Origin of the sequence: Streptomyces sp. CB01881, assembly GCF_002953255.1 — a bacterium.
GTDB lineage: Bacteria > Actinomycetota > Actinomycetes > Streptomycetales > Streptomycetaceae > Kitasatospora.
On the sequence record NZ_CP026498.1, the window covers coordinates 5,497,889 to 5,555,271 of the forward strand.

Annotated in this window: 48 protein-coding genes, 1 tRNA gene and 1 pseudogene (1 of these 50 cut by a window edge); 10 read left to right on the plus strand and 40 right to left on the minus strand. The window is 72.6% G+C overall.

Annotation, left to right across the window (positions count from 1 at the left end; translation table 11 throughout):
- From C2142_RS13770 to C2142_RS13870, 21 genes and pseudogenes are all read right to left on the minus strand, one after another.
- A pseudogene (locus C2142_RS13770) lies at nt 1-668 on the minus strand (F0F1 ATP synthase subunit alpha); the annotation flags it as partial.
- 153 nt (nt 669-821) lie between these two features.
- Entirely contained in the window at nt 822-1,637 is an 816-nt protein-coding gene (locus tag C2142_RS13775) for a F0F1 ATP synthase subunit delta (protein ID WP_148642911.1), read from the minus strand.
- Entirely contained in the window at nt 1,634-2,191 is a 558-nt protein-coding gene (locus tag C2142_RS13780) for a F0F1 ATP synthase subunit B (RefSeq protein WP_148642912.1), read from the minus strand. The genes C2142_RS13775 and C2142_RS13780 overlap by 4 nt, the downstream gene beginning before the upstream one ends.
- Nucleotides 2,192-2,225: 34 nt before the next feature.
- On the minus strand, nt 2,226-2,462 hold the full coding sequence (gene atpE / locus C2142_RS13785) for an ATP synthase F0 subunit C (RefSeq protein ID WP_148642913.1): 237 nt from the start codon (nt 2,460-2,462) through the stop codon (nt 2,226-2,228).
- Nucleotides 2,463-2,552: 90 nt separating this feature from the next.
- The gene (atpB, locus tag C2142_RS13790) at nt 2,553-3,368 is read right to left on the minus strand and encodes a F0F1 ATP synthase subunit A (RefSeq protein ID WP_148642914.1); all 816 of its coding nucleotides are present in this window, start codon (nt 3,366-3,368) and stop codon (nt 2,553-2,555) included.
- A gap of 285 nt (nt 3,369-3,653) precedes the next feature.
- A complete protein-coding gene (locus C2142_RS13795; RefSeq protein WP_148642915.1) occupies nt 3,654-4,097 on the minus strand; it encodes a hypothetical protein in 444 nt (147 codons plus the stop codon).
- Nucleotides 4,098-4,392: 295 nt separating this feature from the next.
- Nucleotides 4,393-5,730: an MraY family glycosyltransferase gene (locus C2142_RS13800; RefSeq protein WP_148642916.1), complete on the minus strand. Its 1,338-nt coding sequence runs from the start codon at nt 5,728-5,730 to the stop codon at nt 4,393-4,395.
- Nucleotides 5,731-5,892: 162 nt separating this feature from the next.
- Nucleotides 5,893-7,173 carry a serine hydroxymethyltransferase gene (locus C2142_RS13805; protein ID WP_148642917.1) on the minus strand — a complete coding sequence of 427 codons (1,281 nt, stop codon included), beginning with the start codon at nt 7,171-7,173 and terminating at the stop codon, nt 5,893-5,895.
- Between the two features lie 204 nt (nt 7,174-7,377).
- Entirely contained in the window at nt 7,378-8,019 is a 642-nt protein-coding gene (locus C2142_RS13810; RefSeq protein WP_148644766.1) for a protein-tyrosine-phosphatase, read from the minus strand.
- Nucleotides 8,020-8,048: 29 nt separating this feature from the next.
- Nucleotides 8,049-8,696, minus strand: a complete 648-nt coding sequence (locus tag C2142_RS13815; protein WP_148642918.1) for an L-threonylcarbamoyladenylate synthase — start codon at nt 8,694-8,696, stop codon at nt 8,049-8,051.
- Between the two features lie 125 nt (nt 8,697-8,821).
- Nucleotides 8,822-9,688 (minus strand): peptide chain release factor N(5)-glutamine methyltransferase, encoded by an 867-nt coding sequence (gene prmC / locus C2142_RS13820; RefSeq protein WP_148642919.1) that lies wholly within the window; start codon nt 9,686-9,688, stop codon nt 8,822-8,824.
- Nucleotides 9,689-9,749: 61 nt separating this feature from the next.
- The gene (gene prfA, locus C2142_RS13825; protein ID WP_148642920.1) at nt 9,750-10,841 is read right to left on the minus strand and encodes a peptide chain release factor 1; all 1,092 of its coding nucleotides are present in this window, start codon (nt 10,839-10,841) and stop codon (nt 9,750-9,752) included.
- Between the two features lie 133 nt (nt 10,842-10,974).
- On the minus strand, nt 10,975-11,196 hold the full coding sequence (gene rpmE / locus C2142_RS13830) for a 50S ribosomal protein L31 (RefSeq protein WP_148642921.1): 222 nt from the start codon (nt 11,194-11,196) through the stop codon (nt 10,975-10,977).
- A 139-nt stretch (nt 11,197-11,335) separates the two neighbouring features.
- Complete coding sequence (locus C2142_RS13835; RefSeq protein WP_241002564.1) at nt 11,336-12,469, minus strand: LCP family protein; 1,134 nt, start codon at nt 12,467-12,469, stop codon at nt 11,336-11,338.
- 127 nt (nt 12,470-12,596) lie between these two features.
- Complete coding sequence (rho, locus tag C2142_RS13840) at nt 12,597-14,690, minus strand: transcription termination factor Rho (RefSeq protein WP_148642923.1); 2,094 nt, start codon at nt 14,688-14,690, stop codon at nt 12,597-12,599.
- 581 nt (nt 14,691-15,271) lie between these two features.
- Entirely contained in the window at nt 15,272-16,207 is a 936-nt protein-coding gene (gene thrB, locus C2142_RS13845) for a homoserine kinase (protein ID WP_148642924.1), read from the minus strand.
- A 348-nt stretch (nt 16,208-16,555) separates the two neighbouring features.
- On the minus strand, nt 16,556-17,644 hold the full coding sequence (gene thrC / locus C2142_RS13850) for a threonine synthase (protein WP_148642925.1): 1,089 nt from the start codon (nt 17,642-17,644) through the stop codon (nt 16,556-16,558).
- Between the two features lie 8 nt (nt 17,645-17,652).
- On the minus strand, nt 17,653-18,945 hold the full coding sequence (locus tag C2142_RS13855) for a homoserine dehydrogenase (protein ID WP_148642926.1): 1,293 nt from the start codon (nt 18,943-18,945) through the stop codon (nt 17,653-17,655).
- Nucleotides 18,946-19,082: 137 nt separating this feature from the next.
- Nucleotides 19,083-20,477 (minus strand): diaminopimelate decarboxylase, encoded by a 1,395-nt coding sequence (lysA, locus tag C2142_RS13860; protein WP_148642927.1) that lies wholly within the window; start codon nt 20,475-20,477, stop codon nt 19,083-19,085.
- Nucleotides 20,478-20,567: 90 nt separating this feature from the next.
- Entirely contained in the window at nt 20,568-22,223 is a 1,656-nt protein-coding gene (gene argS / locus C2142_RS13865) for an arginine--tRNA ligase (RefSeq protein ID WP_148642928.1), read from the minus strand.
- Nucleotides 22,224-22,296: 73 nt separating this feature from the next.
- Nucleotides 22,297-22,740, minus strand: a complete 444-nt coding sequence (locus C2142_RS13870) for a response regulator (protein WP_241002565.1) — start codon at nt 22,738-22,740, stop codon at nt 22,297-22,299.
- A gap of 157 nt (nt 22,741-22,897) precedes the next feature.
- On the opposite strand from C2142_RS13870, the gene C2142_RS13875 reads away from it, so the two are divergent.
- Nucleotides 22,898-22,969: transfer RNA gene (locus C2142_RS13875), tRNA-Arg, on the plus strand.
- A gap of 290 nt (nt 22,970-23,259) precedes the next feature.
- Here the strand turns inward: C2142_RS13875 and C2142_RS13880 are convergent.
- From C2142_RS13880 to C2142_RS13900, 5 genes are all read right to left on the minus strand, one after another.
- The gene (locus tag C2142_RS13880) at nt 23,260-24,261 is read right to left on the minus strand and encodes a serine protease (protein ID WP_148642929.1); all 1,002 of its coding nucleotides are present in this window, start codon (nt 24,259-24,261) and stop codon (nt 23,260-23,262) included.
- Between the two features lie 128 nt (nt 24,262-24,389).
- Nucleotides 24,390-25,319, minus strand: a complete 930-nt coding sequence (locus C2142_RS13885) for a PfkB family carbohydrate kinase (RefSeq protein ID WP_148642930.1) — start codon at nt 25,317-25,319, stop codon at nt 24,390-24,392.
- 80 nt (nt 25,320-25,399) lie between these two features.
- Nucleotides 25,400-26,983: an MFS transporter gene (locus C2142_RS13890; RefSeq protein WP_241002566.1), complete on the minus strand. Its 1,584-nt coding sequence runs from the start codon at nt 26,981-26,983 to the stop codon at nt 25,400-25,402.
- A gap of 213 nt (nt 26,984-27,196) precedes the next feature.
- Nucleotides 27,197-28,903: a DUF885 domain-containing protein gene (locus tag C2142_RS13895; RefSeq protein WP_148642931.1), complete on the minus strand. Its 1,707-nt coding sequence runs from the start codon at nt 28,901-28,903 to the stop codon at nt 27,197-27,199.
- A gap of 64 nt (nt 28,904-28,967) precedes the next feature.
- Nucleotides 28,968-29,657 carry a rhomboid-like protein gene (locus C2142_RS13900; protein ID WP_148642932.1) on the minus strand — a complete coding sequence of 230 codons (690 nt, stop codon included), beginning with the start codon at nt 29,655-29,657 and terminating at the stop codon, nt 28,968-28,970.
- 187 nt (nt 29,658-29,844) lie between these two features.
- Here C2142_RS13900 and C2142_RS13905 point away from each other — a divergent pair, with 187 nt between their 5' ends.
- Nucleotides 29,845-30,585 (plus strand): TetR/AcrR family transcriptional regulator, encoded by a 741-nt coding sequence (locus tag C2142_RS13905; protein WP_148642933.1) that lies wholly within the window; start codon nt 29,845-29,847, stop codon nt 30,583-30,585.
- A gap of 71 nt (nt 30,586-30,656) precedes the next feature.
- On the opposite strand, the gene C2142_RS13910 is transcribed toward C2142_RS13905, so the two are convergent.
- Nucleotides 30,657-31,508, minus strand: coding sequence for a fumarylacetoacetate hydrolase family protein (locus C2142_RS13910; RefSeq protein ID WP_148642934.1), 852 nt, complete (start codon nt 31,506-31,508; stop codon nt 30,657-30,659).
- Between the two features lie 291 nt (nt 31,509-31,799).
- On the opposite strand from C2142_RS13910, the gene C2142_RS13915 reads away from it, so the two are divergent.
- Entirely contained in the window at nt 31,800-32,147 is a 348-nt protein-coding gene (locus tag C2142_RS13915; RefSeq protein ID WP_148642935.1) for a hypothetical protein, read from the plus strand.
- Here C2142_RS13915 and C2142_RS13920 read toward each other — a convergent pair.
- The 5 genes from C2142_RS13920 to C2142_RS13940 all read right to left on the minus strand — a co-directional run bounded on the left by C2142_RS13920 (nt 32,118) and on the right by C2142_RS13940 (nt 37,231).
- Nucleotides 32,118-33,305, minus strand: coding sequence for a serine/threonine-protein kinase (locus C2142_RS13920; RefSeq protein ID WP_148642936.1), 1,188 nt, complete (start codon nt 33,303-33,305; stop codon nt 32,118-32,120). The genes C2142_RS13915 and C2142_RS13920 overlap by 30 nt on opposite strands.
- 94 nt (nt 33,306-33,399) lie before the next feature.
- A complete protein-coding gene (locus C2142_RS13925; RefSeq protein ID WP_148642937.1) occupies nt 33,400-34,389 on the minus strand; it encodes an ABC transporter substrate-binding protein in 990 nt (329 codons plus the stop codon).
- A 46-nt stretch (nt 34,390-34,435) separates the two neighbouring features.
- Nucleotides 34,436-35,188 carry an amino acid ABC transporter ATP-binding protein gene (locus C2142_RS13930; RefSeq protein WP_148644769.1) on the minus strand — a complete coding sequence of 251 codons (753 nt, stop codon included), beginning with the start codon at nt 35,186-35,188 and terminating at the stop codon, nt 34,436-34,438.
- A gap of 26 nt (nt 35,189-35,214) precedes the next feature.
- On the minus strand, nt 35,215-36,243 hold the full coding sequence (locus C2142_RS13935; protein ID WP_148642938.1) for an amino acid ABC transporter permease: 1,029 nt from the start codon (nt 36,241-36,243) through the stop codon (nt 35,215-35,217).
- Between the two features lie 40 nt (nt 36,244-36,283).
- Nucleotides 36,284-37,231 (minus strand): ABC transporter substrate-binding protein, encoded by a 948-nt coding sequence (locus C2142_RS13940; RefSeq protein ID WP_174315645.1) that lies wholly within the window; start codon nt 37,229-37,231, stop codon nt 36,284-36,286.
- A 669-nt stretch (nt 37,232-37,900) separates the two neighbouring features.
- Between C2142_RS13940 and C2142_RS13945 the strand changes: the two genes are divergently transcribed.
- Nucleotides 37,901-38,911, plus strand: coding sequence for an amino acid ABC transporter permease (locus C2142_RS13945; RefSeq protein ID WP_148642939.1), 1,011 nt, complete (start codon nt 37,901-37,903; stop codon nt 38,909-38,911).
- Between the two features lie 298 nt (nt 38,912-39,209).
- Nucleotides 39,210-41,129 carry an FAD/NAD(P)-binding protein gene (locus tag C2142_RS13950; RefSeq protein ID WP_148642940.1) on the plus strand — a complete coding sequence of 640 codons (1,920 nt, stop codon included), beginning with the start codon at nt 39,210-39,212 and terminating at the stop codon, nt 41,127-41,129.
- Between the two features lie 196 nt (nt 41,130-41,325).
- Here C2142_RS13950 and C2142_RS13955 read toward each other — a convergent pair whose 3' ends face one another.
- Nucleotides 41,326-42,273: a LysR family transcriptional regulator gene (locus C2142_RS13955; RefSeq protein WP_148642941.1), complete on the minus strand. Its 948-nt coding sequence runs from the start codon at nt 42,271-42,273 to the stop codon at nt 41,326-41,328.
- 71 nt (nt 42,274-42,344) lie between these two features.
- Between C2142_RS13955 and C2142_RS13960 the strand changes: the two genes are divergently transcribed.
- Nucleotides 42,345-43,079 (plus strand): SDR family oxidoreductase, encoded by a 735-nt coding sequence (locus C2142_RS13960; RefSeq protein WP_148642942.1) that lies wholly within the window; start codon nt 42,345-42,347, stop codon nt 43,077-43,079.
- A gap of 217 nt (nt 43,080-43,296) precedes the next feature.
- Here C2142_RS13960 and C2142_RS13965 read toward each other — a convergent pair whose 3' ends face one another.
- Entirely contained in the window at nt 43,297-45,126 is a 1,830-nt protein-coding gene (locus C2142_RS13965) for a serine/threonine-protein kinase (RefSeq protein WP_162002468.1), read from the minus strand.
- Nucleotides 45,127-45,279: 153 nt separating this feature from the next.
- Here C2142_RS13965 and C2142_RS13970 point away from each other — a divergent pair, with 153 nt between their 5' ends.
- Nucleotides 45,280-47,562: an FdhF/YdeP family oxidoreductase gene (locus C2142_RS13970; RefSeq protein ID WP_148642944.1), complete on the plus strand. Its 2,283-nt coding sequence runs from the start codon at nt 45,280-45,282 to the stop codon at nt 47,560-47,562.
- Between the two features lie 63 nt (nt 47,563-47,625).
- Here the strand turns inward: C2142_RS13970 and C2142_RS13975 are convergent, their stop codons facing one another.
- Nucleotides 47,626-49,230 carry a C40 family peptidase gene (locus C2142_RS13975; protein WP_194235779.1) on the minus strand — a complete coding sequence of 535 codons (1,605 nt, stop codon included), beginning with the start codon at nt 49,228-49,230 and terminating at the stop codon, nt 47,626-47,628.
- A gap of 345 nt (nt 49,231-49,575) precedes the next feature.
- On the opposite strand from C2142_RS13975, the gene C2142_RS13980 reads away from it, so the two are divergent.
- Both C2142_RS13980 and C2142_RS13985 read left to right on the plus strand, forming a co-directional pair.
- A complete protein-coding gene (locus C2142_RS13980) occupies nt 49,576-50,766 on the plus strand; it encodes an inorganic phosphate transporter (RefSeq protein WP_148642945.1) in 1,191 nt (396 codons plus the stop codon).
- Nucleotides 50,767-50,792: 26 nt separating this feature from the next.
- A complete protein-coding gene (locus C2142_RS13985) occupies nt 50,793-51,056 on the plus strand; it encodes a hypothetical protein (RefSeq protein WP_148642946.1) in 264 nt (87 codons plus the stop codon).
- Between the two features lie 88 nt (nt 51,057-51,144).
- On the opposite strand, the gene C2142_RS13990 is transcribed toward C2142_RS13985, so the two are convergent.
- Nucleotides 51,145-52,695, minus strand: coding sequence for an MDR family MFS transporter (locus tag C2142_RS13990; RefSeq protein WP_148642947.1), 1,551 nt, complete (start codon nt 52,693-52,695; stop codon nt 51,145-51,147).
- 158 nt (nt 52,696-52,853) lie between these two features.
- A complete protein-coding gene (locus tag C2142_RS13995) occupies nt 52,854-53,312 on the minus strand; it encodes a MarR family transcriptional regulator (RefSeq protein ID WP_241002567.1) in 459 nt (152 codons plus the stop codon).
- Nucleotides 53,313-53,431: 119 nt separating this feature from the next.
- Here C2142_RS13995 and C2142_RS14000 point away from each other — a divergent pair, with 119 nt between their 5' ends.
- Complete coding sequence (locus tag C2142_RS14000; protein WP_148642948.1) at nt 53,432-54,475, plus strand: ABC transporter permease; 1,044 nt, start codon at nt 53,432-53,434, stop codon at nt 54,473-54,475.
- Nucleotides 54,476-54,555: 80 nt separating this feature from the next.
- On the opposite strand, the gene C2142_RS14005 is transcribed toward C2142_RS14000, so the two are convergent.
- From C2142_RS14005 to C2142_RS14015, 3 genes are all read right to left on the minus strand, one after another.
- The gene (locus C2142_RS14005) at nt 54,556-55,770 is read right to left on the minus strand and encodes an ROK family transcriptional regulator (protein ID WP_148642949.1); all 1,215 of its coding nucleotides are present in this window, start codon (nt 55,768-55,770) and stop codon (nt 54,556-54,558) included.
- Nucleotides 55,771-55,882: 112 nt separating this feature from the next.
- On the minus strand, nt 55,883-56,404 hold the full coding sequence (locus C2142_RS14010) for a GtrA family protein (protein ID WP_148642950.1): 522 nt from the start codon (nt 56,402-56,404) through the stop codon (nt 55,883-55,885).
- Between the two features lie 67 nt (nt 56,405-56,471).
- On the minus strand, nt 56,472-57,383 hold the 3' portion of the coding sequence (locus C2142_RS14015) for a hypothetical protein (RefSeq protein WP_148642951.1). Its footprint extends 534 nt past the window's final position; the window shows 912 of its 1,446 coding nt (coding positions 535-1,446); its start codon lies beyond the right edge, outside the window — the gene reads right to left on this strand; it ends in the stop codon at nt 56,472-56,474.

The following is a 57,383-nucleotide window of genomic DNA, read 5'->3' on the forward strand; positions in this document are numbered from 1 at the left end:
GCGCCACGGACGGACGCGATGGTGGAGCCCTTCTGGCCCACGGCGACGTAGATGCAGCGGACCTGCTTCTCCGGGTCGCCCGAGCGCCAGTTGTCGCGCTGGTTGATGATCGTGTCGACGGCCACCGCGGTCTTGCCGGTCTGGCGGTCGCCGATGATCAGCTGGCGCTGGCCGCGGCCGATCGGGGTCATCGCGTCGATGGCCTTGATGCCGGTCTGCAGCGGCTGCTTGACCGACTTGCGGGCCATGACGCCGGGGGCCTGCAGCTCCAGGGCGCGGCGGCCGGTGGAGGCGATGTCGCCCAGACCGTCGATCGGGTTGCCCAGCGGGTCCACGACGCGGCCGAGGTAGCCGTCGCCGACCGGCACGGAGAGGACCTCGCCGGTGCGGCGCACCGTCTGGCCCTCCTCGATGCCGCCGAACTCACCGAGGACGACGACACCGATCTCGCGGGTGTCGAGGTTCAGCGCGAGGCCGAGCGTGCCGTCCTCGAACTTCAGCAGCTCGTTCGCCATGACCGAGGGCAGGCCCTCGACATGCGCGATACCGTCCGCCGCGTCAGTGACCGTGCCGACCTCTTCACGCGAGGCGGCGTCCGGCTGGTACGACTGGACAAAGTCGGCCAGCGCGTCCCGGATCTCCTCCGGACGGATCGTAAGCTCCGCCATCAGGCTTCCCTGCTCTCCTAGTTTGCGATCCTCGGCCCGCCATTGAGGGCCGCAAGTATTCGACTCTCGGCCGGGTCTCTCGAACCGGCCGTACGATTTGCCGGCTCCTATTCGGAGCCGGTTCCCGACCGAGGGTCGGATGTGCTTCGGTGCTCAGCCTTCGAGCGACTGGCGAGCGCCTTCGAGGCGGCTCGACACGGTGCCGTCGATGATCTCGTCACCGATCTGGACCCGGACACCGCCGACGACCTCGGGGTCGACATCGATGTTCAGGTGCACCTGGCGGCCGTACAGCCGGCCCAGGGCGCCCGAAAGGCGGTCCTTCTGGCCGTCCGACAGCGGCACCGCGGTGGTGACCAGGGCCACCACGCGACCGCGTCGCGCCGCGGCGAGCTTCGAGTAGGACTCCAGGCCCTGCTCAAGGCTACGGCCACGCGGAGCATTCACCAGGGCGGTGACCAGCCGGACGGTGCCGGCGTTGGCACGGCCGCCGAGCAGCTTCTTGATCAGCGCAGCCTTGGCGACGGCGCCGGCCTTCGGCTCGGTCAGCGCGGCGCGCAGCTCGTTGGAGCCGCTCACCACCCGGCCGAACCGGAACAGCTCGTCCTCGACGTCGTCCAGGACACCGGCCTTGTCGGCGGCGATGACCTCGGCGTACGCGGCCAGCTCCTCGACGGCGTCGACCAGGTCGCGCGCACCCGACCAGCGGGAGCGGACCAGGCCGGAGACCAGGTCGAGGGTCTCGCCGGAGACCTGGCCGGTCAGCAGCGAGGAGACCAGCTGGGCCTTGTCCTGACCCGACCGGGACGGGTCGGTCAGGACACGGCGCAGCGACACCTCACGGTCCAGCAGGACCGTGACGGCGGTGAGCTCCTCGGCGAGCTTGGCCGCGTCCACCGAGGTGGAGTCGGTCAGGCCTTCGAGGTTCTGCCGCCCGGCGGCGAGGGCCTCACGGCTGGCGCCGATCACTTGGCCGCACCCTGAGCAACGGCGGCCTTGGCCTCCAGCTCGTCCAGGAAGCGGTCGATGACGCCGCTCTGACGCGCGTGGTCCTCAAGGGACTCACCCACGATGCGGGAGGCCAGCTGCGAAGCGAGCGAACCCACGTCCTGGCGCAGGGCGGCAGTCGCCTGCTTCTTGTCGGCCTCGATCTGCGCGTGGCCGGCGGCGACGATGGCCTCGCGCTGGCGCTGGCCCTCCTCGCGCATCTCGGTGAGCTGGGCAGCGCCCTGCTCGCGAGCCTGCTCGACGATGCGGGCAGCCTCGTGACGCGCCTCGGCGAGCTCGGCGCGGTACTGCTCAAGCAGGGCCTGGGCCTCGGCCTGAGCGGTCTCGGCCCGCTCCATGCCGCCCTCGATGGCGTCCCGACGCTCCGACAGCACCTTCTCGATGCTGGGGAGGAGCTTCTTGCCGAGGAGACCGAAGACGATGAAGAAGCAGAGCAGGCCGATGATGATCTCGGGCCATGCGGGGAGGAGAGGATTCATCTTCTCCTCGGCCGCGAGCGAAGCCGCGATGCTCATATCTGGACCTTCCTCGAATGGGTCTGCGGCAGGATTACTTGTTGCCGAAGACGAACGGCATGACGATGCCGATGAGGGCGAGCGCCTCGGTCAGCGCGAAGCCGATGAACATGTTGGAACGGATGAGGCCGGCGGCCTCGGGCTGACGGGCCATGGCCTGGACACCGTTACCGAAGATGAGACCGACGCCGATGCCGGGGCCGATCGCGGCGAGGCCGTAGCCGATGGACGCGACGGAACCGTAGACAGTGCCCTCAGCGAGGAAGCTCATTGCAGTTGTCCTTTGCAGGGTGGTGAACCGGTGGTGATTGGCCACCGGGCGATCCGGGAGGTTGGTTCGGGGAGGGCCGGGGCCCCTGGCTCAGTGCGCCTCTTCGAGGGCACCGGCGATGTAGCTGCTGGCCAGCATCACGAAGATGTAGGCCTGCAGGAACTGGACCAGCAGCTCGAAGGCGGTCAGCGCGACGGCGACGATGAACGAGGCCGAGCCGTACAGCGCGCCCAGGGTCGGGCTGAGCAGGTACCAGGAGGCGATGGAGAACATCACGATCAGCAGGTGGCCGGCGAACATGTTCGCGAAGGCTCGGACCGCGAGCGTGAAGGGGCGCACGAAGATGTTCGAGAAGAACTCGATCGGCACCAGGATGAACATGACCCAGCCGGGGATGCCCGAGGGCCAGCAGAGGTTCTTGAGGCCGCCGACGAAGCCGTGCTTCTTGAAGGTCAGCGTCATGTAGGTGACCCACACGACGCCGGCCAGGGCGGCCGGGAACGCGATCGCGGCCGTCACCGGGAACTGGGCGAACGGGATGATCGACATGATGTTCATCAGCCAGATGAAGAAGAACATCGAGACGAGCATCGGGACGTACTTCTCGCCCTTCTTGCCGATCGTCTCCAGCACGATGGACCGCTTGACGAAGTCGTAGCCGATCTCGGCGACCAGCTGCAGCTTGCCGGGAACGAGGCGCGGCTTGGCGAAGCTGACCCAGAAGAAGACGACCACCAGCAGCGCGACGACCATCGACAGCAGCATCGGCTTGTTGAAGTAGAAGCTGCCGATCGAGAAGATCGGCTTGAAGTCGAACTCGTTCAGGCCCGGGGCCGGGAAGCCGCAGCCAGCGTCCCCGAAGTGGCAACTGCCTGAGGCGAGGGACGTGAGCTGATCAGCACTCACCACGGACTCCTTCGTCGTGACGCATGGTTACGGCAACCTCGGTGTGTCGGCGTGGCCTGCGGCCACGGAGCGGCACTGGAACTTGATGGGTTTCTCGCGGACCCCGCGCGGCGGCTAGCTGCGCCACAGCGGGACCATCGAAGACTGCGCGGGTCCGGGGGGCGATCCGTCCGTCTGTCGGACAGACCTGGCCTCTTCCCGTACTCCGTTGTTGCGACGGACGATAGCAGCCCGTCAGTGCGGCATAAACACCGCCCCCCTCGTTGGGGGGACAGTCGGGCCTCGTCACTGTTGACGCCCCGAGTCGGAAGGCTTGTCGCCCTTGCTTTCGGAGGCGTCGGTGTCGACGTAGAAGGTCTTGGCCTTGAGTGCGCCGCGCACCTGGAAGCCCGTCCAGATCAGTGCGCAGCCCAGCAGCGTGAAGGCGAAGGCCTGCCGGTTGAAGAGCTCGGTGTTCTTGAAGACAGCGAGGACGATACCGACCAGCAGGATCTGAGTGGTGTAGACCAGGAGCGCCGCAGCCATCATGATGTGCGGGTTCGACCTGGTCAGCCGGTCGAGTGCGACCTGGCCGAAGCTGAAGAAGGCCATCACCAGCAGCGTTCCGAAGAGGGCGCCGAGCAGTCCCTTGCCACCCGCGACGGCAAAGGAGATCACCATGGCGATGATCCCGGCGACCGCAGTGGGAATCGCGGCGCCTCGGAGGATCCGGGCGTCGTTGGACGGCATGTCGGCAGCTCCGGCGGCATGTCGATGTGGCAGGGGGACGGGCACAGAACGTGGTGGTTGGCACCGGACCGAGGGCCGCCGCAGGCCTTGCCGCTCTGCGGCGGGCCTGCCGAGGGAGACCGACCAGGGACGGAAGTCCTCCACCTGTCAGGTCTTTCGGCGTGTTCTCGGTACTCGTGAACGGTATCACAAACTATTTGATGAGAGCTTTACCATGAATGTGTGGTACCTGTCACACCAACGGCCCAAGGGTGCAGCCGTACGGGTGAACCACCTTGACGATACGTCAATTCGCCTACCGGCTGGGGTTGCTGCCGTTCCGGTTGCCGCCGACCGCGGGCGAACCCTTCGGCAGTTCACCCAGTAGTTCCTTGTCCTTCGCGGACAGTTCAGCCATCGGCGCCGACGTCGGCGCGGGTGCCACCGCTTCGTCCCCGACGGTCTGCACGGCGCTCCGGGCGGCGCCGCGGCGCCGGTAGCGCGGCGGGACGAAGGCCTGCACCGCGCGCGGGGCCCGCGGGCGGAACCGCGGGGTGAGCAGCACCACCAGGCCGACCAGGCAGAGCCCGGCCAGCGTCAGCACGACGGTGCGGCCGGTGTTGGTGACCGAGAAGGCGACGGTGCCGAAGGCGATCAGCGCGGCCCAGAAGTACATGATCAGAACGGCGCGGCTGTGCGAGTGGCCGACCTGGAGCAGCCGGTGGTGCAGGTGCCGCTTGTCGGCGGCGAACGGCGACTGGCCGGCCCAGGTGCGGCGGACCACGGCGAGCAGCAGGTCGGCCAGCGGCAGGGCGATGACGGTCAGCGGCAGCAGCAGCGGGATGTAGATCGGGACGAGGGCGTGCACCGTGGCGGTCTGCGAACCGGTCTCGCTGGTGATGAGGTCCGGGTCGACGCGGCCGGTGATGGAGATCGCGGCGACGGCCAGCATCAGGCCGAGCATCATCGAGCCGGAGTCGCCCATGAAGATCCGGGCCGGGTGCAGGTTGTGCGCCAGGAAACCCAGGCACATGCCGATCAGCAGCACGCTGAACAGTACGGCGGGGGCCGCGTCCATGATGTTGTAGCCGTACCAGAGCCGGTAGGAGTACAGGAAGAAGGCCATCGCGGCGATGCAGACCATGCCGCCGGCCAGGCCGTCCAGGCCGTCGATGAAGTTCACCGCGTTGACCATGACGACGACCATGGTGACCGAGATGACCATGCCCTGGGTGGGGCTGACGGCGACCGCGCCGACACCGGGCACCGGCAGGGTGATCACGGTGACCCCCTGCCAGACCATCACACCGGCGGCGATCATCTGGCCGCCCAGCTTGACCAGGGCGTCGACGCCCCACTTGTCGTCGAGCACGCCGAGCAGCCACATGATCCCGGCGCCGGAGAGCAGCGCGCGGATGTCGGTGCCCTGCGAGAAGACCTTGGAGAGGTTGTCCAGCTGCGAGGCGACCAGGATGCCCGCGCAGAGGCCGCCGAACATGGCGATGCCGCCGAGTCGCGGCGTGGGCTCGCGGTGCACGTCACGGGCGCGGACCGGCGGCATCGCGCCGGCCGCGATGGCGAACTTCCGAACCGGGCCGGTCAGCAGGTAGGTGACGGCCGCGGTGCAGAACAGCACCAGCAGATACTCACGCACCACTGGCCTCCTGCGTCACTGTCCGACGGGTCGGTACCGAAGGTACTCCCGTGCCTGTCCGGGTATCGAGGTGCGTCGCCACGGCACACACCTTATTGAGTCGGACGCCCGGGACGTGCATCGCGGTTCGCCCTACCGGGGAGGTGACCCCGACACCCCCGGCTACCGGCGGTCGGCGAAGGCCCGGGCGAGCTCCCGGACCCGCTCGCCGATCCGTACGTCCGCGCCCTCTGCGAGCAGGCGGCCGATCAGCCCGGCGATCTCGGTCAGCTCGGCCTCACCCATGCCCTGCGAGGTGACCGTCCCGGTGCCGAGCCGGATCCCGGAGGCCTCGGAGGGCGGTGCGGGGTCGTACGGCAGGGCGCACTTGCCGAGCATCAGTCCGGCGACGGTGCAGCGGCGCTCGGCCTCGGCGCCGCTGACCCCCAGCGGGCCGACGTCGGCGGTGACCAGGTGGGTGTCGGTGCCGCCCGTCAGTGGGCGCATACCGGCCTCCGCGAGCCCTGCTGCCAGGACGCGCGCCCCCGCGACGGTGCGGTGGGCGTAAGCGCGGTACCCGGGGGTGGCCGCCTCGGCGAGCGCGACGGCCTTGCCGGCCACCTCGTTCATCGCGGCGCCGCCCTGGCTGAACGGGAAGACCGCCCGGTCGATCCGCTCGGCCAGCTCGGTGGTGCAGAGCAGCAGGCCGCCGCGCGGGCCGCGGAGCAGCTTGTGGGTGGCGGCCACGGTGACGTCCGCGTACGGCACCGGCGAGGGCGCGACGCCCGCCGCGACCAGGCCGGTGGTCTGCGCCGCGGAGGCGATCAGGTAGGCGTCCACCTCGTCGGCGATCTCCCGGAAGGCGGCCCAGTCCGGGTGCCGGGGGTAGGAGATGGAGCCGGCCACGATGGCCTTCGGGCGGTGCTCGCGCGCGAGCGCGCGGACCTGGTCGAGATCGATCAGTCCGTCCTCGCGGCGCACCCCGTAGCCGACGAAGTCGAACCAGCGTCCGGAGAAGTTGGCACGCGAGCCGCAGCTCAGGTGGCCGCCGTGCTCCAGCGACATCGCCAGCACCACGTCGCCCGGCCGCAGCAGCGCCGCGTACGTCGCCAGCATCGCCGAAGTGGCCGACCGGGGCTGGACGTTGGCGTGCGGGGCGGCGAAGAGCTCACGGGCCCGGTCGACCGCAAGCAGCTCGGCGGCGTCCGCCAGCGCGCAGCCGGTGTGGTGCCGCCGGCCGGGGTAGCCCTCGGCGTACTTGTCGATCAGCGGGCCGGTGAGGGCGGCCAGCACGGCGGGGCCTGTGAGGTTCTCCCCCGCCAGCAGCTGGACGCTCTCGGCCCGCCGCTCGGCCTCGGCGGCGAGCAGGTCGGCCAGCTGCGGGTCGGCCCGTCGCAACGCCTCGGACGCCCACCGGCGCCCCGTCGTCTCGAAGGATCCGGTCACGGCATCGGCGACGGTCATGGCGGGGCTCCCGGGGCGCGTCGGGTGGATCCCTCCAGCGTAGGTCGGGGGATCGCGGCCGTCCTGCCGACGCGGGGGTGGTGCACCCGGGCGGGCGTCCGCTGCGCCGGAAGGGCGTCCGGATGCGCCGTCAGACCCTGTGTCCGGAGCGCGCGCCGGTGCCGCGGTCAGGCCCGGCGGCAGGAGCGCGCGCCGGTGCCGCGGTCAGGTGCGCGCGGGCACGCCGGTGAGCGCGGTGACCACCGGGTCCACCGCGTGGAATATCTCCTCGCCGCAGTTGCGGAACATGCCGATCGGCGCGCCGTACGGGTCGTGCACCTCGTCCGACTCCGGGCTGGAGGCGAGCAGCCAGCCGCGCAGTGCGGCGGCGGCCCGGACCAGGGCGCGGGCACGCTCGGTGACGTCCGCGCCGCGGCGCGGGTCGGGCAGGGTGCCCGGGTCTATCGTCCGGACCAGGCGGGTGAACTCCTTCAGGGTGAAGGTGCGCAGCCCGGCCTCGTGGCCCATCGAGATCACCTGGGCGCGGTGGTCCAGGGTGGCGGTGAGCACCAGGTCGGCCTCGACCACGTGCTCGTCCAGCAGCTCGCGGCCGACGAAGCCGCCGCTGTCGGCGCCGTACTCGTCCAGCACCGTGGCGGCGTGCTCCTCCATCGGCGCGCCGACGTGGCCCCAGGTGCCGGCGCTCTCCACGAGGATGCGCCCGGCCACCCGGGGGCTGAGCCGGGTGTCCAGCTCACGCCGGGTGAGCCGCTCGGCGATCGGCGAGCGGCAGATGTTCCCCGTGCAGACGAACAGGATCCGGAAGTGGTCCAGCGGCCTGGGACCCACGCTCAGGTACGGCGATATGCCGGGCCCGGCATGGAGGGAGGCGGCCGTCAACTGCCGGCCTCCAGGTCGGGGACGACCTCCCTCAGCTGCTCGGCGCTGATCGCGCCGGCCCGCAGCAGGACCGGGACCTTGCCCGTGACGTCGACGATGGAGGAGGCGGTGGCGTGGTCGGCCGTGCCGCCGTCCAGGTAGACCGAGATGGCGTCGCCGAGCTGCTGCTCGGCCTCGTCGCAGGTGGACGGCGACGGGCCGCCGGTCTTGTTGGCGCTGGAGACGGCGAGCGGGCCGGTGGTGTTCAGCAGCTCGATCGCGACCGGGTGCAGCGGCATCCGGACGGCGACGGTGCCGCGGGTCTCGCCGAGGTCCCAGCGCAGCGAGGGCTGGTGCCGGGCGACCAGGGTGAGACCTCCGGGCCAGAAGGCGTCGACGAGCTCCCAGGCCTGCTCGGAGAAGTCGGTGACCAGGCCGTGCAGGGTGGTCGGCGAGCCGACCAGGACCGGCGAGGGCATGTTGCGGCCGCGGCCCTTGGCGGCCAGCAGGGCGGCGACGGCCTCCGGCGAGAAGGCGTCCGCGCCGACCCCGTAGAGGGTGTCGGTGGGCAGCACGACGAGTTCACCCCGGCGGATGGCCGAGGCGGCCTCGCGCAGGCCGGTGGCGCGGTCCCCGGCATCGGCACAGTCGTAGCGGCGGCTCATCGGTGCGGTCCCCTTCCGAGATGGCTCAACACGTGGGCGGGCACGTTCACAGCGACGCCCTGCGGGTCGTCGTGCGCTGGATGGTCACGACGAGGCCTTCCGGGCCGTCGTGCCGTGCTGAATGGTCACAACGACGCCCTTCGGGCCGTTGTGAAGCGCGGCCGGTTGTTCAGGTCGCGGTGGTCGGCGGCGTCCGTCCAGCCGCCTTCCTCGTTGAAGATCCACGGCACCTGGCCGCCCTGGGTGTCGGCGTGCTCGATCACCACGGCGCCGCCCGGGCGCAGCAGGCGGGCGGCGACCCGCTCGATGCCGCGGATGGTGTCCAGCCCGTCCTCGCCGGAGAACAGCGACATCTGCGGGTCGTGGTCGCGGGCCTCCGGCGCCACGTACTCCCACTCGGTGAGCGGGATGTACGGCGGGTTGGAGATCACCAGGTCGAAGCGGCCGTCCCAGGAGCGGTCGTCGGCGAAGGCCTTGGTGGCGTCACCGGCGTGCAGGGTGACCCGGGCGCGGTCGGAGCTGGCCTCGATGTTGCGCCGGGTGTACTGCAGCGCCCCCTCGTCCAGCTCGAAGGCGTGCACGGTGGAGCGCGGCAGCTCCTGGGCGAGGGCCAGCGCGATGGCGCCGGAGCCGGAGCAGAGGTCGACCACCAGCGGCTCGGCGACGTCCATGTCACGGACGGCGTCTATGGCCCACTCGACGACCGTCTCGGTCTCCGGGCGGGGCACGAAGACCCCGGGGCCGACCTCCAGCTCCAGGTAGCGGAAGAACGCCCGGCCGGTGATGTGCTGGAGCGGCTCGCGTGCCTCGCGGCGGGAGACGGCCTCCCAGTAGCGGGCGTCGAAGTCCGCGTCCTTGACCGTGTGCAGCTGGCTGCGCTTGACGTTGTGGACGTGTGCGGCGAGCTCCTCCGCGTCGAAGCGCGGCGACGGCACACCGGCCGCGGCCAACCGCTGGGTGGCCTGGGCCACCTCGGCGAGCAGCAGGTTCACGTACGACCTCTTGTTTCTGCGCTGCGGCTTCTCTGGTGCGTCCGGGGCCCGGACGCCGGTCTCAGTTCTGCTGGGCCGCCGCGAGCTTGGCGGCCGCGTCGGCGTCCACGCAGGACTGGATCACCGCGTTCAGGTCGCCGTCCAGGACCTGGTCCAGGTTGTACGACTTGAAGCCCGTGCGGTGGTCCGAGATGCGGTTCTCGGGGTAGTTGTACGTGCGGATCCGCTCGGAGCGGTCCACGGTGCGGACCTGGCTGCGGCGCGCGTCCGAGGCCTCCCGCTCGGCCTCCTCCTGCGCGGCGGCCAGCAGCCGCGAACGCAGGATGCGCATCGCCTGCTCCTTGTTCTGGAGCTGGCTCTTCTCGTTCTGGCAGGACGCCACGATACCGGTCGGCAAATGGGTGATCCGGACCGCGGAGTCGGTGGTGTTGACCGACTGGCCGCCGGGGCCGGACGAGCGGTAGACGTCGATCCGCAGGTCGTTGGCGACGATCTCGACCTCGACCTCCTCCGCCTCGGGGGTGACCAGCACGCCCGCCGCGGAGGTGTGGATGCGGCCCTGCGACTCGGTGGCGGGGACGCGCTGCACGCGGTGCACGCCGCCCTCGTACTTCAGCCGCGCCCAGACGCCCTGGGCGGGCGAGCCGTCGGGGTTGGTCCGAGCGCCCTTGGTCTTCACGGCCACCGACACGTCCTTGTACCCGCCGAGGTCGGACTCGTTGGAGTCGATGATCTCGGTCTTCCAGCCGATCCGCTCGGCGAAGCGCAGGTACATCCGGAGCAGGTCACCGGCGAACAGCGCGGACTCCTCGCCGCCCTCGCCCGCCTTGATCTCCAGGATGACGTCCTTCTCGTCGCTCGGGTCGCGCGGGACGAGCAGCAGCCGCAGCTCCTCCGTCAGCTCCTCGCGGCGGGCCTCGGAGTCCTTCACCTCGGCGAGGAACTCCGGCTCCTCGGCGGCGAGTTCGCGGGCGGCCTCGATGTCCTCGCCGGCCTGCTTCCAGGCCCGGTAAACCCGGGTGATCGGGGTCAGCTCGGCGTACCGCTTGGCCAGCTTGCGCGCGTTGGCCTGGTCGGCGTGGACGGACGGGTCGGCCAGCCTCGTTTCGAGGTCGGCGTGCTCGACGAGGAGCTCTTCGACTGCCTCGAACATGGGTGGCCTTCTTCCCGTGGGTTGCGGTGGTGGGGGTCGCGGGGCGCTCGTGCGCCGTGGGACGCGAACGGCGCCGGTCCCCAACGCCCCCGGAACGAGTACGGGGGCGCCGGGAACCGGCGCCGAGGGAGCGCTAGGCCTTCGCGCTGTGCTGCTTGCCGAAGCGGGCCTCGAAGCGGGCCACGCGGCCACCGGTGTCGAGGATCTTCTGCTTGCCGGTGTAGAACGGGTGGCACTGCGAGCAGACCTCGGCGCGGATCTCGCCACTGGTCTCGGTCGAGCGGGTGGTGAACTCGTTGCCGCAGGTGCAGGTCACACGGGTGACCACGTACTCGGGGTGAACGTTGGGCTTCAAGGGGTTCTCCTAGTGTTCGGGAGGGCACCGGGTCGGCGACTGGAGTGCCGCACGTGAACCGGGACCGACGGACCAGTCTGCCAGGACCAGCCGCTTCTTCCCAAACCGGGTGGCGTTCCGGGATATTCCGGGCCCGGACTCAGCGGGGCGCGGTCGCCCGTGCCGAGGGCTTGGCGGTGCCCGCCGGGCCGGTCACCGGGGCCTTCGCGGGGGCCGTGGGGGTCGCCTGGGCGGGGTTCCCGGGCTGGGCCGCCACCACGGCCTGCGGGAGCGCCTGGTCGGCCTTCAGGGCCGCCCAGAGCTGGTCCGCCTGCGGCTGCTGCGCGACCACCCGGTTGGGGTCGCCGGGGGCCGCCGCCACCGGCAGGGTGACCATGGACAGCTGGTCCGGGCCGATCCCCTTGAGCTCCTGGGCCAGCCCCACCAGGGAGTTCACCGAGGCCAGCGCCGAGTCGGTGGTGATGGAGCGGGTCAGCGTGTCGCCGATCGACCAGAGCTTGACCGGGTTGGAGAAGAGCCCGAGCCCGCCGGCCTGCTGGAGCAGCGACCGCACCATCTGCTTCTGCAGCTCGATCCGGCCGAGGTCGCTGCCGTCGCCGACGCCGTGCCGGGTGCGGACGAAGGCCAGCGCCTGCCTGCCGTCGAGGTGGTGCTCGCCGGCCGCCAGGTCCAGCCCGCTGTCCTGGTCGTGGATGGGGACCGTGGTGGTCACGGTGGCCCCGCCCATCGCGTCCACGACCCGGGCGAAGCCGGCGAAGTCGATCTCGACGTAGTGGTCCATCCGCAGCCCGGTGAGCTGCTCCGTGGTCTTGACCGCGCACGCGGCGCCACCGGTCTCGTACGCGCTGTTGTACATCGCGCGCCTGACCCCGGGGGCGGCCTTGCCGTTCCGGTCGGTGCAGTCGGGCCGGGCGACCAGGGTGTCCCGGGGTATCGAGACCACCTCGGCCCGCGAGTGGTCCTGGCTGACGTGCACCACCATGGCGGTGTCCGAGCGGGCGGTGTCGCCGGTGTCGCCGCCGGCCAGGTCGCCGTTCCCCCCGGCCCGCGAGTCCGAGCCGAGCACCAGGACGTTGAACGAGCCGTCGGTGGCGGACGGCGGGCGGGCGGTGCCCAGCCGGGCGTCGATGTCGACGCTCTTGATGTTGCCGTTGAGCTTGAAGTACGCGTAGCCGGCCGCCCCGGCACCGAGGACGACGAGCGCGGCGAACGCGCACGCGGCCACCCGCAGGACCTTGCGGCGGCGGCTCAGGACACGCTTGTGCTCAGCCATACGGTCCAGAGTAAATCGGACAACATGATCCAAAGGGGTCATTGTGTCCCGACTCTGGAACAACGCACGGAACCCCGGTCCGCTCGCGCGAACCGGGGTTCCGTGCTGGTGCTTCAGCCGTTGACGGTCAGTCGCCGGACCCGGGGGTCGTCTTGGCGATCTGCATCAGGAACTCGGCGTTGGACTTGGTCTGCTTCATCTTGTCCAGCAGCAGCTCGATCGCCTGCTGCGAGTCGAGCGCGTGCAGCACCCGGCGGAGCTTCCAGACGATGGCCAACTCCTCGCTGCCCAGCAGGATCTCCTCCTTGCGGGTGCTGGAGGCGTCGACGTCGACGGCCGGGAAGATGCGCTTGTCCGAGAGCTTCCGGTCGAGCTTGAGCTCCATGTTGCCGGTGCCCTTGAACTCCTCGAAGATCACCTCGTCCATCCGCGAGCCGGTCTCGACCAGCGCGGTGGCCAGGATGGTCAGCGAGCCGCCGTTCTCGATGTTGCGCGCGGCACCGAAGAACTTCTTCGGCGGGTACAGCGCGGTCGAGTCGACACCACCGGACAGGATGCGGCCGGAGGCCGGCGCCGCCAGGTTGTAGGCGCGGCCGAGGCGGGTGATCGAGTCCAGCAGGATCACCACGTCGTGGCCCAGCTCCACCAGGCGCTTGGCGCGCTCGATGGCCAGCTCCGCGACCGTGGTGTGGTCCTCGGCCGGGCGGTCGAAGGTCGAGGAGATGACCTCGCCCTTCACCGACCGCTGCATGTCGGTGACCTCCTCCGGACGCTCGTCGACCAGGACGACCATCAGGTGGCACTCGGGGTTGTTGTGGGTGATCGCGTTGGCGACCGCCTGCAGCACCATCGTCTTGCCGGTCTTCGGCGGCGCGACGATCAGACCGCGCTGGCCCTTGCCGATCGGCGACACCAGGTCGATGATCCGGGTGGTCAGCACGCCCGGGTCGGTCTCCAGACGGAGCCGCTCCTGCGGGTAGAGCGGGGTCAGCTTGTTGAACTCGGGGCGGCCGCGGCCGCTCTCCGGGTCCATGCCGTTGACCGAGTCCAGCCGCACCATGGCGTTGAACTTCTCGCGGCGCTCGCCGTCGCGCGGCTGGCGCACCGCACCGGTGATGGCGTCACCCTTGCGCAGGCCGTTCTTGCGGACCTGGGCGAGCGAGACGTAGACGTCGTTCTGGCCCGGCAGGTAGCCGGAGGTGCGCACGAACGCGTAGTTGTCGAGGATGTCGAGGATGCCCGCGACGGGGATCAGCACATCGTCGTCGCCGACCTGCGGCTCGGCGGGGCCGACCTCGAAGCCCTCACGACGCCCACGGCCCCGGCGGTCGCGGTAGCGGCCGCGGCGGCCGCGCCGGCCGTCGCCGAACTCGTCGTCGTCGTAACCGCCCTGCTGCGCCTGCGGCTGGACCTGCTGGCCGCCCTGGCGGTTCTGCTGGCCGTCGCCCTGGGCGGTCTGCTGCTGGCCGCCCTGGCGGTCGGCACGGTCGGTGCGGTCGGCACGGTCCCGGCGGTTGCGGCGGTCGCGGCGCGACTCGCGGCTCTCGGCGTCCTGGCCGGCCTGGGCCTCGCCGGCCTCCTGGCGGCCCTCGCGCTCGCCGCCCTCGCGGCGGTCGCGGCGGTCCCGGCGGTCGCGGCGGGTCTCGGTGCGGCCCTCCTCCCGGCCCTCGAAGGCGCGGGTCTCGGCCGGGCGGGCCTCGGCCTGCTTGGCCTCGGTGACGACCGCGGCGGGCGCCTCGGCGGCGGCCTCGGCGGTCGGGGCGCCGGCGGCCGAGGTGGCACGACGGCGGGTGCGCTCGGCACGGGCCGGCGCGGCGGTCTCGGCGGCGGCCTGGACCGGGATCTCGATCTGGGCCTCGGCGGCGGCCGGGGCCTCGGCCTGCGCGGCCTTGGTGCGGCGGGCGGGCTTCTCGGCCGGCGCGGCGGTGTCCGCCTTGGCGGCGGCACGCTTGGTCGCCGGGGCGGTCGTGGTGGCGCCGGCGGCGAGCAGCGGGTCCCCGCCGCTCTTCTCCTTGATGGCCTCGATCAGCTGGCTCTTGCGCAGGCGTCCCGTGCCGCTGATCCCCAGCGTCGAGGCGAGCTTCTGGAGCTCGGCCAGGACGAGCCCGTCGAGGCCCGCGGCGGCGGTGCGACGGCGCCGGGCCGGGGCCGCGGGGGCGGCGGCTGCGTCCGACGCCTCGGCGTCCGGGCGCGCGCCCATCAGATCGGTGGTGTCGCTCACTAAGGGTCCTTCCCTGGAGCGGACGTCGGCCTGTCTGGCTCGGCGACCGGTTGTGCTGTCCTGACCAACGCTCGACTGCGTCGGTCCGAGGCGGTGATCCCCCGGATGGCGGTAGCCAGTCGGAGGAGAGCTGCGAGGTGCGGTGCATGAAGCACGGTGGTGCTGAGTGGCGCGATGGGACGGTCGCGTGCCGACCCCGCGCTGCCTGTGAATCCCGGGCCCCCGTCGCGTGACGGTGGCCCGCGCTCCGCCCGTCCTGGCCTCGGGTTGGAGGCTGCGGGTGGGAGTCAGGTGCCGTCACGGCTTCGGGATGCGACCGCAAGTTGCGCAGGCAGGCTGCGTACGCGCTGCGGTGGGCTCCCGGAGAATCGTCGCCCCGTACATCGCCGGGACTCCGCGCGAGCGGAGTGCTGGGATCGGGACGCGGCGCACCGAGCCCCGGAGGGCACCTGGTGCAGCAATGAGGTTAACACTACCGACCCCCTCAGACATTCCCCAGCCTTGCGCTTGCCAATCGTGTCCGGACAACCCGGCTCCGGTCGGCGCCGGTCCGGGCCGTCGGACGTGCTCCGACGTGGTGCTCAGACGTCGAGCGGGAGCACCGTGGCCCCGGCCCGGTCGAGCTCCAGCCGGTGCGCGGCGAACACCGGGCCACCGTGGCCGTGGTCGCCGGCGAAGGCCAGCACCTTGTCGGCACCCGCCTCGTCGGTGAGCGCCAGCACGGTCGGACCGGCCCCGGAGATCACCGCCGGGACGCCCTCCGCGCGCAACGCCCCCACCAGCGCGGCGCTGTCCGGCATCGCGGAGGCCCGGTAGTCCTGGTGCAGCCGGTCCTCGGTGGCGGCGAGCAGCAGCTCGGGCCGCCGGGTCAGGGCCTCCACCATCAGCGCGGCGCGGCCCGCGTTGACGGCGGCGTCGGCCAGCGGGACGGTCCTGGGCAGCAGACCGCGGGCGGTCTCGGTGAGCACCTCGGTGGACGGGATGAACACCACCGGGACGACCTGCGCGGACGGCTCCAGGGTCACGGCCCTGGCGGACTCCTCGTCGGTCCAGGCCACCGTGAAGTTGCCCCGCAGGCAGGCCGCGACGTTGTCGGGGTGGCCCTCCAGCTCGGAGGCGAGGGCCAGCAGCGCCTCGTCGTCCAGCGCGGACGGGCCGCCGATGGTGACGGCGCGGGCGGCCACGATGCCGGCGCAGATCGCGGCGGACGAGGAGCCCAGGCCACGGCCGTGCGGTATCCGGTTGGCGCACACCACTTCGAGGCCGCGTGGCTGGCCGCCGAGGCGGTCGAAGGCGGCGCGCATCGAGCGGACCACCAGGTGGCGCTCGTCACGGGCCAGGGTGTCGGCACCCTCGCCGGCGATGTCGACGGAGAGCCCGGAGTCGGCGACCCGGACGACCACGTCGTCGTACAGACCCAGGGCGAGTCCGAAGGCGTCGAAGCCGGGGCCGAGGTTGGCGCTGGTCGCGGGAACCCGGACCCGGACGGCGGCGGCACGGAACGCAGGACCGGCCATGCGGTGGACTCTCCTGGGGAAATCGGGCGGCGCGAAGCGCGTCGGCGCGAGGGTGGGGATGGGCCGCGGGCCCCGGCCGGGGCGGGCGGTCACAGTCGTCGGCGCGGCCCGCAGACGGGCCGGACCCGGGGCATGTGCCACACGGCCGAACCCAGAGTATCGAAGAGAGGTTCCACAGTGGTACACCCCGTGGGCCTTCGATCTGGTGTGTTGCCGTTTCTGGCCGGAATGCATGCCGGAATGGCACCGGAATGCACGCTGGAATTGACACAAAAGTGTCAGCCGAGAACGGCGGCGGGCCGACCCCCGAAAGGGTCGGCCCGGGCACCGGTCACGGGGTGACCCGGCTCAGTCCAGCAGGCCGAGGCGGCGGGCGGCGGCCTCCGCGTCGATCGGGACCACCTGGGGCTGCGGCGCGCCGGCCACGGCCCAGTCCGGGTCCTTGAGGCCGTTGCCGGTCACGGTGCAGACGATCCGCTGGCCCGGGTCGACCAGGCCGGCCTCCGCCTTGGCCAGCAGGCCGGCCACCGAAGCGGCCGAGGCGGGCTCCACGAAGACGCCCTCCTGCGCGGCCAACAGCCGGTAGGCGGACAGAATCTGACGATCCGTCACCTTGTCGATGAGACCGCCCGATTCGTCCCGTGCGGCGAGCGCGAAGTCCCAGGAGGCCGGGTTGCCGATCCGGATCGCGGTGGCGATGGTCTGCGGCTTGAGCACCGGCGCACCGTCCACGATCGGGGCCGAGCCGGCGGCCTGGAAGCCCCACATCCGCGGGGTGCGGGCGGCCAGCCCGTCGGTGGCGTATTCGCGGTAACCCTTCCAGTACGCGGTGATGTTGCCCGCGTTGCCCACCGGGAGGACGTGGATGTCGGGCGCGTCGCCGAGCATGTCCACGATCTCGAAGGCCGCGGTCTTCTGTCCCTCGATCCGGACCGGGTTCACCGAGTTGACCAGCGCCACCGGGTACTTCTCGGACAGTTCACGCGCAAGGGTGAGGCAGTCGTCGAAGTTCCCGTCCACCTGAAGGATCTTGGCGCCGTGGACCAGCGCCTGGCCCATCTTGCCGAGCGCGATCTTGCCCTGCGGGACCAGCACCGCCGACACCATGCCGGCGCGCACCGCGTAAGCGGCGGCGGAGGCCGAGGTGTTGCCGGTGGAGGCGCAGATGACGGCCTGGGCGCCGTCCTCCTTCGCCTTGGAGATGGCCATCGTCATGCCGCGGTCCTTGAAGGACCCGGTCGGGTTGGCGCCCTCGACCTTGAGGTAGACCTCGCAGCCGGTGCGCTCGGAGAGCACCCGGGCGGGGACGAGCGGCGTGCCGCCCTCCAGCAGGGTGACCACGGGAGTGGAGTCGGTGACCGGCAGGCGGTCGCGGTACTCCTCGATCAGGCCGCGCCACTGGTGGGTGTGCGCGCCTCTGGCGATCACGGCGTTCATGGCTGTTCCTACTCCCCTTCAACCCGCATGATGCTGGCCACGTCCCGCACGCTGTCGAGCGCGCGGAGCTTGTCGACCGTCGCCGACAGGGCGGCGTCGGTGGCACGGTGGGTGACCACGACGAGCGAGGCGTCGCCGTCGCGGCCCTGCTGGCGCACGGTGTCGATGGAGACCCCGTGCTCGGCGAAGACGGACGCCACCTGCGCGAGCACGCCCGCGCGGTCGTCCACGTCCAGGCTGACGTGGTACCGGGTGACGACCTCGTCCATCGGCTTGGCCGGCAGCTGCGTGTACACGGAGTCACCGGGGCCGGTGGCGCCGGCCAGCTTGTTGCGGCAGACCGCGACCAGGTCGCCGAGCACCGCCGAGGCGGTCGGCGAGCCGCCCGCGCCCGGGCCGTAGAACATCAGGCGGCCGGCCGCCTCGGCCTCGACGAACACCGCGTTGTACGCCTCGCGGACGGACGCCAGCGGGTGCGACAGCGGGATCATCGCCGGGTGCACCCGCGCGGTGACGGACGCGCCGTCGGCCGCCCGCTCGCAGATCGCGAGCAGCTTGACGACGCAGCCCATCTCCTTCGCGGAGGCGATGTCGGCGGCGGTCACCTCGGTGATGCCCTCGCGGTAGACGTCCGCCGCGGTCACCTTGGTGTGGAAGGCGATCCCGGCCAGGATCGCGGCCTTGGCGGCGGCGTCGAAGCCCTCGACGTCGGCCGTCGGGTCCGCCTCGGCGTAGCCGAGCGCGGTGGCCTCCTCCAGCGCCTCCGAATAGCCGGCGCCGGTGGTGTCCATCTTGTCGAGGATGAAGTTGGTGGTGCCGTTCACGATGCCCAGCACCCGGTTGACCTTGTCCCCCGCGAGGGACTCGCGCAGCGGGCGCAGCAGCGGGATCGCGCCGGCCACCGCGGCCTCGTAGTAGAGGTCCACGCCGGCCTCGGCGGCCGCCGCGTGGAGCTCGGTGCCGTCCTGGGCGAGCAGCGCCTTGTTGGCGCTGACCACCGAGGCGCCCTGCTTGAACGCCGACAGGAGGAGGTGTTTGGACGGCTCGATGCCGCCCACCACCTCGATCACCACGTCGATGTCGCCCCGGTTGACCAGGGCCTCGGCATCGGTGGTGACCAGGTGATCGGGCACTCCCGGGCGGGTCCGGCCCGCCCGGCGGACCGCGATGCCGACGAGCTCGACCGGCGCGCCGATGCGCGCGGCGAGGTCGGCGGCGTCCGTCGTCATGATGCGCGCCACCTCGGAGCCCACCACACCACAGCCCAGCAACGCCACCTTCAGCGGCCGCGTACGCATCATCCGACTCCGCTCTGCATTCGTCCTGCTTCGGTATTCCGGCGGGATTTCGGGGGTCCGCCGGAACTTCGGTCTGTACCAGTCTCCGGGACTTTCCGTACGGATCTACGGTCGTTCCATGATCTGAGACGAGAATTTCGTCATCCGATATCGAGACGCAGGAGATCCTCCTCCGTCTCGCGCCGGACGATCACCCGGGCCGCGCCGTCCCCGACGGCCAGCACGGGGGGCTTGAGGGCGTGGTTGTAGTTGCTGGCCATCGAGCGGCAGTAGGCGCCGGTGGCCGGCACCGCGATCAGGTCGCCCGGGGCCAGGTCGGCGGGCAGGAAGGCGTCCCGCACCACGATGTCGCCGGACTCGCAGTGCTTGCCCACCACGCGGACCAGCATCGGCCCGGCGTCGCTGGCGCGCGACACCAGGGCCACCGAGTACTCGGCGTCGTAGAGCGCCGTCCGGATGTTGTCGGACATGCCGCCGTCCACGCTGACGTAGGTGCGCAGGCCCTCCAGCGGCTTGACGGTGCCGACCTCGTACAGCGTGAAGGCGGTCGGGCCGACGATCGCGCGGCCGGGCTCGACGCTCAGCCGGGGGGCGTTCAGGTTCGCGGCGGCGCACTCACGGCGGACGATGTCGGCCAGCGCGGCGGCGATCTCGGACGGCTCGCGCGGGTCGTCCTCGCTGGTGTAGGCGATGCCGAGGCCGCCGCCGAGGTCGATCTCGGGCAGCTCGACGCCGTACTCGTCCCGGATCTCCGCCAGCAGGCCGACCACCCGGCGGGCGGCGACCTCGAAGCCGGCCGTGTCGAAGATCTGCGAGCCGATGTGCGAGTGGATGCCGCGCAGCTCCAGGGTCCCGTCGTGGGCGAGCACCCGGCGCACGGCCTCGGCCGCCGCGCCTCCGCTCAGCGAGAGGCCGAACTTCTGGTCCTCGTGCGCGGTGGCGATGAACTCGTGGGTGTGCGCCTCGACGCCGACGGTGATCCGGATCAGCACCGGCTGGCGGACGCCCTGCCGGCCGGCGATCGCGGCGAGGCGCTCGATCTCCTCGTAGGAGTCGACCACGATGTGCCCGACGCCCGCCTTCACGGCCTGCTCCAGCTCGTGGACGGACTTGTTGTTGCCGTGCAGCGCGATCCGCTCGGCGGGCATCCCGGCGGCCAGCGCGACGTGCAGCTCGCCGCCGCTGCACACGTCGACGTTCAGGCCCTCCTCGTGCAGCCAGCGCACGACCGCCTTGGAGAGAAACGCCTTGCCCGCGTAGTACACGTCCGCGCCGGTGCCGAAGGCGTCCCGCCAGGCACGGGCCCGGGAGCGGAAGTCGGCCTCGTCCATGACGTAGGCCGGGGTGCCGAACTCGGCGGCGAGACGGTTGACGTCGATGCCGCCGACGGTGACGACGCCGTCGGCGCCGCGGGTGACGGTCTCGGACCACACCTTCGGGTCGAGCGCGTTCAGGTCGGCCGGCGGGGCCTGGTAGTGACCCTCGGGCAGCACGTCGCCGTGGCGGGGGCCTGCGGGGTGTGCGGAGCGACTCATGTCTTCTCGTACTTCCTAGACCTATGGCGAGGGGCGGCGACGGTCCCCGTTGACCGTCCGCCGCCCCCCGCTGTGCGCTTGGGGGTGGTGCTACATCCGCTCGGGCGCCGTCACGCCCAGGAGCGTGAGGCCGTTGGCGATCACCGTGCGCGTCGCGTCGGCGAGCCAGAGACGGGCGTGCGTGAGGTCGGTGACCTCCTCGTCGCCCTTCGGCAGGATCTGGCAGTTGTCGTAGAACCGGTGGTAGTCGCGCGCGACGTCCTCCAGGTACCGCGCGACGTGGTGCGGCTCCCGCAGCTCGCCGGCCTTGGCCAGCACCCGCGGGAACTCGCCGAGCTGGCCGAGCAGGTCGGACTCCCACTCGGTGGCGAGCAGCTCCGGTTTGAAGTCCTGGGACTTGGTGATGCCGAGACCGGCGGCCTTGCGCTGGACGGAGCTCATCCGGGCGTGCGCGTACTGGACGTAGAAGACCGGGTTCTCGTTGGTCTGGCTGGTCAGCACGTTGATGTCGAGCGTGATGGTGGAGTCGGTGGAGGAGCGCGCCAGCGTGTAGCGGGCGGCGTCCACGCCGATCCAGTCGACGACGTCGTCGATCGTGATGATGTTGCCGGCCCGCTTGGACATGCGGACCTCTTCGCCGTCGCGAAGCATCTTCACGAACTGGCCGATCTTGACCTCGATGTTGCGGTCCATGTCGTCGCCCGCGCAGGCCGCGATGGCCTTCAGGCGGTTGACGTAGCCGTGGTGGTCCGCGCCCAGCATGTAGACCGAGACCTCGGAGCCGCGGTCCCGCTTCGACAGGTAGTACGCGGCGTCGGCGGCGAAGTACGTCGTCTCGCCGTCGGCCTTGATCAGGACGCGGTCCTTGTCGTCGCCGAACTCGGTGGTGCGCAGCCAGATGGCGCCGTCCTGGTCGAAGACGTGGCCCTGCTCGCGCAGCCGGTCGATGGCCTTCTCGACGGCGCCGGAGTCGTGCAGCGACTTCTCCGAGAACCAGACGTCGAAGTGGGTGCCGAACTCCTCCATCGAGCGCTGGATCTCGGCCACCATGAGCTTGAGGCCCTCGGCGCGGAAGACCTGGAGCTGCTCGTCCCCGGTCAGGTCGAGCACGCCCGGGACGCCGTCCACGATCGCCTTGGCGATGTCGACGATGTACTCGCCGACGTAGCCGTCGGCGGGGACCGGCTGCCCGTTGGCGGCGGCCTTCAGCGAACCGGCGAACTTGGAGATCTGCACGCCCGCGTCGTTGAGGTAGTACTCGGTGGTGACGTCGGCGCCGGAGGCCCGCAGCACGCGCGCCAGCGAGTCGCCGACGGCGGCCCAGCGGACGCCGCCGATGTGGATCGGGCCGGTCGGGTTGGCGGAGACGAACTCCAGGTTGATCTTCAGGCCCTTGAGCGCCTCGTTGCGCCCGTACTCGGCGCCCGCCTCGACGATGGTGCGCGCCAGCGCGCCCTGGGTGGCGGTGTCCAGGGTGATGTTCAGGAAGCCCGGCCCTGCGATGTCGACCTTGGAGACCCCGGGCAGCTCGCGCAGACGGGCGGCCACCAGGTCGGCCACGGCTCGCGGCGGCCTGCCGGCCGGCTTCGCGAGCTGGAGGGCCACGTTCGTCGCGTAGTCGCCGTGGTCCCTGTTCTTGGGCCGCTCGATCGTCACGTGCTCGGGCACGGCGACGGTCAGCTCGCCCGCCTCGACGGCGGCGCTCACTGCGGCCTGGACTGCCTGGGAAAGCTCTGCGGGGGTCACGACGCCAAGCGTAGGCGAGACGGGGCACCCGCCCGCCACTCGGTTTACCGGTTGAGACGCCCCGCCGCCGTGCTCAGCCCCGGTCGATCCCATCTGTTCGCCGAGAGCGAAATCCGCCCGCGCTGCCGCTCCCCGCGCCGCCGCCCAGCGCCCTCAGCCGCCACACCAGTGCGACCAGGTCGGCCGGATCGAAGGGCTTGCCGAGGTAGCCGTCCACCCCGACCGCCTCGCCGAGGTCCAGGTCGGCCGGCGTGCAGGCGCTCACGATCGCGATCGGCAGCCCGCTCGTCCCCGGCGCCGCCCGCAGCCGGGCCGCCGTCCGCAGACCGTCCAGCCGCGGCATCACCACGTCCAGCGTCACCACGTCCGGCTTCACCCGGCGGACCACCTCCAGGCACTCGGCGCCGTCGGCGGCGGTCACCACCTCGAAGCCCTCCAGCTCAAGGTTGACCCTGATCAGCTGGCGGATCACCTCGCTGTCGTCCACCACGAGGACCCGCCCGGACACTCCCGACACCTCACCGAGGGTATCGGCGGCCCCGCCGCCCCGTCCGGCCTTTGCGCACTTCCGCTCCCCCGGCCCGGACGCCGCTCCCAAAACCCGTGCACGGACCACGCCCCGGGCCTGGTAATGTTCTCCACGTCGAAGCGAACGCGACGACAACACCAAGCAGGCCCCCGTAGCTCAGGGGATAGAGCACCGCCCTCCGGAGGCGGGTGCGCAGGTTCGAATCCTGCCGGGGGCACTTCGCAAGAAGTGCTGAAGAGGCCCAGGTCAGCGGCAAGTTGCCGCCAACCTGGGCCTTCGTCATGTTCCGGGCCGGCTCAGGACGGTTCCGGGGGCGCACAGTTGGGCCGCCCGCCAGGTCGCCCGCCGCGGGTCGGCCGCGGTCAGCCGGTGGTGGCGACCGCCCAGCCGGCCGGGGGCAGCTCCGCGTCGGCCGGGGTGAGGGTCGCCGCGCCGGCCGCGAGGCGCCAGAAGGCGTCCGGGAGCGGAACGGTCGCGGGCCGGTCGGCGGTGCGGGGTCGGTGCGGCTCAGGAGGCCGCGGCGACCGCGGCGGCGTAGAGGGCGGCGATGGTGTGGTCGAAGTACTCGCTGTAGGACGTGTCGTTGGAGTCGCCGCCCTGCTGGTAGCCGCCGATGGCACCTATGACGTGGCCGGTGGCGGTGCTGATCCAGGGGCCGCCGCTGGTGCCGCCCGGGTAGTCGGGGCAGTCGACGACGCGCTGGTAGGTGCTCTGGCGACCGGTGGTGTTGGTGCAGAGCAGCGGGGCGTCGCCGCCGCTGGGGTAGCCGTAGAGGCGGACGGTGGTGCCGAAGGGCTCGTCCGTACCGAGCGTGTTGGCACCGACCACGTCCTCGATCCGGCGGCCGCCGGCGGCCGCGGTCTCCAGGATGGCGAAGTCCTCGTCCTGGTCGCCGCTGCGGGACCAGCCGGTGGTGGTGTGGATGGCGGTGACCCGCCAGGTGCCGTACGGGGCGGTGCCGTTGCGGTAGCCGGGGGCGAAGACGACGCCGTCGGTGCTGTCCAGGCAGTGGGCGGCGGTGAGCAGCAGGTTGCCGGTCGGGCTGTGCAGGACGCTGGCGGTGCAGAAGTGGTCGCCCGCCGCGACGTCGCCGCTGAACAGGGCGCCCACCGTGGCCGATTCGGGGGTGGCCGGGGCCTCGGCGGTGGTGCCGGGGGTGACCGTCGGGATGGCACCGGACGTCGCGGACGGCGTCGGGGTGGCGGCGGAGGTCGCCGCCTGGGCCTCCCGGGGCGAGGGCGACCCGGCCGGTGACGGGGTCTGCGGCCCGACGGCCGGGTCGGCGGCCGTGGGGGTGGCCGGGTCGGTGGCGGCCGGGCTCGGGGTCGGGGGCGGGGGCGGGGCCGCCGGGGAGAGCACCATCGCCGAGGGGCCGCCCGCCGCCGTCGCCTCCGAGGCCAGGCCGTGCGTTCCCACCACCACCGTGGCGATGGTGAGCGCCGAGAGCGCGGTGAGGAGGGTGGGGGCCAGAAGGCGACGTCGGGGCGTGCGGCGGCGGTGCTGGCCCATACCTGGTCTGCTCCTGCCCTGGGTGTCGGTGCGAGTTCGGTCCGACTATGGCGGAGTGAGCTGGGAGGGGCGTTACGCCCACCTGGGAGGCCGATGAGAAAAACCGCCGCCGGGAGCCGGCGGCCCGGTCAGCCGGCCAGGGCACGCACCAGGCCCTCGGCGAGCCCGTCCTCGGTGATGAACGCGGTGTGCGTCCCGACGGTGGTGCAGGCGAACGCCCCGGCCACCGACCCGGCCCGGGCGCACTCCGGCAGCGGGCGGCCGCGGAGCCAGGCGTGCAGGAAGCCGGTCACGAACGCGTCCCCCGCACCGTTGGTGTCGACGACCGGGCGGCCGGGGTCGACGGCCGGCAGGTGCAGCAGCGGCTCGTCCCGGGTGAGCAGGTAGCAGCCCTCGGCACCGGCGGTGGCGGCCACCGCGACCGCCCGCCCCTCGGCGAGGACGGCGCGCATCACCTCGGCGTGCCGGCCCCGGCAGCCGGCCACCGAGAGGAAGACCAGGTCGGAGTTGAGGGCGTAGTCGCGGTGGTGCGGGTTGACGCCGTCCCAGTCGTGCAGGTCGGTGGAGCTGGTGCGGCCGAGCCGGTGGACGTCCGCGTACATGTCGCGGTTGTGGCCGGTGATGGAGAGATGGACGTGCCGGCTGTTCTCCAGGTAGGGCAGGTAGAACGCCGGCGGCAGCCGCAGGTCGGCCGGGTGGCGGCTGTCGTGGAAGGAGAAGCGGCGGCCGGCGGCGTCGACCAGGTTGACCGAGCGCGCGGTGCCGTGCGGCGAGACCAGGTGCGCGAACGGCAGGCGCTGGCGGGCGTACTCGGCGAGGATCAGCTCGGCCTGCGGGTCCTCGCCGAGGTAGTCGATGAAGGCGGTGCGCAGGCCGAGGTGGTGGGCGCCGAGGGCGACGCCGTTGCCGGTGTGGGCGACGTAGTCGAGGACCGGGCCGACCTGCTGCGAGTCGCCGTCGGGTACCTCCAGCCGGTCGACGCGGACGATGGTGTCGACGCCGGCTCCGCCGACGACGAGCAGGTCGAACCCGGGCCCTGCTGCTGCGGACTGCGACACGGCGGCGCCTCCTTGATCCCTGGGGGTGTCCAGGAGTCAAGCAGGCGCCGGAGGTCTGCTGCAAGGGCTTGCAGCAAAGATCAGGAGGCTCGTTGCCGCTCGCCGGGCGTCGGCGCCCCCGCAGCCTTCGCGCGCGCCCCCGCCTCCTCGGCACGCGTCTCGTCGGCCGCCCCGGCGGCGGAGCCGCCGCCCGCACCGGTGGCCTCACCGGGCGCCGGCCGGTGGTTGATCATCAGGAACGCGATCAGCGCCGCCAGCAGCAGGATGCCCATCGCCACCCAGGTGGCGATCACGTACCCGTGCACCGCGCCCTGGGCCCGGACCGCCGGGTCGGAGGCGACCCTGGTGGCCAGGAAGCTCGCGGTGGCGCTGGCCGCGATGGTGTTCAGCAGCGCCGTGCCGAAGGAACCGCCCACCTGCTGGGCCGAGTTGATGGTGGCCGAGGCCGCGCCGGCCTCGTTCGGGGCGACGCCGAGGGTGGCCAGGCTCATCGACGGCATGAAGACCAGGCCCATGCCGAAGCCGAGCAGCAGCTCGGCCGGCAGCACCATGCCGGCCCACGGGCTGTCCACCTTCATCTGGGTGAGCCAGGCCATGCCGGCCGCGGCCAGCAGCAGGCCGGGGCCGATCAGGTTGCGCGAGGGGATCCTGGTCATCAGCCGGGCCGCGAAGCCGGTCGAGCTGATGACGATCGCGGCGGTCATCGGCAGGAAGGAGACGCCGGACATCACCGGCGAGAAGTGTTTGATCTCCTGCAGGTAGTAGGTCAGGAAGAGGAAGAGGCCGAACATGCCGACCATCGCCAGGCCGACCGAGAGCGCGGCGCCGCCGCGGTTCCGCTCGCCGACGATGTGCAGCGGCAGCAGGGCGTGCTCGGTCCGCTTCTCGACCAGTACGAACACCGCCAGCAGGGCCGCGCCGAGGGCCAGCGAGCCGAGCACCAGCCAGTCGACCCAGCCGCGGCTGACCGCCTCGGACATGCCGAACACGATGGCGAGCAGGCCGCCGCAGCCGAGCAGCGCGCCGGGCAGGTCGAGTCTGACCCGGCGGCCCTTGGCGATGTGGTCACGGGTGAGCACGTAGTACGCGGCGAAGGCCGTGGCGATCGCGATCGGGGTGTTGACGAAGAGGCACCAGCGCCAGTTCAGGTACTCGGTCAGCAGACCGCCGAGGAGCAGCCCGATCGCGGCGCCGCCGCCGGCGATCGCGCCGAAGATGCCGAACGCCGTGCTGCGTTCCCGTGGATCGCTGAAGGTGGTGGAGAGCAGGCCGAGCGCGGACGGGGCGAGCAGTGCGCCGAAGGCGCCCTGGAGGGCGCGGGCCGCGAACAGCATGGTTGGCCCGGACGCGCCGCCGCCGATCGCGGAGGCGAGGGCGAAGCCGAGCAGACCGACGGTGAACACGCGCTTGCGGCCGAAGAGGTCGCCCAGCCGGCCGCCCAGGAGCAGCAGGCCGCCGAAGGCCAGCGTGTAGGCGGTGATCACCCACTGGCGGTTGGCGTCGGAGATGCCGAGGTCCTTCTGGGCCGACGGCAGTGCGATGTTCACGATCGTGATGTCGAGGACGATCATCAGCTGGGCGACGGCGATGACCGCCAGGGCCCACCAGCGGCGGCTGTCCGCCGCCCCGTGAGCCGCATGCCCGGTGGCAGTTTGAGCAGACACTGTTGAGCCTTCCGCAGAGGGTCGGAGAGGTCACGCAGTCGCCTTCAAGCCAAACCCCCGGGGCGCCGATTGGCAAGGAAAAACCTGGACAAATATGGCAATTCGGGACCAATGAACCAGGGTCCCGGGACCAGAGGACGAGGCCCGGGCCACGCACGCGGGCCCCGGGTGTCGGGTGACACCCGGGGCCCGCGGCCGCACCGACGCCGGGCGCTACAGCACGGCCAGCTCCGCGACCAGGTCGTCCAGGCCGAGCGAGCCCTGCGACAGCGCCGCCATGTGCCACGCCTTGAGGTCGAACTCCTCGCCGCGCGCCTCGTGCGCCGCCCGCGCCGCCGCCCGGCCGCGCAGCCAGGCGCGCTCGCCCAGCTTGTAGCCGATCGCCTGGCCGGGCATGCCCAGGTAGCGGACCAGCTCGCTGTCCAGGAACTCCGCCGAGAGCCCGCAGTACAGGCCGAAGAACTCCCGGGCGGCGTCCGGCAGCACCGGCTCGCCGGGCCGGTACGGGGAGTCGGCGGGGAAGTCCAGGCCGACGTGCATGCCGATGTCGACGATCACCCGCAGCGCGCGCATCATCTGGGCGTTGAGGTAGCCGAGCCGGTGGCCGGGGTCGGTGAGGTAGCCCAGCTCGTCCATCAGGCGCTCGGCGTACAGCGCCCAGCCCTCCAGGTTGGCGCTGACCCCGCCGATGCTGACCTGGTAGGTGGAGAGCCGGTCGGCGACGTAGTTCCACTGCGCGAGCTGGAGGTGGTGGCCGGGGACGCCCTCGTGGTACCAGGTGGAGACGAGGTCCCACACCGGGAAGCCCTCCCGGCCGAGGGTCGGCAGCCAGGTCCGCCCGGGGCGGGTGAAGTCCAGCGAGGGCGCGGTGTAGTACGGCGCGGCCGCGCTGCCGGGCGGGGCGATCATCGACTCGACCCGGGTGACCGGCTCGGCCAGGTCGAAGTGGGTGCCCTGGAGGTCGTTGATCGCCTGGTCCATCAGGCCCTGGAGGTACTCACGGGTGGCCTCGGCGCCCCGGATGGCGGGACCGTCGGTCTCCAGCCACTTCATCGCCTCCATCGGGGTGGCGCCGGGCAGCACCTTCTCGGCCTCCGCCTCCATCTGGGCGAGCAGGTCGTGGAACTCCTGCCAGGCCCAGGCGTACGCCTCGTCCAGGTCCAGGTCGGCGCCGGTCCAGTAGCTGACCCAGCGGCCGTACCGCTCGCGCCCGGCGGTGTCGGGCGCGTCGGCGGCGGCCGGCCCGTAGACGTCGGACAGCCACTCGCGCAGCCGGCCGAGCGCGTCGTTGGCGGCGAGGGCGTGCTCGGACAGGCCCGGGCGCAGCGACTCGGGGGCCTTCCGGGCGAGCCCGCCGAACCAGCCGCCGGGCTCCTCGCCCTCCAGCCACTCCCCCAGCTGTCCGACCACGGTGGCGACCTGGCGGGGGCCGGAGAGCAGGCCGCGCTCGACGCCCTCGCGGAGCGTCTCGCGGTACTGCGCGAGCGCCGCGGGCACCCGGGCCAGGCGGCGGCCGAGGACCTCCCACTGCTGCTCGGTCTCGGTGGGCATCAGGGTGAAGACGTCACGCAGGTTGTGCACCGGCGAACCGAGGTTGCGCACCGCCCGGAAGCCCTCGCCCGCGTCGTGGACGGCGAGTTCGGCGGTGAGCCGCTCGCGCAGCAGGCGGGCGCACCGGCGCTCGGCCTCGTCCTCGGCGGCGCCGGCCGCCTCCGCCTCGGCGAGCACGGCGAGGGTGTGCCGGGCCAGTCCGGCGAGCGCCTCGGCTCCGGCCGGGGACAGGTCGGGGAGGCGGTCGTCCTCGGGGTTGAGCCCCAGGTACACCGCGGTCAGCGGGTCCAGCCGGGCGAGGGCCTGCACGTAGGCGTCGGCGATACGGCGCGGGGTGGTGCCGTCGGAGCTGATCAGTTCTTCAACCATCTGGACATCATTTCGTGGCAGGGGCCGATTGCAAGCCCCTATCCGATGGCGTGCGCCTGCCGGTTCAGCCGCCGGCCCGCCGCTCCCGCCACCCCCGGAACAGCAGACCCGGGTCCCAGGTGGGCCGTCCGCGCGCGAAGCGGAAGAAGCAGAGGCCGATCAGCACGGAGCAGAAGTGTCCGAGGTCCGTAAACGTGTGCGAGGTGATCAGCGGCAGCAGGTAGAAGACCAGCACCCCGCCGCCGTACAGCCAGCGCCAGCGGCCGGCGAAGCGGTAGGTCAGCACGGCGACGACGCCCGCCAGCGCGTACGAGACGCCGACGTCCACGGTGCCGGCGAGGTCGTCGTGCAGCCGGCCCTCCGCGATGCCCCAGGCGACCACGCCCTCGCTGACGAAGGTGGCCACCACGTGGGCGGTGGCGGCGACGGTGAACCAGCGCAGGGTGCCGAGCCAGCGTTCGGCGTTGGCGTGGAAGAGGTTGAACAGCACGAAGTAGAGGGGAAAGCTCGCCGACTCCGTCCAGAGCGCGCTGGCCAGCAGCACGTGCACCGGGTCGGAGCGCAGGTTGTCGAGGTTGGTCGAGCGGGCGGCCAGGAACCAGTCCAGGTTGGCCGGGTCCATCCGCGCCACCACGAAGCTGGTGACCGCCAGCACGAGCAGCCACACGTACGTCCCGGGGGCCGAGCGGATCCACGCCAGTGCCGCCTGTGGCAGTCGGCGCGCCAGGCCCGTCGGCTCCGGTGTCCGCGTCATCCGGCGGCCCTTCCTCGGTGGCGGCGGCAACCCCTCCATCCTGGGCGAGGCGCCCCCGTTCCGCGCGCCCGCACGGGCGGGGCGGGGCCGCACCTGCGGACCGGGCGGGCACGGACGCGCACGGCCGTTCGAGAAGTGCCATGCAGGCCAGGAGCAGAACGACCTGACGCCCATTACGCTGACCGCCATGGAAGCCAGCTCAGCCCCCGTCCCGTCCACCCCCGAGGCACGCACGCGACGCACCGGGTACCGGCGGCTGCCGGTGCAGCAGCGCCGGGAACAGCTGATCGCGGTGGCACTGGAGCTGTTCGCCTCCCGGGCGCCCGAGGAGGTGGGCCTGGACGACGTGGCGGAGGCCGCGGGAGCGTCACGGCCGCTGGTGTACCGCTACTTCGCGGGCGGCAAGCAGCAGCTGTACGAGGCCGCGCTGCGCACCGCGGCCGATGAGCTGACCAGCCGGTTCACGGTGCAGCTGACCGGCACCCCGACCGCGCAGCTGGCGGCCGTGCTGGACAGCTACTTCGCCTTCGTGGCCGAGCACGACGCGGGCTACTCGGCGCTGCTGCGCGGCGGCTGCGTGGTGGAGACGGCGGGCACCTCGGCGATCGTGGACGAGGTCCGGCGGGCGGCGCTCAAGCGGACGCTGCGCCACCTGGGCGTCCGGGACGCCGGGCCGCGGCTGACGCTGCTGGTCCGCTCGTGGATCGCCGTGGTCGAGGGCGCCTCGCTGACCTGGCTGGACGAGGGCCGGACGGTGCCGGTGGCCGAGCTGCGGGACTGGCTGGTGGACCAGTTCGTGGCGATGGCGGCGGCAACGGCGCTGGGCGACCGGCAGACGGCGGACGTGCTGGCCGGGCTGCTGGCGCTGGAGGGCCCGGACGACACCCGCGTCGCGCGGCTGCGGGAGCTGCTCACGCGCCGGCCGTGAGGGCGTGCCGGCACCGGCCTCACGGCAACCCCGACCCCCGTGCCCGGGGCAAGGGTCACCGACGGCGGGCGCTACGCCTTGCCGAACACCTGCCGCTGCCGGCCGAGCCCGTCGATCTCGATCTCGACGATGTCGCCCGGGATCAGGAACGGCGTGCCCGGGTGCCCCAGGGTGACGCCGGCCGGGGTGCCGGTGACGATCACGTCGCCCGGCTCCAGCACCATGAACTGGCTGGCGTACCGGACGATCTCCAGCACCGGGAAGACCATCTGCGAGGTGGAGCCGTCCTGCCGCAGCCCCCCGTTGACCCAGAGGCGCAGCGGCAGCGCCTGCGGGTCCGCCACCTCGTCGGCGGTGACCAGCCACGGCCCGAGCGGGGTGAAGGTCTCCGCCGACTTGCCCTTGTCCCACTGGCCGCCGCGCTCGAACTGGAAGGCGCGCTCGGTGACGTCGTTGGCGATGGTGTACCCGGCGATGACCCCGGCCGCCGCCGCGTGGTCCGCCAGGTAGCGGCCGGTGCGGCCGATCACGATCGCCAGCTCGGCCTCGTAGTCGGTCTTCTCGCCGCCGCGCGGCACCAGCACCTCGTCGTACGGGCCGACCACCGTGTAGCTGGGCTTGAGGAAGATCACCGGCTCGTCCGGGATCGGCGCCCCGGCCTCGGCGGCGTGGTCGCGGTAGTTGAGCCCGATGCCGACCACCTTGCCCGGCCGGGCGACCGGCGCGCCCACGCGCTGCCCGGCGAGGTCGGCCTCCGGCAGCAGGCCGGCGGCCACGTCGCGGGCCAGGGCGGCCGGGTCGAGCCCGGCGAGGAAGGCGCCGTCGATGTCCCGGGCGCGCCCGGAGAGGTCGTACGCGGTGCCGTCCTGGCCCAGCACGACCGGACGCTCGGCGCCCGGAGGTCCGACACGGAGGAGCTTCATATGAGCGTCACCACCAGTTCCTTCGCAGCTGGCCGGGGCGGCCGCACACCGCTCCCGGACTCTTGCATGCGAGGTATATCAACGGCTTCCACCTGCGAACCAGACCGGCTCGGTGGGCGAGTTCCTATCAATTCCCACAAGCCGGGGCGGCTCCGAATCGGGTGCCCGTACGGTTGACAGCCGTCCCGGCGGGTGGCGGCGGGCCCCGGGCGGCTCCGCCGTGGGCGAACGGCCCCACGCCCGGGGTGAACACGCGCACGGACGGCGGCGCGGCCGCACAGGATCGCGGACATGGAGCTGATGCGGGTACGGCCCGAGTTGTACATGATCACACTTGACTTCGGCACCGCCTACCTCTGGCGGGACGAGGAAGGGGACGGGGGCGGGGAGGCCCTGACCCTGGTAGACACCGGCATCGCCTGGTCGGCCGACGACGTCGAGGCCGGGGACGCGGTGGCCAACGTCGGCGGGCGGACCATGCTGGGCGTCTTCAACACCGACCCCGCGCGGGCCGCCGACGCCCTGCGCCGGCTGGCCGCGCTGCCGGTGGAGACGGCGGTGTTCGGCCACGGCGACCCGGTCGCCACCGGGGCCTCGGCCGCGCTGCGGTCAGCCGTCGAGCAACTGCCGCAGGGATAGCGGCCTCGCCCGGCCCGGGCCGCCGCGCTCGCACGCACGCCGCCAGCGGTCCAGGTCGCGCGCCACGTCGGCGCGGGCCTGCGGCTCGCCGAGGGCCTCGGCCAGCTCGGCCAGCAGGGCGACGGCGGCGCCCGGGCTGCCGTCGCGCGCCAGCCAGAGGGCCAGGTCGTGGCAGGTGCGCAGGGTGCGGACGTCGTCCGGGCCGCAGACCCGCGCGAGCTTCGGGATCAGCGGCGTGAGGATCTGGACGGCCTCCCCCGGCCGGCCCTCCACCCCGTGCTGCCAGGCCTGGTCGGCCCGCTTGCGCAGCGCCTCGGCGCTGGGCTCCTCCGGACCGAGGCGGATCTCGCGCAGCCGGCGCCGCACCTCGGCGGCGTCGGCGGGCCGGTCGGCCGGGTCCTTGGCGAGCAGTTGGCGGATCAGCACGGCGAGCGCCGGATACGGGGTGTGGACCGGCGGCGGCGGGTCGTTGAGGTGCTGGTACATCATGGTGACCGGGGTGCCGGCGTTGAACGGGCGCTGCCCGGTGCAGAGCTGGAAGAGCACCACGCCGAGCGCGTACAGGTCGGCGCGGCCGTCCATGGGGGCGCCGGCCCAGCACTCGGGCGCCAGGTACGGCGGGGTCCCGATGACCACACCGGTCGAGGTGAGCCCGCCGCCTGCCGCCTGGGTGAGCAGCCGGGCGATGCCGAAGTCCAGCACCTTCGCCTCGCCGCTGTCCGCGATCATGATGTTCTCGGGCTTGATGTCCCGGTGCACCACGCCCGAACGGTGGGCCGCGTCCAGCGCCTTGCAGACCTGCCGGACCCACTTCAGCGAGAGCGTGAGGTCGGGCGTGCCCTCCCTGAGCAGCGCGGACAGCGGCCGGCCGGACACCAGTTCCATGACCAGGTAGTTGGTGGACCAGCCGCCCTGCTGCCACCGGCCGTAGTCGTGGACCGTGACGATGTGCGGGTTGGAGAGGCTGCCCGCGGTCTTGGCCTCCCGTTTGAAGCGCTCGACGGCCTCCTCGTCGCGCGCCTGGTCCTCCGAGAGCACCTTGACCGCCACCGGCCGGTCCATGTTGCTGTCGTGGGCCGCCCAGACCACCCCGAAGCCGCCCTCGCCGAGCTTGCGCTCCAGCCGGTAGCGGCCGTCCAGCACCTCCCCAGGCCCCATGTCTCCCCCAACCCCCAAGTACGCCGGTTCCGAACGGTGTTCACCGTGACCGGGGCCACCATAGCGGTGGGGGGGAGACCGTGGGGTGAACGGGCTACGCCTTCGGCTTCGGCAGACCCGGGGGGTTGATCTCGGAGGCCGTCACGGCCTCGCCGTCCAGTCCCCAGCGCTTCAGCACCTGGGCGTAAGTGCCGTTCCTGATCACCTCGTTGATCGCGCCGCCCAGCGCCTGGACCAGCCCGCCGTCCTTCCTGGTGGTCGCCGCGATCTTGCCGAGGACCTCGGCGCCGCCGCCCGAGTAGGTGCCGATCACCTCGCTCTCGCCGGTCTGCACGGCGTGGAAGGCAAGGCTCGGGTTGGGGCCGACGTAGGCGTCGATCCGGCCGGAGGAGAGCGCGAGGTAGTAGTCGGAGGAGTTCTGGAAGTACTTGATCTCGGCCGGCTTGAGGCCCTTCCCGGTGTTCTCCTCGTTCCAGGCGATCAGCAGCTTCTCCTGGTTGGTGCCGGAGGAGACCCCGATGGTCTTCCCGGCGACGTCCTTGGGCCCGGTGACCTTCCAGCCGCTGCCCTTCTTCGCCTCGAAGCCGAGGACGTCCAGGCGGTAGGTGGCGAAGTCGTACTTCTCCTTGCGGGCCTCGGTGACGGTGATGTTGGAGATGCCGACGTCGTACTTGCCGCTGTCGAGGCCGACGAAGATGTTCTCCCAGGAGACCGGGTTGAACTCCACCTTCAGGCCGAGGACGTTGCCGATCAGCGTGGCGAGGTCGGGCTCGACGCCGATGATGGTCTTGTCGTCGTTGGCGTAGAAGTCCAGCGGCGGCGTGGTGCCCAGTGAGTCGACGACGGTCAGCGTGCCCCTCTTTCTGATCTCCTCCGGAACCAGCGCCGCGACCGAGTCGACTTTGGCCGTGGTGACCCGGTTCTGGTCCGGCGTCAGGTTGACCGTGACGCCGTTCGGCGCGGTGCTGCCCTTGGCCGGGGCGAGTTCCGCCGAGGCGTCCGTGGAGTTGCCGCAGGCGCCCAGGGTGAGGGTGGCGGTGAGGGCCGCGGCGGCGGTCACGAGGGCGCGACGGGGTAGGGACATGGCGGAACTCCTGCGGGGTGAAGGGGTCGTGCGAGAAGGGGGAGGGTCAGAGGACCTTGGCCAGGAAGGCCCGGGTGCGCTGGTGCTGCGGGTGGTCCAGGACCGCCTCCGGCGGGCCCTGCTCGACCACCACGCCGCCGTCCATGAAGACGACGGTGTCCGCGACCTCGCGGGCGAAGCCGATCTCGTGGGTGACGACGATCATGGTGGTGCCGGCCCGGGCGAGGTCCTTGACGACGTCCAGCACCTCGCCGACCAGCTCGGGGTCGAGCGCCGAGGTGGGCTCGTCGAAGAGCAGCACCTTCGGCTCCAGGGCCAGCGCCCGGGCGATCGCCACGCGCTGCTGCTGGCCGCCGGAGAGCTGGCGGGGGTAGGCGCCGGCCTTGTCGGCCAGGCCGACCCGCTCCAGCAGTTCCAGCGCCGCCGCCCGGGCCTCGGCCTTGGGCCGGCGCAGCGCGCTGACCGGCGCCTCGATGATGTTCTCCACCACGGTGAGGTGCGGGAACAGGTTGAAGTTCTGGAAGACGAAGCCGATGTTGGTGCGCTGGCGCAGGACCTCGCGCTCCCGGAGCTCGTGCAGCCGGTCCCCGGAGCGCCGGTAGCCGATCAGCTCGCCGTCGATCGCGACGAAGCCCCGGTCCAGCTTCTCCAGGTGGTTGATCGAGCGCAGCAGGGTGGACTTGCCGGAGCCGGACGGGCCGAGCACCACCGTCACCGAGCCGGCCGGCACGTCGAGGTCGACCCCGCGCAGCACGGCGAGCTGCCCGAAGCTCTTGTGCAGGCCCCTGACCTGCACCATGGGTTCTGCGGCGGCAAGGGCGGCGGTCACGAGCGTCCTCCGGTGGCGGGGGCGGGGGCGGGGGTACGGGCGGCACGCAGAGCCCGGACGCGGGCCCGGGCGCGCTGGAGCGGGGTGGGCGGCGGGGTGCGCTCGGCGCCGCGGGCGAAGTAGCGCTCGACGTAGTACTGGCCGATCGACAGCACCGTGGTCAGCAGCACGTACCAGACGGTGGCGACCATCAGCAGCGGCACGACCCGGCCGGTGCGGCCGTAGACGACCTGCACCTGGTAGAAGAGCTCGCCGATGGCCATCACGTAGACCACCGAGGTGCCCTTGAAGAGCGAGATCACCTCGTTGGCCGCGGCGGGCAGGATGCCGCGCATCGCCTGCGGCAGCACGATCCGCCAGGCCTGGCGCCGGCGCGGTACGCCCAGGGCGGCGGCGGCCTCGCGCTGGCCGGCGTCCACGGCGATGACGCCGCCGCGGATGATCTCGGCGGCGAAGGCGGCCTGGTGCAGGCCGAGGCCCAGCACCGCGGCCCCGATCGCACCCAGCACACCGACCGTCTCGAAGTCCGCGAAGGTCGGGCCGAACGGGATGCCGAAGCCGAACCGCTTGTAGAGGTAGGACAGGTTGAACCAGAAGACCAGCTGGACGATCAGCGGGATCGAGCGGAACACCCAGACGTAGGCCCAGGCGATGGACTGCAGGACCGCGCTGCGCGACAGCCGCATCGCGGCCACCACGGCACCCAGCAGGAAGCCCAGCACGGTTCCGTAGAAGGTGAGTTCGACGGTGCGGCCGACGGCGCGCAGGATGGTGTCGGCGGAGAAGAAGATCCGGAAGGTCGGCCAGTCCCAGGCGGGGTTGGTGGCCAGCCCGTGGGCGAACTGGGCGAGGACGACGAGGGCGGCGGCGCCCGCCGCCCAGCGCCAGGGGTGCCGGGCACGGACGGTCCGCAGCCCGGCCAGCCCGTCCAGGTCGATGCGGCCGGGCGGTCCCGCCGCCGGTCTCTCCGGCTTCCGGGGCTTCTCGAACTCCGCCGGGGCACCGGCGGTGGTGGTGACGGTCATGGTGGGGTTCCTCCAAGGGGCCCGGGGCCCGGACAGGGGGTCACGCGTGCTCGGGCGGGCTGACCCGGGACTCCTTGATCGCCGAATCGGCGACCCCCCACTTCTTGAGGATCTTGTCGTACGTCCCGTCCTTGATCAGCTGGTTGACCGCCGCCTGGAACGCGGGGGTGAGCGGGGAGCCCTTCCTGAAAGCGAAACCGACGTCCAGCCGGTGGAACTCGCCGAGGAACCTCGTCCCGGACGCCTCCTGGGAGGCCTGGTAGCGCAGGCCGTTGATGGTGGACATCGTGATGTCCACCCGGCCCTGCTGGAGACCGGTGAGGACGGCGCCGCTGTCGCTGAACGCCTTCACCTCGTACGGCTTCTTCCCCGCGTCGGTGCAGACGTTCTTCTTCGCGTTGAGGGTGGTCTCGAAGGTGGTGCCGGCGCCGGTGCCGATGGTCAGCCCGCAGAGCTGCGCCAGGTCGGTGACCGGCTGGATCGCGGTGTTGTCCTTCTTGACCGCGAAGCCCTGGCCGTCGTCGATGTAGGTGACGAAGTCGATGGTCTTCAACCGGGCCGCGGTGACACCGAAGTTGCCGGTGCCGACGTCGTACTTGCCGCTGCCGAGCGCGGGCAGGATGGTCTCGAAGGCGGCCTCCTCGCGCTGCACGGTCAGGCCGAGCACCTTGGCCACCGCGTCGGTGAAGTCGATGTCCACGCCGGCCGGCTTCTTGGTGGCCTGGTCGGCGTAGAAGGCGCTCGGCGGGTAGCCGAACGACGAGCCGAACCTCACCGTGCCCGACGCGCGGACGTCCTCGGGCAGCAGCGCGGCGGCCGTCTCCGACCTGGCGATGCCGGAGACGAGGTCCTGCCCGGCGGCGGTGGCCGCCGGGCCCGCGGCCCCCGGCCCGGCGGTCTTCGGGTCCGAGCCGCACGCGGCCAGCGCCAGGACCGGCAGCAGGGCGGCGGCGGCGAGCAGGCGGCGGCGGACGGTGGTGGTTCTCACGGGAGTTGACGCCTTTCAGCTGGGCAGGTGCTTCTGGAGCGGCGGCGGGCCCGGACTGCGGGCGGGCAGGCCGGAGGAGGCCGTGGCGGGGCCAGGCCGAGGGGGACTACGGCACCGGTACGTGGCGGTGGCCGGGGAGGACTGCCGGAGCGCAGCGACGGGAAGGGAGGGGAGGGGAGGAGAAGGGCGGCAGCGTGCGCCTGACGAGCCGTCGGTCGAGGACGGCTCTCCCGGCCCGCGACGGGGCACCGAGGGAGGGCACTCCGCAGGAGCGGCCCCGGGCGGGGGAGGCTCCTAGGAGGACAGGGCCGGTTGGGCGGCCCGCTGCCGGGTCAGCCGCGACACGCCGCGGACCACACCCGACCGAAGTCGATGTGGTCGCGGGTGACCAGGGGCTGCTCGGCGTACATGGCCACAAGTTGAGCAGTCTCAGACGCACGGCGTCAACCACCCTCCATTACCGCTCTGTTGCGATCGTCTGTCGCCGTACGACCACGCCGGACGAACGGCCGCACCACCCTTGACAGGCGACGATCGACCGTGCGTACGATCACGGCGGAGCGCAGTGCAAGGCCGGCCGTGTTGAGGGACGCGGACCGGCGAGACGGCCGTACGTGACCACCCCCGTACCTCCCGCCCGCCCGCACCCGCGCCGCCTGGAGCCCCCTCATGGCCACCCCGCAGGACGTCCTGCCCGCGCCCGCCACCCTCACGAAGAACCGCACCCCCGACCGGCCGGACGCCGGCCCCGCCGACCCCGGCGCCCGGCTGGTCGCCCGCCGCCGGCCCGGGCAGTGGATCTCCGCCGCCGTCGCCCTGCTGCTCTTCGCGATGGTGCTCAACTCGGTGATCCGCAACAAGGCCTTCCAGTGGGACGTGGTGGCCGACTGGTTCACCGCCACGTCCGTCCTGAACGGCCTCACCCTCACCCTCTGGCTGACCGCCGTCACCCTCGGGCTCGGCTTCGTCCTCGGCACCGTGCTCGCCACCATGCGGCTCTCCGGCAACCCGGTGCTGCGCACGCTCTCCTGGATCTACATCTGGATCTTCCGCTCCACCCCGGCACTGGTGCAGCTACTGCTCTTCTTCAACATCGGCGCGCTCTACCCGACCCTGGGCCTGGGCATCCCGTTCGGCCCGGAGTTCGTCACCGTCAGGACGGTCAACCTCTTCGGGCCCACCCTCACCGCCGTCATCGGCCTCACCCTGCTGGAGGCCGCGTACGCCGCCGAGGTGGTGCGCGGCGGCATCCTCTCCGTCGACCGCGGCCAGCTGGAGGCCGCCTCGGCACTCGGGCTGGGCCGGTGGCGGGTGCTGCGCCGGATCGTCGTCCCGCAGGCGATGCGCTCGATCGTCCCGACCGCGGGCAACATGCTGATCGGCGCACTCAAGGGCACCAGCATCATCAGCGTGCTGGCCGTCTCCGACCTGCTCTACTCGGTCCAGCTGGTCTACCTGCAGTCCTACCAGGTCATCCCGATGCTGATGGTCGCCACCATCTGGTACATCGTCATCACCACGATCCTGTCCGTCGGGCAGTACTACGTCGAACGGCACTACGCCAGGGGCGCCACCCGCGAGGGGCTGCCACCCACCCCGCTGCAGAAGGCCCGGGCCGCCTACCGCCGGCTGCGCACGGCTGCCGACGCCGCCGGCTCCGGCTCCGGGGAGGCACGGTGAGCGAGCGAACCACCGGAAGGCGCGCGTCGTGCTCAGCACCCGCCGAGCGAAGCGAGGGGGGCGCAGTGAACGAGCGAAGCGAGCGAACCACCGGAAGGCGCGCGTCGTGCTCAGCACCCGCCGAGCGAAGCGAGGGGGGCGCAGTGAACGAGCGAAGCGAGCGAACCACCGGAAGGCGCGCGTCGTGCTCAGCACCCGCCGAGCGAAGCGAGGGGGGCGCAGTGAACGAGCGAAGCGAGCGAACCACCGGAAGGCGCGCGTCGTGCTCAGCACCCGCCGAGCGAAGCGAGGGGGGCGCATGAGCACCCTGGTGATCGTCGGCGCCGGCCCCCGCGGCACCGGGCTGCTGGAGCGGATCGCCGCCAACGGCCCCGAACTGCTGCCCGCCGGCCAGCCGTTGGACATCCACCTGGTCGACCCCTACCCGCCCGGCGCCGGCCGGATCTGGCGCTACGACCAGTCCCCGCTGCTCCGGATGAACTCGATGGCCGAGGACGTCACGATGTTCACCGACGAGCGGTCCACCATCGAGGGGCCGGTCCGCCCCGGCCCCTCGCTGGCCGAATGGGCCGCCCGCAGCGAGGAGTTCGCGCCCTACCGGGAGGTGGCCGACCCGGCCGTCCGGGCGGAGCTGCGCACCCTCGCGCCGACCGACTTCCCCACCCGCCGGGCCCAGAGCGCCTACCTCGACTGGGTGTTCCGGCGCGCCGTCGCCGACCTGCCGCCGCACGTCACCGTCACCGTGCACCGGGACACCGTCCGCCGGATCGAGGGCCCGGACGACGGCCCGCAGCTCGTCCACCTCGGCGACCGCGTGCTCACCGCCGACCACGTCGCCCTGACCCTCGGCCACCTCGACTCCGGCCCGCACCCCCGGTACGCCGCCGACGCGGAGTTCGCCGCCCGGCACGGCCGCTTCCACCTGTCGCCCGCCTTCTCCGCCGACGCCGACCTCTCGGGCATCGCCCCCGGCGAGCAACTCGTGCTGCGCGGCTTCGGCCTCGCCTTCGTCGACCTGGTCGCCCTGCTCACCGAGGGTCGCGGCGGCCGCTTCGAGGAGACCCCGGACGGCCTGGCCTACCGCCCGTCCGGCCGCGAGCCGGTGATCCACGTCGGTTCCCGCCGCGGGGTGCCGTACCACTCCAAGACCGGCTACCGGCTCCAGGGCCCACCCGCGCCACTCCCCCGCTACTTCGACGCGGCCGCCGTCGACGCCGTCCTCGACCGGCCGGGGCCGCTCGAACTGCGGCGCGACTTCTGGCCGTTGATGGCCAAGGACATCGGCTTCGGCCACTACCACGAGCTGTTCCACGCCCACCCCGGACGCACCACGCTGCCCTGGGAGGAGTTCCTGGCCGGCTACGACGCGCACGACTGGCACTCCCCCGGACTCGCCCGGCTGGTCGCCGCGGCCGTCCCCGACCCGGCGGACCGGCTCGACCTCGAACGGCTCGACCACCCGCTGGCCGGCCTCGAACTCGGCTCCGACGACGAACTCCAGCGCCACCTGCGCGACTACATCACCACCGACGCCGACCGGCGCGCCGACCCCGCCCACAGTGCCGACCTCGGCGCCTTCCTCGCCCTGCTCTCGCTCTTCGGCCAGCTGCCGCGCGTGCTCGCCTCCGGTCGGCTCTCCGCCCGCTCGGTCGGCGAGGAGGTCGACGAGTGGTTCTTCGGCTACTTCAGCTACCTCGCCTCCGGCCCGCCCGGCTTCCGGCTGCGCCAGCTGCTCGCGCTCTCCGAGGCCGGTGTGGTCCGCTTCCTCGGCGCCGGGATCCGGGTCGACCGGGACGAGACCACCGGCACCTGGCGGGCGTCGGGCGCCATCGTGCCCGGGCACGGCGTGACCGCCACCGCGCTGGTCGAGGCGTACCTGCCCAAGCACGCGCTGGCCCGCACCCGTGACCCGCTGCTGCGCGAACTGCACCGCTCCGGGCGGATCGTGGAGGAGGTGGTCACCGACGCGGAGCACACCCACCGGTCCGGGCTGCTCACCATCCGCCCCACCGACAGCCGCGTACTCGACCCGGCCCTGGACGGCGGGGCGCACCCGCGCCGCACCGCCCTCGGCCCGCACACCAGCCTGCGCGCGGCGGCGGCCTTCGCCCGGCCGCGCACCGACTCGCCCGGGTTCCGGCAGAACGACGCCGCCGCGCGGGCGCTGCTGCGCGCGCTGGCCGGCGTTCCGGCGGCGGCCCTCACGGGCTGCCGTTAGGCCTTCGGGGGGGATCGGTCCGGGTTTTGGCGGTAGCGGTCAGTCTGCGCTGAGTTGGTTCGGAACGCGGCCGGAGGCGCGGAGTTCCTGTAGGCCGGGGATGTGGTTGTCGAGGGTGCCGGGCTGACGCCGAGGAGCTTGGCGATCGAGGTGATCGAGTGCGGTGATCGTCATGGCGAGGGGTGCGTGCCCCCGGTCAGTAGGCCAGTGCGGTCATGTGGTCGGGGTGGTGGGCGGCGACGTCGTGGGCGGCTTGGACGAAGGCGGCGACGGCTGCGGATCGCGAGGTCTCCGGCCAGGCGACCATGACCGCGCTGGGGCTGAGGCCGGTGACCGGCCGGTATGCGATGTCCGGGCGCTGGTGCCGCTTGGTGGTGGAGAGTGACAGGAACGCCACCGCCTGGCCCAGCGCGACCACCTCCAGGAGTTGCTCGACGCTGGCCACGAGCGGCCCCTCAGGAGTGTCGGCCGGCGCCAAGCCTGTGTGGCCATCGCCTGCTTCCGCTCCGTCGCATCCGGTGTAGTAGGCGGTGTTGGAGGGGGCGGCCCCTTTCCAGCGTGGGATCGGTTCGCCCTTGAGGTCGGCCAGCCGCAGTCGCCGGCGTCCGGCCAGGCGGTGGGCGGCGGGGAGAACGGCCAGTCGCGGCTCGACCACGAGCGTCTGGGAATCCAGCCCTTGACCGTCGAACGGGCTGCGCAGCAGCGCTACGTCGGCACGGCCGTCCCGCAGCATGGCGATCGGCTCTCCGCTGCCGCCGACGACGACTTCAGGCGGCGGCAGATGCGAACCCGTTCCCCGGTAGGCGGCGAGGATCTCCCGCAGCAGCCCGGCATCGCCTCCCGGCTTGACCGCCACGACGAGCTGGGGTGTCGGCTGACCGGCCCGGCGTGCACGCCGGGCCGCCGCGTGCACCGCGTCGACCGCGATCCGGGCCTGGTCGAGCAGCACCTGACCGGCGGTGGTGAGCCTCACCTGCCGGGTGGTGCGCTCCAGCAGGCGTACACCGAGCCGGGACTCCATCTGAGCGATCGCCTTCGACAGCGGGGGCTGCGCCATCCCCAGGCGTTGCGCGGCCCGGCTGAAGTTCAGCTCCTCGGCGACCGCGATGAAGTACCTCAGCTCCCGCACCTCCAGCTCACTCATATCTGTGGACTATAGATCCAGAGTCTTCCGGTCTTTCCCTGCCGCCCGTGGGTGAGGGGAGGCTGGGTGCCATGACGACTTCGCAGAAGACTGCTCTGATCACCGGCGCGAACAAGGGCATCGGCAGGGAAACGGCGCGCAGGCTCGCAGCCCTCGGCATCACCGTGCTGATCGGCGCCCGCAACGCCGAGCGTGGCGAGGCGGCGGCCGAGGAGCTTCGCGCGGGCGGCGCCGACGTACGGTTCGTACCGCTGGACGTCACCGACGAGACCTCGGTCCAGGCCGCCGCCCAGCACATCGACGCCACGTTCGGCCGCCTCGACATCCTCGTCAACAACGCCGCGATCGCCGCCGGACCGCAAAAGCCGAGTGAAACCCCCGCCGCCACCCTCCGGCAGGTCTACGAGACCAACGTGTTCGGCGTCATCGCGGTGACCCACGCCATGCTCCCCCTGCTCCGCCGCTCCGCCGCCGCACGCATCGTCAACATGTCCAGCGAACTCGGATCCCTCACCCACCAGGCCGACCCGGGCAGCCCGTGGTCCGCCTACTACTCGATCCTTCTCCCTTACTGCACCTCGAAGAGCGCGCTGAACGCGATCACCGTGCTCTACGCCAATGAACTGCGCGCCGAAGGGATCCTGGTCAACGCGGTGAGTCCCGGCTACTGCGCGACCGACCTCAACCGCCACACCGGGATGCGCACGGCGGAGGAGGGCGCGGCCGTCGCGGTTGACCTGGCGACCGTGGGCGAGGACGGCCCGACGGGCGCCTTTCTGGCCGAGGACGGGCCGATTCCCTGGTGAGACCCGCGCCACCGATCGTCTTGCCGCGCTTGCGGGCGACCACCGGTCTACCGCCAAAACCCGGACCGCTCCTCCCCGAAGGCCCGTGCCGCCTCGTGCGGGGCGGGCGACCGACCCCCGCCCCGCACGAGGCGGCACGGGGCCGTACGACGCCGCGCGGCGCTGCGCGAGGCTGCACGGCGAGGCCGCACGCCGTCACGAGCCCAGCACGGGCCCGTCACGGGCCGAAGAGCTCCTCCACCAGGTCCTCGGCCGTGACGTGGTCCGGTGCGGAGAGGATCCAGTCCCCGACCCCCTTGATGCCGGTCCCGCGCTCCAGCGCGTTCAGGCAGGCGTTGGCCTCCTGGTCCGAGGCGAAGTCCCAGGCCAGGAGGCGCCGGATCAGCACCACGGCCTCCAGCGGGCTGATCCGCGGCCGCCGCACGGGGCGGGAGCGGCGGGCCGGCTGCGCCAGCCGCTGCTGGTAGCCGGAGAGGTCGTGCCAGGCCTGGACGGTGGTCGGGTGCTGCTCGCCGAGCGCCCGGGCGAGCTCCGGCAGCAGGGTGTGCAACTGGCGCACGGCGCCGTCCAGGTCACCGCGGTTGGCCGCGTAGACCGCCAGGTCGTGCCGGGCCTTCAGCACCCGGGCGTCGTGGCCGCCCCAGGCGGCGTGCATGTCCGGCAGCAGCTGGGACAGCTGGCGGATCGCGGTGACCGTCTCGCCGCTCTCGCCGATGCACCAGGTCAGGTGGTACCGGGCGCCCAGGGTGTCCGGGTCGGTCTGGCCGAGCGCGAGCCGCATGTCCTCGACCACCGTGGAGAGCAGCCGGATCGCCCCGTCGAGGTCGCCGGCCCGGCTGAGGTACCAGGTGAAGTCCCGCCAGGCGCAGAGCGTCTCCCGGTCGATGGCGCCGAGTGCGACGACGCACTCCTGGGCGACCGCCTGGAGCTGGATGGCGGACTCCCCCGCGGTGGGCGCCCGGAAGGCCGCGTTCCGGCGCTCGCGCAGCGCCGCCCGGACGGCGTCGCCGGCCGCGGCGGGCGGTGCGGTCACCGGCGGCGTGGTGAGCGGCGACAGGACGGGCGGCGCCTCGGCCCGCGGTGGCGCCACGGGGCGGACGGGCGGCACGGGCGGAACGGCCGGGGCAACCGCCGGCGGGGCCGGCGGGAGCGGTGCCGGCCGGTCCAGCACCGTCGCGGCCGGGGCCGGCGGGGTGGCCGCCCCCTGCGCCGCGCGCCGCTCCGCCAGGTCCGCGAGCCGCCGCTCCACCGTCCGGGCGTCGGCCGGGCGGTCCGCCGGGTCCTTCGCCAGCAACCCGGTGACCAGCGCGGCCACCTCGTCCGGCAGCCCGAACTGCGCCGGGTCCAGCGCCGGCGGCGGCTCGTTGAGGTGCTGGTACATCAGCACCGGCGTCGAGTCGCCGCTGAACGGCCGCGCTCCGGTACAGAGTTCGACCAGCACGCAGCCGAACGCGTAGAGGTCGGCCCGGCCGTCCACCCGGCCGCCGGTCCAGCGCTCCGGCGCCATGTACGCGGGGCTGCCGATGACCGTCCCGGTGGTGGTCAGCCCGCCCGCCCCGACGTCGAGTTGGGCGATCCCGAAGTCCAGCACCTTCAGCACGCCGGCCCCGGTGACCATGATGTTGTCCGGCTTGATGTCGCGGTGCACCATGCCCGCGTCGTGGGCGGCGGCCAGCGCGGAGCAGATCTGCCGCCCCCAGCGCAGGCTCTGCACCGGGTCGGGCAGGCCGGACCGGAGCACGTCGGTCAGGGTGCGGCCGGTGAGCAGCTCCATCACCAGGTACGTCACCTGCCGGCCGCCGAGCTCGCCCTCCCCGAGGTCGTGCACGGTGACGATGTGCGGGTGCGAGAGGTTTCCTGCCGCGCAGGCCTCCCGGACGAACCGCAGCGCGGCCTTCTGCTGGTCCTCGCCGTGGTGGCCGATGACCTTGACCGCCACCTGCCGCTGCATCCGGGTGTCGAAGGCCCGCCACACCACGCCGAAGCCGCCCTGGCCGAGCCGCTCCACCAGCTCGTACCGGCCGTCGAGGACATCCCCGACCGTCACCCGCCCCACCCCCCGCCTCTCGAAGCCGTCACACTCTACCGACGCCGCAGGGCCCCGCCCGGGGCCCCTGCCCCCGTCCCTTCCCAGGTGGAAGGATGGGTACCGGCTCCCGCAACGGTGCGAGGGGCCGACGATCAGCCGAGGAGCGCAGTCATGGCCAAGCAGGCCCCGCAGAGCGACCCGGCGCAGGACGCCCCCGAGGTGTCCGCGCCCCAGCACGCTGCCGCCGGGCTGCCCGCCGTCGGCCACAGCCTCCGGATGGCCACCGAGCAGATGGGCGCCCGCCGCACCCTGGCCACCCTGCGCAAGGTCAACCAGCCCGACGGCTTCGACTGCCCCGGCTGCGCCTGGCCCGAGCCGGGCAAGACGCACACCGCCGAGTTCTGCGAGAACGGGGCGAAGGCCGTCGCCGAGGAGGCCACCGAGCGCAGGATCCACGCCGAGTTCTTCGCCGCCCACCCGGTGGCGGAGCTCGCGGAGCGCTCCGGCTACTGGCTCGGCCAGCAGGGCCGCCTCACCGCACCGATGCTGCTGGACGAGGGCGCGACCCACTACACGCCGATCGGCTGGGACGAGGCCTTCGCGCTGATCGCCGAGGAGCTGCGCGCGCTGGACACCCCGGACGGCGCCGCGTTCTACACCTCCGGCCGGACCAGCAACGAGGCCGCCTTCGCCTACCAGCTGTTCGCCCGCCGACTGGGCACCAACAACCTGCCCGACTGCTCCAACATGTGCCACGAGTCGTCCGGCTCGGCCCTCACCGAGACGCTCGGGGTCGGCAAGGGCAGCGTCAGCCTGAAGGACCTCTACCAGGCGGACCTGATCATCGTGGCCGGCCAGAACCCGGGCACCAACCACCCGCGGATGCTCTCCGCCCTGGAGCGGGCCAAGCGCGCCGGAGCCACCGTCGTCAGCGTCAACCCGCTGCCGGAGGCCGGCCTGGAGCGGTTCAAGAACCCGCAGAACGCGCGCGGCCTGGTCGGCCACGGCACCAAGCTGACCGACCTCTTCCTCCAGATCCGGCTGGGCGGCGACCTCGCCCTGTTCCGCGCGCTCAACCAGCTGATCCTCGACAAGGACGCCGTCGACCACGCGTTCGTCGCGGAGCACTGCCACGGCTTCGAGGAGTTCGCCGCCGAGGCCCGCGAGACCACCCGCGAGGAGGTGCTCGCCGCCACCGGCCTGCCCTGGGAGCAGATCGAGGAGCTGGCCCGGATGGTGCTGGCGTCGGAGAAGGTCATCGTCTGCTGGGCGATGGGCCTCACCCAGCACAAGCACGCCGTGCCGACCATCCGCGAGGTGGTCAACTTCCTGCTGCTGCGCGGCAACGTGGGCCGTCCGGGCGCCGGCGTCTGCCCGGTGCGCGGGCACAGCAACGTGCAGGGCGACCGGACGATGGGCATCTTCGAGCGCCCGTCGGAGGCCTTCCTGGACGCGCTGGGCGGCGAGTTCGGCTTCGAGCCGCCGCGCGCGCACGGCTACGACTCGGTGGACACCATCCGTGCGATGCGCGACGGCAAGGTCCGGGTGTTCTTCGCGATGGGCGGCAACTTCGTCGCGGCGACCCCGGACACCGAGGTCACCGAGGCGGCGATGCGCCGTTGCCGGCTGACGGTGCACGTCTCCACCAAGCTCAACCGCTCGCACGTGGTGACCGGCGCCCGCGCGCTGATCCTGCCCACCCTGGGCCGCACCGACCGGGACGTCACCGCCAAGGGCGCCCAGTTCGTCTCCGTCGAGGACTCGATGGGCCAGGTGCACTCCTCCCGCGGCGGCCTGCGCCCGCCCGCGCCGGGGCTGCTCTCCGAGGTGGCGATCGTCTGCCGGCTGGCCCGCGCCGCCCTCGGCCCGCAGGACAACGTGCCGTGGGAGGAGTTCGCCGTCGACTACGACACCCTGCGGGACCGGATCGCCCGGGTGGTCCCGGGCTTCGCGGACTTCAACGAGAAGGTCCGCCGCCCCGGCGGCTTCACGCTGCCGCACGGCCCGCGCGACTCCCGGACCTTCCCGACCGCGACCGGCAAGGCCAACTTCACGGTCAACCCGCTCACCGCGCCCGAGGTGCCGGCCGGCCGCCTGCTGCTGCAGACGCTCCGCTCGCACGACCAGTACAACACCACGATCTACGGCCTGGACGACCGCTACCGCGGCATCACCGGCGGCCGCCGCGTCGTCCTGGTGAACCCGGCCGACGCCGCCGAGCTGGGTCTGGCCGAGGGGGCGTACATCGACCTGGTGGGCGAGTGGAAGGACGGGGTGGAGCGCCGCGCCCCGCACTTCAAGGTGGTGCACTACCCGGTGGCCCGCGGCGGCGCCGCCGCGTACTACCCGGAGACCAACGTGCTGGTGCCGCTGGACTCCACCGCCGACATCAGCAACACCCCGACCTCCAAGGCCGTGGTGGTCCGCTTCGAACCGGACAGCGGCGCGAGCTGAGCACGGAACGCCCGAGGGGGCCTGCGGACCTTCGCGGTCCGCAGGCCCCCTCGGGCGTTCGCGTCAGTTCTGCCCGGTCGGCAGCGGCGTGGCCGAGGTGGTGCCCGGGGCCGAGGCGCTGGCGGAGCCGGTGCCGGTGGCCGAGGCGGACGAGGTCGGCGTCCCCGTGGGCGTCCCGGTGGGGGTGCCCGTCGGGGTGCCGGCCGGCGTGGTGGTCGGCGTGGTGGTCGGCGTCCCCGTGGGGGTGCCGGTCGGCGTGGTGGTCGGCGTGGTGGTCGGCGTCCCCGTGGGCGTACCGGTCGGGGTGCCCGTGGGGGTACCGGTGGGCGTACCGGTCGGGGTGCCCGTGGGCGTGGTGGACGGCGTCCCCGGCGCGGGGGTGCCGGGTGCGGGCGTCCCCGGGTCCGGCGTGCCCGGGGCGGGCGTCGCCGGCACCTGGTTGGCCGGGCTCGGCGCGATCGGGGTGACGGTGTCCCAGCCGGCCGGGAGGTCCGGCACCTTCCAGGCGCCTCCCGCCTCGTCCGAAGCGGTCTCCGGGTCCGGCCGGACGGCACCGAGGATCGGCATCGAGCCGATCGGCGAGACCTTGATCACGGCCCCCGGCCGCGGTGCCTGCACGACCAGCCCGCCGCCGATGTACATCGCGACGTGGGTGGCGCCCTCGAAGTAGATGACCAGGTCGCCGGGGCGCAGCTGGTTCAGCGCGACGTGCTGGAGCTGGGCCCACTGCTCCTGGCTGGTGCGCGGGATCGGCTTGCCGGCGTGCAGCCAGGCCTGCGAGGTGAGGCCGGAGCAGTCGAAGGTCTCGGGGCCGGCAGCGCCCCACACGTACGGCTTGCCCAGCTGCGCCAGCGCGTACGCGACGGCGGCCCGGCCGGCCAGCGAGGGGGTGCGCTCGCCCTTGCCGAGCGCGCCGGAGGCGAGGAAGGCGAGCTGGGCCTCGTCGGCCTTGGCCTTCTCCACCTTCTCCAGCTCGGTGCGCTGGGCGCCGGTGAGGGAGGAGACCAGCTGCTCGACGGAGGCGAGGTCGGTGGCGACCTTGGCCTTGGCGGCGTCCTGCTGGCCGACCAGCACCTGCGAGCTCTTCAGCGCCTCCTCGTTCTGCTTCTGCAGACCGGTGAGCGCGTCGCGGTCGGTCTTCAGCCGGCCCAGGAACTCGGACTGCGAGCGGCTCGCGGTGGCGAGCAGCTCGGCGATGGTGACCGCCTCGTACGGGTCCTTGGAGAGCAGCAGTTCGGCGTAGGCGGACGCGGCGCCGTTGCGGTACTGGGCCGCGGCGAGCTGGGCGGCGATGTCGGTGCCGGCGTCGACCAGCTTCTGCTGGCGTTCCAGCCGGTCCTTGAGGTCGGCGAGCGCGGCCTGCTGCTCGGCGACCTTGGCGACGGTGGCGTTGTACTGCTCGGTGGCGGCCTCGGCGCCCTTGTACAGCTCGTGCAGCTTGTCGAGCAGCGGGCCGAGGGTGGCCTTGGCGTCGGCGAGCGGGTCGGCCCCGGGTGCGGTGGTCGGGGCGGTGACGCCGGGAGTGCCCGGGTCCGGTGCGGCGTAGGCGGCCTGGGTGGCCAGCGGCAGGGCGAGCGCGGCGGCCGCGAGCACCGCTCCGCAGCGCAGAGCCGCCCGCACCCACGGTCGCAGTCCGGCCGTCTCCGTCCGCTGTACAGCCCCGCCCATGGGTGTGTCCTCCCCGACCCGACGGTCCGGGGTCTCCGGATCCACGCAGATCCTGTCATGGGTTACCCGCCAGAAACAGACCGCGTCCGTACGGGTCGGTGAATTCTCAGGCCCGGGGGCCGGTCGGGCTGTGAGCCGGGTCTCACCAAACCGGATCGAACCAGGACGTTCTCCGCCAATGCCCAGCTCAGCGCGGTCCTGGACATCTTGAGGAAAGGTGTCGGCAACCCCTCCGACACTGTCGGAACCACGAATCCCGGCCCAGTTCATCTTCCGTTCACCGAATGTCCCTACCGTCGCGAGCGACACCAACGTCAGTGCGACAACTACGACGATTGTTTGGGTATGGAACACATCTCGTTCCTGGTTGCCGTCGTGATCATCACGGCGCTCGCCTTCGACTTCACCAACGGGTTCCACGACACCGCCAACGCGATGGCCACCTCCATCGCGACGGGAGCCCTCCGGCCCAAGGTCGCGGTCACCATCGCGGCCGTCCTCAACTTCGCGGGCGCGTTCCTGTCCGTGAAGGTCGCCAGCACCATCTCCGGCGGCATCGTCAACGAGAAGACCGGCATCCACCCCGAGATCATCTTCGCCGCACTGGTCGGCGCGATCCTGTGGAACCTGCTCACCTGGCTGAGAGGCCTGCCGTCCAGTTCCTCGCACGCGCTCTACGGCGGCCTGATCGGTGCCACCGTCGTCGGCGTCGGCGTCAACGGCGTCAACTTCGACACCGTCGTCACCAAGATCCTCATCCCCGCGGTCGCCTCCCCGCTGGTCGCCGGCCTGGCCTCGTGGGGCGCCACCAAGCTGGCCTACGCGATCACCCGCAGGAGCAACGGCGAGACCGTCACCAAGGGCTTCAAGACCGGCCAGATGTTCTCCTCCTCGCTGATCTCGCTGGCCCACGGCACCAACGACGCCCAGAAGACGATGGGCATCATCACCCTGACCCTGGTCTCGGTCGGCGCCCTGCCCAAGGGCGCGCTGCCCCCCACCTGGGTGATCGTCTCGGCCGGTGCGGCGATCGCGCTCGGCACCTACATGGGCGGCTGGCGGATCATCCGCTCGATGGGCAAGGGCCTGGCGGACATCCAGGCTCCGCAGGGCTTCGCCTCCGAGTCGGCCGCCGCGACCGTCATCCTGACCTCGTCGCACATGGGCTTCGGCCTCTCCACCACCCAGGTCTGCTCCGGCGGCATCATGGGCGCCGGCCTCGGCGGCCCGAAGGCCGAGCTGCGCTGGAGCCTGGTCCGCCGCATGGTCTACACCTGGGGCCTGACCCTGCCGGCCGCCGCCGTGGTCTCCGGCGCCGCGGCGTTCCTCGCCCAGCAGGGCCCCTGGGGCGTGGCCCTGGTCGGCGCCGCCCTGGTGGCCGGCTCCGGCGCGATGTGGATCATCTCGCGCCGCCAGCCGGTCGGCGCGGACAACGTCAACGACGTCAACCCGGTCGAGAACGTCACCCCGGTGGAGGTGGGCCCGGCCGGCACCCCCGCCGCCCCCACCGCCGCCTCGACCACGGTCGCGGCCTGAGCGCCGCCGGCTGAGGAGCACACACCATGCACATCAAGTGGAACGCCCTGGCGCAGACCGCCGGCTTCAGCTTCGGCATCACCGTCGCCGTGGTCGCCGTCTTCGCGCTCGGCATCCTGGCCCTCTCCCGCCGCGAGGCCGCGCTGACCGCGCAGCGCTCGGCGGCCGGCACCGGCGCCGGCACCCCGTCCGCGGGCGCCGGCCGGCTGGCCCTGGCCGGCGCGTACGCCTGCTTCGCGGTCTGCGGCGCGGCCGTCCTCTACGGCCTGTCGCTGATCGCCGGCCACTAGCCGCAACGGCGACGGCCGACGGCCGCACACGCCGAAGGGCTGGGGAGCATCCGCTCCCCAGCCCTTCGGCGTTCCCGCGGGCGCCCGGTCAGTCCTGCTGGGTGGTGCGCAGCACGGTCTCGCGGATGAACAGCACCGTGACGAAGGCCAGCAGCGCGAACGGCGCCGCCATCAGGAAGACCACGCCCACGCCGTGCCCGAAGGCGTCCGTCACCAGCGGGACGATCGGGGCGGGCAGCTTGTGCAGGTCCGGGATTCCGCCGCCGGCCGCGGCGCCGGTGGCCGGGATGTGCGCGGCGGCCAGGTTCTCCGCCAGGTAGTGGCCGACCTTGTTGCTCATCAGGGCGCCGAGCGCGGAGACGCCCATCGCGCCGCCCATGGTGCGGAAGAAGGTGACCACCGAGCTGGCCGCGCCGAGTTCGTGGCGCGGCACGGTGTTCTGCACGGCGAGGACGAGGTTCTGCATGGTCAGGCCGAGGCCGATGCCGGTGATCGCCATGTAGACGGAGAGCAGCCCGTAGGGGGTGTCGGCCCGGGCGGTGCCGAGCAGGCCGAAGCCGATGGCCAGCATGAGGGTGCCGGAGACCAGGTACACCTTCCACTTGCCGTACTTGGTGATCAGCTTCCCGGCCACGGTGGAGGAGACGGCCAGGCCGAGGATCATCGGCAGGGTCATCAGGCCGGCGATGGTCGGGGACTTCTCCCGGGCCAGCTGGAAGTACTGGCTGAGGAAGGTGGTCGCGCCGTACATGCCGACGCCGACCAGGACGCTGGCGAGCGCGGCCAGGGCGACGGTGCGGTGGCGGAAGAGGTCCGGCGGGATGATCGGCTCGACGGCGCGCTTCTCGACCACCACGGCGAGGGCGCCGAGCACCAGGCCGCCGCCGACCATGGCCGCGGTCTGCCAGGAGAGCCAGGCGTAGTTCTTGCCGGCCAGGGTGATCCAGATCATCAGCAGGCTGACGGCGCCGGTGATGACCAGCGCGCCCAGGTAGTCGATCTTCACCTTGCGCTTGACCACCGGCAGCTTGAGCGTGCGCTGGAGCACCGCGATCGCGGCCAGCGCGAACGGGATGCCGACGTAGAAGCACCAGCGCCAGCCCAGCCAGGAGGTGTCCACGATGACGCCGCCGATCAGCGGGCCGCCGATGGTGGCCAGGGCGAAGACGGCGCCGAAGTAGCCGCTGTACCGGCCGCGCTCGCGCGGCGGGACCATCGCCGCCAGACAGATCTGGGCGAGGGCGGTGACACCGCCGGCGCCGATGCCCTGGAGGGCGCGGCAGGCGATCAGCTGGCCGGTGTTCTGGGAGAGGCCGGCCAGCGCCGAGGAGGCGATGTAGATGACCAGGGCTATCTGCAGCAGCAGCTTCTTGCTGGCGAGGTCGGAGAGCTTGCCCCAGATCGGGGTGGAGGCGGTGAGGGTGAGCAGGGTGGCGGTGATCACCCAGGTGTAGGCGGACTGGCCGCCGCGCAGGTCGGCGAGGATGCGGGGCAGCGCGTTGGAGACGACCGTCGACGACAGCACGGCCACGAAGAGGCCGAGCAGCAGGCCGGACAGCGCCTCCATCACCTGCCGGTGCGTCATGGGTTGGTCGTCGGCGGTGGCGGCCCCGGTCGCGGCTCGGGCGGTGACGGTCATCTGGGTCCTTCGGCGGGGGGTGCGGGGCGGAAGCGGGAGAGGGCGGACGAAGGCAGGAAATCGTTGCCTTACGCAACCATAGGACGAATGGTTGACTAGGGCAACTTTCTTCAAGCCCAAGTAAAATCTGCCGCCGGCCCGGCCCCGGGCCCGGTACCTCAGACCCCCATGCCCTCCCCGACCACGTCGTTGAAGCGGTGCAGCAGCTCCGCGAAGCGGACCACGTCCTCCTCCGGCCAGTCGGCCATCAGTGCGCGCACCCGCTCCATCCGGGCGCCCCGCGCCCCGAGGAAGCGCCGCCGGCCGTCCTCGGTGAGCGAGACCAGCGCCGCCCTGCGGTCCAGCGGGTCCGCCTCCCGGTCCACCAGGCCCAGCTCCTCCAGCGCCCGGATCTGCCGGCTCACCGTGGCCTTGCCCACCGCGAAGTGCACGCCGATGTCGGTCACCCGCACCCGCCCGGCCTGTTCGATGTGGGCGAGCATGCTGTACGCCATGCCCTCCAGCTGGGGATGCACCCGGCGGGACATCTCCGCCACCCGGGCCCGGCCGCGCCGGAACAGCAGCGAGACCTCGCGCTCCACCGCCATCAGGTACTCGTCGTCACTCTCCGCACTCACGGCGCCAGTATCCCGCAGCCCGCCGGGCCCGGAAGCGGCGAGGGAGGACACCGCCCCAACTAGTTGATGGTATGAAGTATCCGTTTGTCCTCTATTCGCCGATAGGCAAGGAGATGTGCATGACCGCCCCAGGACAGGTACCGGGACCGGGCCTCGTCGCCGAACTGAAGGGAGCGGTCACCCCGCGCACGGCGCTGCTGGTGATCGCCGTGCTCCTGCTCCAGTTCGGCTTCATCACGTCCTACGTCGGAGCCCTCCATCACCCGACCCCGCACGAGCTGTCGATCGCGGTGGTCGCCCCGCCGCAGGTCTCCCCCAAGCTGGTCGCGGCGCTGGAGTCGGTGCCGGACGACGCCGTCAAGGCCGTCACCGCACCGGACGCCGAGACCGCCACCGCGCAGATCAAGGACCAGAAGATCTACGCCGCGCTGGTCTTCGACCCGGCCGGCACCGAGGACACCCTGCTGGTCGGCGGCGCCCGCGGTCCCTCCGCGGCCAGGGCGGCGGACACCATCGTCACCGCGCTGGAGAAGACCCAGGGCCGGACGGTGAAGACCGTCGACGTGGTGCCGCTGGCCAAGGGCGACCCCAACGGCCTCACCTCCTTCTACCTGGTGATCGGCTTCTGCGTCGGCGGCTACCTGGTCGCCTCGATCCTGGGCGTCAGCGCCGGCGCCAAGCCCGCCAACACCAACCGGGCGGTGATCCGGCTCGGCACGCTGGCGCTGTACTCGGTCGCGGCCGGCATCGGCGGCGCGATCATCGTCGGCCCGGTCCTCGACGCACTGCCCGGCTCGTTCTGGGGCCTGGCCGGCGTCGGTGCGCTGGTGGTCTTCGCGGTCGGTGCGTTCACCATGGCGCTGCAGTGCCTGTTCGACATCATCGGCATCGGCATCGCGGTGCTGATCTTCGTGGTGCTCGGCAACCCGAGCGCGGGCGGGGTCTTCCCGCCGCCGCTGATGCCGCCGTTCTGGCGGGCGATCGGCGCCTGGATCCCGAACGGCGCCGGGACGGAGGCGACCCGCTCGATCGCCTACTTCGACGCCACCAACCTCGGCATGCCGCTGGTGGTCCTGCTGGTCTGGGCGCTGGTCGGCGTCGGGATCACCTTCGCCGCCGTCCTGCGCGGGCCGCGCGGCGGCCGCGAGCTCGTGCACCCGTAGGACGCGTCCGGACGGTGCGGGCCGGCGGCGGCGCGAACCGCCGGGCACGCCCGCGGCCGCCCGGTGCGGGGCCCCGGCCGCTACACGTCCAGCCGGCCCGGGTCCGCGACGATCGCCCGGACCACGCCGACCGCGGCCCCGAGCAGCGGGCCGCGGCGGCCCAGCCGGGAGACCGTCAACCGCTCGTCCGTCCAGGGGCGGACGGTCACCCGGGCCGCCAGCTCGGCCCGCATCGCCCCGAGCAGCCAGGGCGCCAGCCGGGCGTAGCCGCCGCCCAGCACCACCTCGGCCGGGTCGAGCAGGTTGACCGCCCCGGCCGAGGCGATGCCCAGCGCCGAGCCGGCCCCGGCCAGCGCCGCACGGACCTCCTCGTCACCGGCCTCGGCCCGCTCGGCGAGCAGCGCCACCCAGTCACCGCGGATCCCCTCCAGGCCCGCCGCCCGCAGCACCGCCGCCTCCCCCGCGTACTGCTCCAGGCAGCCGTGCGCCCCGCAGGCGCAGGGCGGGCCGTCCGGGCGGACCGGCACGTGGCCCAGCTCACCGGCGTAACCGCGGGCCCCGCGCAGCAGCCGGCCGCCGACCACGATCGCCGCGCCGACCCCGGCCTCGGCGGAGACGTGCAGGAAGTGTTCCGGCGCCCCGCCCAGCCAGAGTTCGGCCAGCCCGCCCAGGTTGGCCTCGTTGTCGGCGTCGATCGGCAGCTCGGCCAGCTGCCCGGCACCGGCGGCGCGCAGCGCGAGCCGCAGTTCGGCGGTGACCGGCACGTCCTGCCAGCCCAGGTTCGCGGCCCGCTGGAGCTGCCCGCCGCCGTCGCCGACCAGCCCGGGGACGGCCAGGGTCAGCCCGGCCGGGCGCAGCCCCGCCTCCACGGCGGCCGCGCGCAGCAGCTCGGCCAGGTCGGCCAGGACGGCGGCGGGCCGCCTGCCCCGGTTGCGGATCTCCTGGCGGCGCCAGGCGCGGACCTCCCCGCGCAGGTCCACGACGCAGGCGCCGAGGTGCTCCACCCCGATCTCGGCGCCCAGGCCGCCCGGCCCCTGCGGGTTGAGGCCCAGCGCGGTGCCGGGCCGGCCGACCTTGCCGCTCGGTGCGGCCGGGCCCTCCTCGACCACCAGACCGGCGGCGATCAGCTCCTCGGCGAGCGAGGAGACGGCCGCCCTGGTCAGGCCGGTGTCGGCGGCCACCTCGGCCCGGGAGCGCGGGGCGCGCGCGATCACGCCGAGCACCAGCGCCAGGTTGGCCCGGCGCATGCCCTGCTGGCTGGCGGGCCCGGCCCGGAGGCCGTCCGTCTCGTGCATCGCCCTCACCCCGCTCGGCTGCCGGACACCGTCGTCGAGACCGGTCGTCTGCAGCCTAACCGCGTTCGGCCGCCCGCTCCCGGCGGCCCGGGGAGGGCGGGCCCGCCGCTCCTCACGGGATGCGCTGCGGCTGCTCCGCGGGGGTGGCGGCGGGTTCGGCGAGGCGGGTGAAGACCCAGCGCTGCATGGCCCAGTAGCGGAAGAGCATCGCGATGAAGGTGCCCACGACCATCCCGCTGAGGAAGTCGGCCACCTCCTGGGTGAAGGCGGTCACCTGGGGCTGGCGCAGGTCGAGCAGGTAGCGCGAGACGATCAGCGGGAGGTCGTTGACGCCGATCGCCACCGCGCTGACCAGCAGGAACAGCAGCGCCTCCCGGCGGCGGCCGGCCGCGCGGAAGGACCACTGGCGGTTGAGCACGTAGGAGACCGCGGTGCCGACCACCGTCGCGACGGTCAGCGCCACCACCGGCTTCTGCTGCAGCACGGTGAACTTCAGCGAGAGGTTGAGCACCGTGGTCAGCGCGAAGCAGACACCGCCGACCAGCAGGAACTTCACCAGCCGGCGGTGCCTGAGCAGGAACGGGCGCAGCCCGGCCGGCACTCTGGCCAGGGCGCGCTGCGTGGGGGACGGCATCTTCGCAGTCTGACCACGGTGGCCGCGGGCCGCTACTCGTCGGCCGCCGCCCGCTCCCGCGCGTGGGCTACTCGTCCGCGGTGATCCGCAGCACCCCGGTGGTGGTGCCCTGGTACACCACCCCGCCGGGGGCGATCGAGCCGACCATCTGGAGGGTGTCGAAGAGGAAGCCGGCCCCGGTGTACTCGGTGCGCACCACGGCGCCGGTGCGCGGGTCCACCTCCGCGTAGTAGTAGGGGTCGAGCACCGAGGTGGCCTCGGTGCCCGGGATCACCGGGTTGCGCAGCACGGTGTGGATCAGCCCGTCGGCGGTGGAGAGCCGGGGAACGGCCGCGGAGCGCACCTTGTTGTCCCAGGCGAGGTCGCAGCCGGAGCCGTCGGGGCGGACGTCGACCCGGCTGAACCCGCCGCGGAACCGGCCGGACGACGGCACGCTCGGCCCGGCGTCGTCGGGCAGCTTCGGGTACGGGTACCCGTAGGTGGAGGCGACGAAGACGGTGTTGCCGGCCGCGACCGGGGAGTTCTCACTGCCGCTGCCGCCCGCCTTCAGCACCGGCACCGAGCAGACCTGCGAGCCGTCCGAGGCCCGGTAGACCAGGAGGTTGACGGTGGGCGCGGCGTTGTCGACGACGGTGACGTAGTCGGTGCCGGTGCGCGGCCCGAAGAAGGTGGGCGTCGAGCCGGTGCCCCAGCTGAGCTGGCCGGGCTTGCGGCCGGGCCCGCGGTCGTACGGGCGGCGCCAGGCGATCCGCGGCGTGCCGTCGGCCGCCGCCGTGAGCAGGTAGGTGGCGTGGGTGGTGGCGACGGCGGTGCCCTCCGGGGCGGTGGAGATCGAGTTGGCGACCTTCTCCCCGGCGGGCAGCGCCAGGGCGCGGACGGTGCCGGTGCGGTCGTCGGCGGTGCCGACCACGCCGCCGCCGGTGGCGAACCACACCCGGCCCTGCCAGTCCGGCGAGACGCCGGTGACGGCGTCGCCGGC

Excerpts from the sequence above, each read along its gene's own strand:
- C2142_RS13915 (WP_148642935.1), top strand. The coding sequence starts at position 31,800 with ATGGAGCTGATGCGGGTACGGCCCGAGTTGTACATGATCACACTTGAC.
- C2142_RS13900 (WP_148642932.1), bottom strand. The coding sequence starts at position 29,657 with ATGACGCGGACACCGGAGCCGACGGGCCTGGCGCGCCGACTGCCACAG.
- C2142_RS13955 (WP_148642941.1), bottom strand. The coding sequence starts at position 42,273 with ATGAGTGAGCTGGAGGTGCGGGAGCTGAGGTACTTCATCGCGGTCGCC.
- C2142_RS13975 (WP_194235779.1), bottom strand. The coding sequence starts at position 49,230 with ATGGGCGGGGCTGTACAGCGGACGGAGACGGCCGGACTGCGACCGTGG.
- C2142_RS13880 (WP_148642929.1), bottom strand. The coding sequence starts at position 24,261 with ATGGGCCAGCACCGCCGCCGCACGCCCCGACGTCGCCTTCTGGCCCCC.
- C2142_RS13815 (WP_148642918.1), bottom strand. The coding sequence starts at position 8,696 with ATGAGCCGCCGCTACGACTGTGCCGATGCCGGGGACCGCGCCACCGGC.
- C2142_RS14010 (WP_148642950.1), bottom strand. The coding sequence starts at position 56,404 with ATGCCGTCCCCCACGCAGCGCGCCCTGGCCAGAGTGCCGGCCGGGCTG.
- C2142_RS13945 (WP_148642939.1), top strand. The coding sequence starts at position 37,901 with ATGGCCACCCCGCAGGACGTCCTGCCCGCGCCCGCCACCCTCACGAAG.
- C2142_RS13990 (WP_148642947.1), bottom strand. The coding sequence starts at position 52,695 with ATGACCGTCACCGCCCGAGCCGCGACCGGGGCCGCCACCGCCGACGAC.
- C2142_RS13910 (WP_148642934.1), bottom strand. The coding sequence starts at position 31,508 with ATGAAGCTCCTCCGTGTCGGACCTCCGGGCGCCGAGCGTCCGGTCGTG.
- C2142_RS14005 (WP_148642949.1), bottom strand. The coding sequence starts at position 55,770 with ATGCACGAGACGGACGGCCTCCGGGCCGGGCCCGCCAGCCAGCAGGGC.
- C2142_RS13920 (WP_148642936.1), bottom strand. The coding sequence starts at position 33,305 with ATGGGGCCTGGGGAGGTGCTGGACGGCCGCTACCGGCTGGAGCGCAAG.
- C2142_RS13835 (WP_241002564.1), bottom strand. The coding sequence starts at position 12,469 with ATGGCTGAGCACAAGCGTGTCCTGAGCCGCCGCCGCAAGGTCCTGCGG.
- C2142_RS13905 (WP_148642933.1), top strand. The coding sequence starts at position 29,845 with ATGGAAGCCAGCTCAGCCCCCGTCCCGTCCACCCCCGAGGCACGCACG.
- C2142_RS13980 (WP_148642945.1), top strand. The coding sequence starts at position 49,576 with ATGGAACACATCTCGTTCCTGGTTGCCGTCGTGATCATCACGGCGCTC.
- C2142_RS14000 (WP_148642948.1), top strand. The coding sequence starts at position 53,432 with ATGACCGCCCCAGGACAGGTACCGGGACCGGGCCTCGTCGCCGAACTG.
- C2142_RS13970 (WP_148642944.1), top strand. The coding sequence starts at position 45,280 with ATGGCCAAGCAGGCCCCGCAGAGCGACCCGGCGCAGGACGCCCCCGAG.
- C2142_RS13855 (WP_148642926.1), bottom strand. The coding sequence starts at position 18,945 with ATGATGCGTACGCGGCCGCTGAAGGTGGCGTTGCTGGGCTGTGGTGTG.
- lysA (WP_148642927.1), bottom strand. The coding sequence starts at position 20,477 with ATGAGTCGCTCCGCACACCCCGCAGGCCCCCGCCACGGCGACGTGCTG.
- C2142_RS13780 (WP_148642912.1), bottom strand. The coding sequence starts at position 2,191 with ATGAGCATCGCGGCTTCGCTCGCGGCCGAGGAGAAGATGAATCCTCTC.
- C2142_RS13960 (WP_148642942.1), top strand. The coding sequence starts at position 42,345 with ATGACGACTTCGCAGAAGACTGCTCTGATCACCGGCGCGAACAAGGGC.
- C2142_RS13935 (WP_148642938.1), bottom strand. The coding sequence starts at position 36,243 with ATGACCGTCACCACCACCGCCGGTGCCCCGGCGGAGTTCGAGAAGCCC.
- thrC (WP_148642925.1), bottom strand. The coding sequence starts at position 17,644 with ATGAACGCCGTGATCGCCAGAGGCGCGCACACCCACCAGTGGCGCGGC.
- C2142_RS13805 (WP_148642917.1), bottom strand. The coding sequence starts at position 7,173 with ATGACCGTCGCCGATGCCGTGACCGGATCCTTCGAGACGACGGGGCGC.
- C2142_RS13895 (WP_148642931.1), bottom strand. The coding sequence starts at position 28,903 with ATGGTTGAAGAACTGATCAGCTCCGACGGCACCACCCCGCGCCGTATC.
- C2142_RS13930 (WP_148644769.1), bottom strand. The coding sequence starts at position 35,188 with ATGGTGCAGGTCAGGGGCCTGCACAAGAGCTTCGGGCAGCTCGCCGTG.
- C2142_RS13985 (WP_148642946.1), top strand. The coding sequence starts at position 50,793 with ATGCACATCAAGTGGAACGCCCTGGCGCAGACCGCCGGCTTCAGCTTC.
- atpE (WP_148642913.1), bottom strand. The coding sequence starts at position 2,462 with ATGAGCTTCCTCGCTGAGGGCACTGTCTACGGTTCCGTCGCGTCCATC.
- thrB (WP_148642924.1), bottom strand. The coding sequence starts at position 16,207 with ATGGCCGGTCCTGCGTTCCGTGCCGCCGCCGTCCGGGTCCGGGTTCCC.
- prfA (WP_148642920.1), bottom strand. The coding sequence starts at position 10,841 with ATGTTCGAGGCAGTCGAAGAGCTCCTCGTCGAGCACGCCGACCTCGAA.
- C2142_RS13795 (WP_148642915.1), bottom strand. The coding sequence starts at position 4,097 with ATGCCGTCCAACGACGCCCGGATCCTCCGAGGCGCCGCGATTCCCACT.
- C2142_RS13925 (WP_148642937.1), bottom strand. The coding sequence starts at position 34,389 with ATGTCCCTACCCCGTCGCGCCCTCGTGACCGCCGCCGCGGCCCTCACC.
- C2142_RS13950 (WP_148642940.1), top strand. The coding sequence starts at position 39,210 with ATGAGCACCCTGGTGATCGTCGGCGCCGGCCCCCGCGGCACCGGGCTG.